Origin of the sequence: Alistipes montrealensis, assembly GCF_018362775.1 — a bacterium.
GTDB lineage: Bacteria > Bacteroidota > Bacteroidia > Bacteroidales > Rikenellaceae > Alistipes > Alistipes montrealensis.
On record NZ_JAGYXY010000006.1, the window covers coordinates 1 to 57671 of the forward strand.

General features: G+C 58.0%; 50 protein-coding genes. 21 read left to right on the forward strand and 29 right to left on the reverse strand.

Annotated elements, in window-relative coordinates:
- Positions 1-880 precede the first annotated feature (880 nt).
- Positions 881-1552, reverse strand: coding sequence for an MgtC/SapB family protein (locus tag KG007_RS11785; protein WP_195461857.1), 672 nt, complete (start codon positions 1550-1552; stop codon positions 881-883).
- A 233-nt stretch (positions 1553-1785) separates the two neighbouring features.
- Here KG007_RS11785 and rpmI point away from each other — a divergent pair, with 233 nt between their 5' ends.
- The 3 genes from rpmI (at position 1786) to KG007_RS11800 (ending at position 3700) form a co-directional block, all read left to right on the forward strand.
- The gene (gene rpmI, locus KG007_RS11790; protein ID WP_009598828.1) at positions 1786-1980 is read left to right on the forward strand and encodes a 50S ribosomal protein L35; all 195 of its coding nucleotides are present in this window, start codon (positions 1786-1788) and stop codon (positions 1978-1980) included.
- 91 nt (positions 1981-2071) lie between these two features.
- The gene (gene rplT, locus KG007_RS11795; RefSeq protein WP_010265672.1) at positions 2072-2416 is read left to right on the forward strand and encodes a 50S ribosomal protein L20; all 345 of its coding nucleotides are present in this window, start codon (positions 2072-2074) and stop codon (positions 2414-2416) included.
- Between the two features lie 75 nt (positions 2417-2491).
- Positions 2492-3700 (forward strand): MFS transporter, encoded by a 1209-nt coding sequence (locus tag KG007_RS11800; RefSeq protein ID WP_213349062.1) that lies wholly within the window; start codon positions 2492-2494, stop codon positions 3698-3700.
- 97 nt (positions 3701-3797) lie between these two features.
- Here the strand turns inward: KG007_RS11800 and KG007_RS11805 are convergent, their stop codons facing one another.
- On the reverse strand, positions 3798-4736 hold the full coding sequence (locus KG007_RS11805) for a hypothetical protein (protein WP_249413336.1): 939 nt from the start codon (positions 4734-4736) through the stop codon (positions 3798-3800).
- A 77-nt stretch (positions 4737-4813) separates the two neighbouring features.
- Positions 4814-5266: a DUF2147 domain-containing protein gene (locus KG007_RS11810; protein ID WP_195461762.1), complete on the reverse strand. Its 453-nt coding sequence runs from the start codon at positions 5264-5266 to the stop codon at positions 4814-4816.
- 99 nt (positions 5267-5365) lie between these two features.
- Here KG007_RS11810 and KG007_RS11815 point away from each other — a divergent pair, with 99 nt between their 5' ends.
- Together KG007_RS11815 and KG007_RS11820 are read left to right on the forward strand one after the other, a co-directional pair.
- Complete coding sequence (locus KG007_RS11815) at positions 5366-6022, forward strand: DUF6250 domain-containing protein (RefSeq protein ID WP_394369672.1); 657 nt, start codon at positions 5366-5368, stop codon at positions 6020-6022.
- Between the two features lie 29 nt (positions 6023-6051).
- The gene (locus KG007_RS11820) at positions 6052-6774 is read left to right on the forward strand and encodes an MBL fold metallo-hydrolase (protein WP_195461764.1); all 723 of its coding nucleotides are present in this window, start codon (positions 6052-6054) and stop codon (positions 6772-6774) included.
- A gap of 134 nt (positions 6775-6908) precedes the next feature.
- On the opposite strand, the gene KG007_RS11825 is transcribed toward KG007_RS11820, so the two are convergent.
- The 4 genes from KG007_RS11825 to KG007_RS11840 form a co-directional block, all read right to left on the reverse strand.
- Positions 6909-7223: a heavy-metal-associated domain-containing protein gene (locus KG007_RS11825; protein WP_195461359.1), complete on the reverse strand. Its 315-nt coding sequence runs from the start codon at positions 7221-7223 to the stop codon at positions 6909-6911.
- 77 nt (positions 7224-7300) lie between these two features.
- Positions 7301-9667 (reverse strand): TonB-dependent receptor, encoded by a 2367-nt coding sequence (locus tag KG007_RS11830; protein WP_213349064.1) that lies wholly within the window; start codon positions 9665-9667, stop codon positions 7301-7303.
- A gap of 65 nt (positions 9668-9732) precedes the next feature.
- Entirely contained in the window at positions 9733-10158 is a 426-nt protein-coding gene (locus KG007_RS11835) for a hypothetical protein (RefSeq protein ID WP_195461361.1), read from the reverse strand.
- Positions 10158-10430, reverse strand: coding sequence for a PqqD family protein (locus KG007_RS11840; protein WP_195461362.1), 273 nt, complete (start codon positions 10428-10430; stop codon positions 10158-10160). The genes KG007_RS11835 and KG007_RS11840 overlap by 1 nt, the downstream gene beginning before the upstream one ends.
- Before the next feature lie 205 nt (positions 10431-10635).
- Between KG007_RS11840 and KG007_RS11845 the strand changes: the two genes are divergently transcribed.
- The 4 genes from KG007_RS11845 to KG007_RS11860 are packed head-to-tail and all read left to right on the forward strand — an operon-like array spanning position 10636 to position 15259.
- Positions 10636-12588 (forward strand): RecQ family ATP-dependent DNA helicase, encoded by a 1953-nt coding sequence (locus KG007_RS11845; protein WP_213349071.1) that lies wholly within the window; start codon positions 10636-10638, stop codon positions 12586-12588.
- Positions 12589-12609: 21 nt separating this feature from the next.
- On the forward strand, positions 12610-13218 hold the full coding sequence (locus KG007_RS11850) for a 3'-5' exonuclease (protein ID WP_195461364.1): 609 nt from the start codon (positions 12610-12612) through the stop codon (positions 13216-13218).
- Positions 13218-14414 carry a class I SAM-dependent rRNA methyltransferase gene (locus KG007_RS11855; protein WP_213349233.1) on the forward strand — a complete coding sequence of 399 codons (1197 nt, stop codon included), beginning with the start codon at positions 13218-13220 and terminating at the stop codon, positions 14412-14414. The genes KG007_RS11850 and KG007_RS11855 overlap by 1 nt, the downstream gene beginning before the upstream one ends.
- A gap of 2 nt (positions 14415-14416) precedes the next feature.
- Positions 14417-15259, forward strand: coding sequence for an alpha/beta hydrolase (locus KG007_RS11860; RefSeq protein WP_213349073.1), 843 nt, complete (start codon positions 14417-14419; stop codon positions 15257-15259).
- 53 nt (positions 15260-15312) lie between these two features.
- On the opposite strand, the gene KG007_RS11865 is transcribed toward KG007_RS11860, so the two are convergent.
- The 5 genes from KG007_RS11865 to KG007_RS11885 form a co-directional block, all read right to left on the reverse strand.
- On the reverse strand, positions 15313-16167 hold the full coding sequence (locus KG007_RS11865; protein ID WP_213349075.1) for a YncE family protein: 855 nt from the start codon (positions 16165-16167) through the stop codon (positions 15313-15315).
- Between the two features lie 93 nt (positions 16168-16260).
- On the reverse strand, positions 16261-18210 hold the full coding sequence (yidC, locus tag KG007_RS11870) for a membrane protein insertase YidC (RefSeq protein WP_213349077.1): 1950 nt from the start codon (positions 18208-18210) through the stop codon (positions 16261-16263).
- Positions 18211-18245: 35 nt separating this feature from the next.
- On the reverse strand, positions 18246-19865 hold the full coding sequence (locus tag KG007_RS11875; protein WP_213349079.1) for a CTP synthase: 1620 nt from the start codon (positions 19863-19865) through the stop codon (positions 18246-18248).
- Between the two features lie 12 nt (positions 19866-19877).
- Positions 19878-22082 (reverse strand): DUF349 domain-containing protein, encoded by a 2205-nt coding sequence (locus KG007_RS11880; protein WP_229095486.1) that lies wholly within the window; start codon positions 22080-22082, stop codon positions 19878-19880.
- Positions 22083-22373: 291 nt separating this feature from the next.
- Positions 22374-24389 (reverse strand): DEAD/DEAH box helicase, encoded by a 2016-nt coding sequence (locus KG007_RS11885; RefSeq protein ID WP_195461370.1) that lies wholly within the window; start codon positions 24387-24389, stop codon positions 22374-22376.
- Positions 24390-24513: 124 nt separating this feature from the next.
- Between KG007_RS11885 and KG007_RS11890 the strand changes: the two genes are divergently transcribed.
- The 7 genes from KG007_RS11890 (at position 24514) to buk (ending at position 31669) form a co-directional block, all read left to right on the forward strand.
- Positions 24514-25188, forward strand: coding sequence for a response regulator transcription factor (locus tag KG007_RS11890; protein ID WP_195461371.1), 675 nt, complete (start codon positions 24514-24516; stop codon positions 25186-25188).
- A gap of 63 nt (positions 25189-25251) precedes the next feature.
- Complete coding sequence (proB, locus tag KG007_RS11895; RefSeq protein ID WP_213349081.1) at positions 25252-26343, forward strand: glutamate 5-kinase; 1092 nt, start codon at positions 25252-25254, stop codon at positions 26341-26343.
- Between the two features lies 1 nt (position 26344).
- Complete coding sequence (locus tag KG007_RS11900) at positions 26345-27595, forward strand: glutamate-5-semialdehyde dehydrogenase (protein WP_195461373.1); 1251 nt, start codon at positions 26345-26347, stop codon at positions 27593-27595.
- Between the two features lie 204 nt (positions 27596-27799).
- Positions 27800-28171, forward strand: a complete 372-nt coding sequence (gene crcB / locus KG007_RS11905; protein ID WP_195461374.1) for a fluoride efflux transporter CrcB — start codon at positions 27800-27802, stop codon at positions 28169-28171.
- Positions 28172-28269: 98 nt separating this feature from the next.
- Positions 28270-29472: an acetate/propionate family kinase gene (locus KG007_RS11910; RefSeq protein WP_195461375.1), complete on the forward strand. Its 1203-nt coding sequence runs from the start codon at positions 28270-28272 to the stop codon at positions 29470-29472.
- Between the two features lie 175 nt (positions 29473-29647).
- A complete protein-coding gene (locus tag KG007_RS11915) occupies positions 29648-30556 on the forward strand; it encodes a phosphate acyltransferase (RefSeq protein ID WP_195461376.1) in 909 nt (302 codons plus the stop codon).
- Between the two features lie 45 nt (positions 30557-30601).
- The gene (gene buk / locus KG007_RS11920; protein WP_195461377.1) at positions 30602-31669 is read left to right on the forward strand and encodes a butyrate kinase; all 1068 of its coding nucleotides are present in this window, start codon (positions 30602-30604) and stop codon (positions 31667-31669) included.
- Between the two features lie 29 nt (positions 31670-31698).
- Here the strand turns inward: buk and KG007_RS11925 are convergent, their stop codons facing one another.
- The 3 genes from KG007_RS11925 to aroQ form a co-directional block, all read right to left on the reverse strand.
- The gene (locus tag KG007_RS11925) at positions 31699-33147 is read right to left on the reverse strand and encodes a lipopolysaccharide biosynthesis protein (RefSeq protein WP_213349083.1); all 1449 of its coding nucleotides are present in this window, start codon (positions 33145-33147) and stop codon (positions 31699-31701) included.
- Between the two features lie 3 nt (positions 33148-33150).
- Positions 33151-34626, reverse strand: coding sequence for a pyruvate kinase (pyk, locus tag KG007_RS11930; protein WP_195461379.1), 1476 nt, complete (start codon positions 34624-34626; stop codon positions 33151-33153).
- Between the two features lie 146 nt (positions 34627-34772).
- The gene (gene aroQ, locus KG007_RS11935) at positions 34773-35201 is read right to left on the reverse strand and encodes a type II 3-dehydroquinate dehydratase (RefSeq protein WP_213349085.1); all 429 of its coding nucleotides are present in this window, start codon (positions 35199-35201) and stop codon (positions 34773-34775) included.
- Positions 35202-35517: 316 nt separating this feature from the next.
- Here aroQ and thiL point away from each other — a divergent pair, with 316 nt between their 5' ends.
- Positions 35518-36456, forward strand: coding sequence for a thiamine-phosphate kinase (gene thiL, locus KG007_RS11940; protein WP_213349087.1), 939 nt, complete (start codon positions 35518-35520; stop codon positions 36454-36456).
- Positions 36457-36478: 22 nt separating this feature from the next.
- Here the strand turns inward: thiL and KG007_RS11945 are convergent, their stop codons facing one another.
- From KG007_RS11945 to hpt, 5 genes are all read right to left on the reverse strand, one after another.
- Positions 36479-36940 carry a hypothetical protein gene (locus tag KG007_RS11945; RefSeq protein ID WP_213349089.1) on the reverse strand — a complete coding sequence of 154 codons (462 nt, stop codon included), beginning with the start codon at positions 36938-36940 and terminating at the stop codon, positions 36479-36481.
- Between the two features lie 8 nt (positions 36941-36948).
- Complete coding sequence (locus tag KG007_RS11950) at positions 36949-38343, reverse strand: C10 family peptidase (RefSeq protein WP_213349092.1); 1395 nt, start codon at positions 38341-38343, stop codon at positions 36949-36951.
- Between the two features lie 183 nt (positions 38344-38526).
- Positions 38527-38802: a septum formation initiator family protein gene (locus tag KG007_RS11955; protein WP_195461383.1), complete on the reverse strand. Its 276-nt coding sequence runs from the start codon at positions 38800-38802 to the stop codon at positions 38527-38529.
- Positions 38803-39438, reverse strand: coding sequence for a 7-carboxy-7-deazaguanine synthase QueE (locus tag KG007_RS11960; protein ID WP_195461384.1), 636 nt, complete (start codon positions 39436-39438; stop codon positions 38803-38805).
- Positions 39438-39980 carry a hypoxanthine phosphoribosyltransferase gene (gene hpt / locus KG007_RS11965; RefSeq protein ID WP_195461385.1) on the reverse strand — a complete coding sequence of 181 codons (543 nt, stop codon included), beginning with the start codon at positions 39978-39980 and terminating at the stop codon, positions 39438-39440. Before hpt ends, KG007_RS11960 begins: the two co-directional genes overlap by 1 nt.
- 707 nt (positions 39981-40687) lie before the next feature.
- Here hpt and KG007_RS11970 point away from each other — a divergent pair.
- The 4 genes from KG007_RS11970 to KG007_RS11985 all read left to right on the forward strand — a co-directional run bounded on the left by KG007_RS11970 (position 40688) and on the right by KG007_RS11985 (position 49361).
- Positions 40688-42670 carry a calcineurin-like phosphoesterase C-terminal domain-containing protein gene (locus KG007_RS11970; RefSeq protein ID WP_213349095.1) on the forward strand — a complete coding sequence of 661 codons (1983 nt, stop codon included), beginning with the start codon at positions 40688-40690 and terminating at the stop codon, positions 42668-42670.
- Between the two features lie 132 nt (positions 42671-42802).
- The gene (locus tag KG007_RS11975; protein WP_317194940.1) at positions 42803-46015 is read left to right on the forward strand and encodes a SusC/RagA family TonB-linked outer membrane protein; all 3213 of its coding nucleotides are present in this window, start codon (positions 42803-42805) and stop codon (positions 46013-46015) included.
- Between the two features lie 18 nt (positions 46016-46033).
- Positions 46034-47830: a RagB/SusD family nutrient uptake outer membrane protein gene (locus KG007_RS11980; RefSeq protein WP_213349098.1), complete on the forward strand. Its 1797-nt coding sequence runs from the start codon at positions 46034-46036 to the stop codon at positions 47828-47830.
- Between the two features lie 28 nt (positions 47831-47858).
- Positions 47859-49361 carry a BACON domain-containing protein gene (locus KG007_RS11985; protein WP_195461389.1) on the forward strand — a complete coding sequence of 501 codons (1503 nt, stop codon included), beginning with the start codon at positions 47859-47861 and terminating at the stop codon, positions 49359-49361.
- A 238-nt stretch (positions 49362-49599) separates the two neighbouring features.
- Here the strand turns inward: KG007_RS11985 and rsxA are convergent, their stop codons facing one another.
- The 9 genes from rsxA to KG007_RS12030 form a co-directional block, all read right to left on the reverse strand.
- Positions 49600-50178, reverse strand: a complete 579-nt coding sequence (gene rsxA / locus KG007_RS11990) for an electron transport complex subunit RsxA (RefSeq protein WP_195461390.1) — start codon at positions 50176-50178, stop codon at positions 49600-49602.
- A gap of 2 nt (positions 50179-50180) precedes the next feature.
- Entirely contained in the window at positions 50181-50765 is a 585-nt protein-coding gene (locus KG007_RS11995; protein WP_195461391.1) for an RnfABCDGE type electron transport complex subunit E, read from the reverse strand.
- Entirely contained in the window at positions 50758-51408 is a 651-nt protein-coding gene (locus KG007_RS12000) for an RnfABCDGE type electron transport complex subunit G (protein ID WP_229095487.1), read from the reverse strand. Before KG007_RS12000 ends, KG007_RS11995 begins: the two co-directional genes overlap by 8 nt.
- 13 nt (positions 51409-51421) lie before the next feature.
- Positions 51422-52447: an RnfABCDGE type electron transport complex subunit D gene (locus tag KG007_RS12005; protein WP_213349100.1), complete on the reverse strand. Its 1026-nt coding sequence runs from the start codon at positions 52445-52447 to the stop codon at positions 51422-51424.
- Positions 52448-52466: 19 nt separating this feature from the next.
- Positions 52467-53813: an electron transport complex subunit RsxC gene (gene rsxC / locus KG007_RS12010; RefSeq protein WP_195461393.1), complete on the reverse strand. Its 1347-nt coding sequence runs from the start codon at positions 53811-53813 to the stop codon at positions 52467-52469.
- Positions 53814-53828: 15 nt separating this feature from the next.
- A complete protein-coding gene (locus tag KG007_RS12015; protein WP_213349102.1) occupies positions 53829-54734 on the reverse strand; it encodes a Fe-S cluster domain-containing protein in 906 nt (301 codons plus the stop codon).
- A complete protein-coding gene (locus KG007_RS12020) occupies positions 54734-55153 on the reverse strand; it encodes a SoxR reducing system RseC family protein (protein ID WP_213349105.1) in 420 nt (139 codons plus the stop codon). Before KG007_RS12020 ends, KG007_RS12015 begins: the two co-directional genes overlap by 1 nt.
- Before the next feature lie 3 nt (positions 55154-55156).
- Positions 55157-56737: an NAD+ synthase gene (locus KG007_RS12025; protein WP_195461396.1), complete on the reverse strand. Its 1581-nt coding sequence runs from the start codon at positions 56735-56737 to the stop codon at positions 55157-55159.
- A gap of 167 nt (positions 56738-56904) precedes the next feature.
- Complete coding sequence (locus KG007_RS12030) at positions 56905-57666, reverse strand: zinc ribbon domain-containing protein (RefSeq protein ID WP_195461397.1); 762 nt, start codon at positions 57664-57666, stop codon at positions 56905-56907.
- Positions 57667-57671 lie beyond the last annotated feature (5 nt).

A 57671-nucleotide genomic window follows, 5' to 3' on the forward strand; every position in this document is an offset into this window, starting at 1 on the left:
GGCCTGCCGCTAGCGTTCATCCTGAGCCAGGATCAAACTCTCCATTGTATAAAAATGTTTTGTTTTAAATCTTTAGCTCTAATCTCAAAGGTATTGTTTGAAATCACTCTCTTGCGAGAGTGGAAAAAACTTTTTAGCTGCTCAAATACTTCAAAGAACGCTGTTCAATATATTACTATAAGAACAATTTCTTATTTTGTCCGGGCTCCGACCTTTCGGTCTCTCCCGTTGTTCTGACCGCGATTTTTCAGCGGAAAGTGGTGCAAAGTTAAGCGTTTATTTTCGAACCACCAAATCTTTTTGAAAGAATTTTTCAGAAATTTTTCAGAACCTTTTTTTGTATCGTTTCGAACCGTGTGTTGCATTCGAAGCGGGTGCAAAGGTAAGTCATTTTTCTGAATCTCCAAAAGATTTCGGAACTTTTTTCAAAATTTTTCAGAACCTGTTTTTGTCGCTTTCGAGTGGTGTTTCTCTCTCGAAGCGGGTGCAAAGATAAGGGCTTTTTCAGGCAACTTCCAAATAATTCCGTGATTATTTTTCGACAATTTTCACGCCTTTTTTCCACCCGATTATGGATCAGCGAGTTAGTTGCAAAAATATTTTAATATCTATGCGCTGCTGATTCCAAAGCGACGATTCAGGAATCTATATTATATATAGGTATGACTATTTGGGCCATTTCCGAGAACAGAAACGGTCCGAACTCTGTCCGGATAAAACAACTTACAAGCAGGAAAAAACAACGGATGACAACACAGACAAGCCAAAGCAAAGCAGAAAAATGGATGCGGAAAAGGATCGGAAATAACAGAAAGCTGACATCCGGAGCAGAAAACGGCGAAAACGAGAACGCGAAAGCAGCAGGCAGCAGACGTATTTCCTAGACGATTTTCTCAACGTTGATGTCCGGATTCTCGCGCAGCAGGTCGATATACCCCTCTTCGCTGGCCGAACCTTTGGCCCGAATAACGATCGTAGCGCGATGCACTATCCCATCGGACGTACGCAGAGCCTCGACCTCATAGGAGACAACCGAATAGTCTTTACTCTCGAGGCGCTCGAACATCGCATTGATAAACTCTTTCTTCGACGCCGAAAAGACAATCATCGTCCGCCGACGCCCCAATCCGCCGAAGACCAATGTCAGAACCTCCAGGCCGAACAATGTCAGCACCGTGGCCGCTCCGGCTACTATATACATATGTGCTCCCGCTGCAAGGCCGATGCCGGCCGTAGCCCAAAGGCTCGCAGCAGTGGTCAGTCCCCGCACCAACTGGCGGTGGATGATGATGGTCCCGGCCCCGATAAAACCGATGCCGCTGACCACCTGCGCCGCAATACGGCTGGGATCGAGCCGCAGCCCGTCATGGGTCGCCAGAAACTCCTCGAACCCGTATTGCGATACAATCATAATCAAGGCACTGCCCAACGCCACCAGGAAATGGGTACGGAAGCCCGCATCCTTGACCCGGTATTCCCGGTCGAGGCCGATGATCGTCCCACAAAGGCCCGCCACACACAGCCGCACGATAAAATTCCACTCCATCTCCATAAGCACTTCGGGCTCAACCCCGCAAAAAATATTCAAATAGCCATCGCCCCGGTTCTCCGGACAGCAAATGTTCTGCCATCATCCCGGCAAACACATCGCCGGAACAACTGGGGTCCTGTACAAATATAGCAAAAAATACCGGATTGCGAAGAAATATCGTCAGGGAAGGTTGCACTATGGGAAAAATTTCGTATTTTTGCAGGCTATGTTTAACTAATTAACTATTTACGACAATGCCGAAAATGAAAACCAATGCCGCTGCGAAGAAGCGTTTTACCTTCACCGGCACAGGAAAGATCAAGCGCAAACACGCTTATCACAGTCACATCCTGACCAAAAAGACGACGAAACAGAAGCGTAACCTCTGCTATTCGGGAACCGTTTCTGCAGCCGATGAGGCTAAAATCAAGAACCTGCTCGTTAAGTAATTAATCAGCAGTATTTTATTAATCGGGACGAACCAGCCCCAAAGAATACGGGAGAACCGTATCGCTGGCAGTCCTCTAAAAACTTTATAGTATGCCACGTTCAGTAAACGCTGTTGCGTCACGCGCACGTCGAAAGAAAGTTTTGAAACTTGCCAAAGGCAACTTTGGTTCAAGGGGAAACGTTTGGACCGTTGCGAAAAATACGGTCGAAAAGGGTCTGTGCTATGCTTATGCACACCGCGCCCTCAAGAAGCGGACATTCCGTTCGCTGTGGATCACGCGTATCAACGCTGCAGTCCGCGCCCAGGGAATGACCTATTCACAGTTTATCGGCAAACTCAACGCCAAAGGAATCGTCCTCAACCGTAAGGTTATGGCCGACCTGGCGATGAACGAGCCCAAAGCATTCGAGGCAATAGTTAAAGCAGTTAAATAGCCTTTCGCAAGAAAGGTTTTAGCGCGGCGGATACCTCGGTATCCGCTTTTTTTGGCACTTGTCGCAATTATTTATATGGAAACCTGGAAAAAAACATTTGCCGTTATCTGGAGCGGGCAGTTGGCCTCGATCCTCAGCAGCGAGGTCGTGGCCTACTCGATCATCTTCTGGATGAGCATCGAAACCGGCTCGGCCGAGGTGTTGGCTCTCGCAGCCATCGCCGGAATACTGCCCCAGTCGTTACTGGGACTGTTTGTCGGGGTTTACGTAGATCGTTGGGATCGCAAGCGCACGATGATCCTCGCCGATAGTTTCATCGCCCTCTGCACGCTGGCGCTGGCCGTGCTCTTCTGGCTCGGCGTAGCCCGGATGTGGCACATTTACATTCTGCTGGCCTGCCGCTCTGCCGGTTCGGCCTTCCATATGCCTGCCATGCAGGCATCGGTCCCGTTGCTGGCTCCCGCGTCGCAGCTCACGCGCATCGCCGGAGTCAACCAGATCATCGCCTCACTGTCGAGTATCGCCGGTCCGGCTCTCGGGGCGCTGCTCATCAACCTCACGTCGATCGGCAACATCCTGCTGCTCGATGTCGCAGGAGCCGCCATCGCCTGCACGTCGCTGCTGTTCGTCCGGATTCCCAATCCGGCACGCGACATAGCTCGCAAACCCGACCTGTGGCGGGAATTCCGCGAAGGTTTCTCGGCCATGCACGCCATTCCGGGCATGGGATGGTTCTTCACGCTGTCCATCGTCGTGTGGTTCTTCATCATGCCCGTCGGGGTGATGTTCCCGCTGATGACGCTCCAGCACTTCGGCGGGGGTACTCTCGAAATGAGCCTGATCGAGATCGTCTGGGGCGGCGGAGCGCTCATCGGAGGCGCCGTCATGGGCGCCCGCACCTACCAGGTCAGCCGCATCGTACTGGTCAACCTGATGTATCTTGTCGTAGGACTCTCATTCGCCCTGTCCGGGCTTCTGTCGCCTGCGGGATTCCTCTGGTTCGCACTCTTCACGGCAGCCGCGGGGATCTCCAGCAGCATCTTCAACGCATCGTTCGTTTCCGTGGTCCAGACCCGCATCGAAACCGGCGTACTGGGACGCGTCATGTCCCTCTACCGCAGTTTCGGGCTGCTGCCTGCGGCCCTCGGACTGCTGGGCACAGGCTTTCTCGCCGAGAACGTAGGCCTCACGACGACGTTCGTCATCGCCGGAACCGTCATCGCCGCGATCGGCCTGACGGGCTTCTTCATCCCCTCGGTCATGCGGCTCGACCGCAAGGCATAACGCCGGGACAACATCCCGGCGCCAGCCAAAAAAGATGAGGCGCGAATGGTTGACAATCCATTCGCGCCTCGCAAGCAAGTGCTAAAAAGCCCTTTTATCAATCTTTCGGATAAACGTATCCGTTGTAATAAATCTTCTGGTAAATCCTGTTGGCTGCGCTGTCGTACGTCCATTCGTAAGTCACCGTCGACGAGGGATATGCCACAGTATCGTATTCGAAATAGGAGGTAAAACTGCAAATTTGCGTGCCGCTCAGAATCTGCGTACCGCGGAAAACGCCGTCCTCCAGTTCATAGGACATACCTACCGACTTGGTCGTTTCGGACGAATAAACCGTCGGGCCCGAGGCTTCGCCTTCGATCTTGAAATCCTTGCCCGAGCAGGTCGAATAAGCCAGGCTCGAATCCTCGGCGCGCAGATTGAAATTACCGCTCCAGTTGGAGGAAGCCTCGACATTATCGATATTGGCCTGGAAAGCCTCTACGTCGATCATATACAAACCGTCCGCTTGGTAGTAAAGCGTCGTCCGGCCGCTATTGAGATTAAACGTCTGCGTCCCCTGATCCGAGTAAGCGATCACCTTGAGGTCCTTCATTTCCACCTCCCACGGCGCATTGTACGGAGCGTCGATCAGCAACTTCGCACCGCCGGTTTTCACCAGCACGGAACCTTTCATGTAAAGGCCGTCGGGCAGCATGGAGTTCTCGCTGTACGTGATCAGGTAATCGTCGCCCTGCCGCTCGATCTTGGTCAGCGAACCGAAAAGATCGCTCTGAACCGTAGTGTTTCCCACCTTGACCTTATCCAGTTCAGCCGTAGCGAGGTCCAGCTCCTGCTTGTCGGCCTCGGCCAGCAGCATCGCCAGACGCAACGCCGCGTTGGCGGGCCGCATGGCGATCGTATTCTGGTTCATCGTCAACTGATAGATACTCCGTCCGGGCTGTATGGGAAGCATATCCTTATATGTACTGTCCTCCTTGATACAGCTCGTAAATGCGAGAGCTGCCAGCGCGATTGTTGCAAAAAGTTTATTCATACGATATGTTAAGTTAATTTATTCTATAAACGCACCCTGCGGCAATATACTGCGCGGATGCCGAAAAAAAATTGCTCCTATTCGATCTTCGTCCAGTAAACCGACCTGCTGAACCCCAGCAGCGACCCTTTGACACGCAGCGTCCGGGCGTCCTCGAACGAAACTTCGACCTTGTAGTCCTTGCCTTTGGTAGGGTCGTAAACCCGGCCGCCGTTCCATACGTTCTTCTTCGCGTCGTACTTCACGCCGTCGACCACCACTACCCGGTCGGCACGCACCGAACGTTTCGACGCATCGGGATTCTTCACGTCCAGTTTGGGCGTTCCGTCGGGGTTGTCGGGCTGTTTAAGCCAGATAATCTGTCCGCGGTACGATCCGTCGGCCTGCCGCGTGAACTCCACTTTCGACTCCTTGCCCTCCTCGACCGCCTTGTAGACGCCGAGAATCTTATCCGCATCCTGCGCCGCCGCGCCTGCGATCGTAAAAACCGCCACAGCCAGCAGGGCCAGCTTCCTGAAAAAATTATTCATCGATTATCCGGGTGTTATACAACGACAAAGATAGATTTTTTTTCGCGGACGCGAAATCTATTTTGCCGTTTCGCAGCAAATTTGTATCTTTATTCCATGATGCTCCGACTGACGACACTTTTTTTTGCAGGATTGCTGGCGGCATGCAGTCCCGGCAGCCGCTGGATTTTCGAATCCGAAGGGGGTTCGGTGACGTTTGCCGAACGGGGCGACACCATCGAGATCGTAGCGCCCGAAGGGCTGACGCTCTGGCTTTCGGAGCCGCTCTCGGGAGATTACCGCATCTGCTACGACGCCACGGTGGTGATCGGCGAAGGTCCCCACGACCGGCTCGCCGACCTCAACTGTTTCTGGGCGGCTTCGGACCCCGAACACCCGGACGACTTCTTCGCCCGCTCGGCCTGGCGGGGAGGAGCGTTCGCCGCCTACAACTCACTCGACCTCTTCTATGTGGGTTACGGCGGCAACGACAACACGACGACCCGCTTCCGCAAGTATCACGGGAAACGTTTCGGCGCCCCGGCCGACGAGGTCAAACCTCTGTTGGGCGAATACACCGATGCGGAACACCTGCTCCGGCCCAACCGCCCGCTGCACATCGAAATCACGGTCGCCGACAAAAAAACAACCTTCTCGGCCGACGGCGAAGTGCTCTTCTCACGAGAACTCGCTCCCGGCGAGGGCGACGGCTATTTCGGACTGCGGCTGCTTGCCAACCATACGCTGATTGCAAATTTCACGGTCGAAAGATTATGAAACAATACAAATTAACTGCACTAATTCTTATGTCACTGCTCTCATTTCTCGGATGCGGCCGCGCAAAGGGTCCCGAATACCCCGCCGACAAACTCACCTCCCGCAACGGGACTGAATTTACGATCACCTTTTTCAAACATGCTTCGCTCTCGATCAACGTGAACGGCAAATACATCTATGTCGACCCCGTGAGCGCCAATGCCGATTACGGCGCACTGCCCAAGGCCGATGTCGTGTTGATCACCCATTCGCACTACGACCACCTCGACGTTGCGGCAGTCGAAAAACTGCTCACCTCCGACACTGAAATTCTCTGCGACCGGACCTCGGCCGAGGCCTTCGAGATGAATTGCTACACGATGCGCCCGGGCAGCGTCGCCACGCCGCGCGACTACGTGAAGGTCGAAGCCGTCGCAGCTTATAACACCACGCCGGGTCACCTGCAGTTCCACCCCAAAGAGCGTGAAGACTGCGGCTACGTGCTTACCGTCGGCGGCACGCGCATCTACATCGCGGGCGACACGGAGCCCACTCCGGAGATGAAGGCCCTGAAGAACATCGACATCGCTTTCCTGCCCGTAAACCAGCCCTACACGATGACCGTCGACCAGGCCGTCGAGGCGGTGAAAGTACTGAAACCGGCGATTTTCTACCCCTACCACTACGGCGAAGTAGACGAAAAGACCGACATCGACCGGCTGGTCCGCGAAACCGAAGGCCTGACGGATATCCGTGTCCGGCCGATGGAGTAACCCGCCTGCGGCAATTCGAAAAAAAGAGCGCCCCGATATTGGGCGCTCTTTTTCGTTTGCTTTAGGCCTCCCGAGACTGAAAAACGGGGAAATCCCGAAAGATTTCCCCGTTTCAGATAACAAACCCGCCCGAATTACTTCTTCGCAGGGGCTTTTTTAGGCTCGGCCTTCACTTTGAGCGTGGCAAAACCCTTGACGATGTTCTCGTCGTTGTTCTTCGTGCCGTCGTAGATCACGGTAACCTCCTTTTTGGGCAGGTCCACCTTCACGTCCTTGATGCCCTTTCCGAGCGAAGGAACGTTGTTCATGATCTTCTTCACGCAGTGTTCGCAATCGATATCGGTTACGAATACCGTCGTCACCTCTTTTTTCTGCGCGGGCTTATCCGCCGCAGCGCACATGCCGAGACCCATTACCAGGGCCAGGCAGAACATTAAAAGTTTTTTCATTTTTGCGTATATTTAGGTATTAAAATTTTCATCCTTACCAAATCCGGGGCGTCGCCCGAAACATCCTGCTCCGCATCCTAATACAGATTAAACCGTAAGCCGATATAGAACTTGCGCCCCATGAGCGGCCCCCAGACGTTCATCGAATTGAACTTGTAATCGTAGGGGTCCTGCGCATTGAGGATCGGGTCCTTCTGGCGGTAGTCGGCGATATTCTCGCACCCGGCGTAGATGTCGAACTTGCCTACCTTGCGGCTCACCTGCGCGAAAAACATCGGGTAACGGGGCGAATAGTAACTGTCGTCGAGGTTGCCCGTCTGCGTCGGAATGCGCGAAGGACCGTTGAGCTGCGCCGTAGCGTCGAAGACCCAGCGGCGGAACTTCGTGGCATACTGGATATTCAACAGCGTTTTGTACTGGCTTACCAGCGGCCTCTCCACACGGGCCGAACTGCCGTCGGCGCGCTTGATCGTCATCTCGCTGTCCGTATAGCGGAACGTAGCGAAGATATCAAGCCGCTCGACCGGCGACCACGAGAAGTCGATCTGGTAGGTGTCGGTATACGAACGGCCGTCGGTGTCGTAGAATACGATCCGATCGGCATACATCTCCTGATCGGCCACGATCGAGTTGTAGAACTGCGTACGGAAATAGTCGAAACTCAGCGTCGCGTCGCCCTGCTTCACCAGTCCGAAGGTTTGCGTCAGGCTTCCGCCGACGGTCAGGGCCTTCTCCATGCGGTCGAATTTCCGGAAATCGAATTTCCCGGATTCGTTGTCGAGGAACGTGATCGCCCGGCCCGTAGCCAGTACGCCGATATTGTCCGTAATGACGTTCGTCGAGCGGTAACCCAGGCCCGCCGAACCGCGCAGCGTCGTCGAAGGGGTGATATTCCATTTCAGGTGGCCGCGGGGCGTCACAAAGAAACGGTCGTAATAGTGGTTGTAATCGCCGCGGACTCCGGCCACGATCGAAAACTTGTCCTTGATGGCATAGGTATACTCGGCATAGGCTCCCGCCTCGCGCTCGTTGCGGTCGAAATTGTAGTCGCGGACGCTGTTGGCGGCGATCCACGGCGTCGGGTTGAGCAGTTTCTCGCGGTAGTAATCCAGATGCCCCTGCACCCCGACGATCAGCGACGACCGATAGGTGAAATAGTGGTTGTACATCAGATTCAGCGCCAGCGAATTCTGGTTGCCCGTATAGTCGTTCAGCCCGAAATAGGCGTCTTCGCTGAAATGGTCGAAGTCGGCGACGAACGCCAGGTTCGAACGCATTTCGTCCTGCTCGTCGGGATCGTAAACCGACGGACCGACAGGCATACCTATCTTAAAATAGCCGTTGGCGTTGCGGTTGCGGATGTGCGACCCGTAGAGCGGCATTTTCTTGTCGCCGGCTCTCCAGTCCCAGTCCTGCTCCATCTCCTCGCGCATGGCCTTCGTGTCCTTGTAGTCGAGCATGCCGCCCAGGCGGTTTTCCTGCACGAACTTCCAGCCCCAGCGAATCTGCGTGCCGTTGTCAGCGGCGTAGAGCCATTTGTTGGCCACGTTGATCTGGTCGGCCTTCGGCAGGTCGCGGAATCCGTCGTGGTTGTGATCCATCTTCCGCACGTCGGTATCCATCGAGCCGTGAAGCAGGATGACGCTCGACAACTTCTTGTCTTTCGTGACGGGAAAAGCCGTCGAAATATTGGCCTCGGGACGCAGTTCGTCGTCGAGGTAAAGGTTCACGAACAGCCGTTCGTCGTCCGTAGGCTTGCGGTGTTCGAGGTTAATCTGCCCCGTGATGGCCTCATGGCCCGCCGTGACCGAAGCCACGCCCTTCGACACCTGGATCGAATTGAGCCACATGCCCGGCGTGTAACTCAGCCCGTAGGGAGCGCTCAGGCCCCGCATGATGGGACGGTTCTCGTCGAGTATCTGCGTATAGGTTCCGGCCAGTCCCAGCATCTTGATCTGCCGGGCGCCCGATATGGCGTCGCTGTAACCGACGGTCACCGAAGCCGAATTTTCGAACGACTCGGCCAGGTTGCAGCAGGCCATCTTACAGAGGCCCGCAAAGGAGATCATCTCGCCTTTGACGATCCCGTCGCGCTTGACGAAATTGCCGCTGAGGTTGCCCTCGACAACGACGCCTTCCAGCGCCACGCCCTCCGAACGGAGCGTAAATTCGACCTTGTCGACGCCGTTTTTCACATTCAGCGTGTCGTTGACAAAGCCCAGGTACGAGGCTACGAGTTTATCGTACCCCTTCACGCGGTGTACGAGAAATGCGCCCTGTGCGTCGGTGCTGGCCCCGATGGTCGTGCCGGCCCAGTAGACCGAAGCCCCGATGAGCGGTTGACGGTCGGCATCGCGGACCACGCCCCTCAAATCCTGTGCGCTCAGGGAACCGCACACGGCGAAGGCAGAAATAGATAATACGGTGTATTTGAAAAATTTCATGAAAATCCGTTATTGGTTAAAACTGATTACGGACCGGCGCACACAGCACCGGTCCCGAAGGTGTTTTAAGCCAATACGGGAGGAGCCCGGAAGCCGACGGGCAGGATGCAGGCTTCGCGTATCAGAGGTACATGCCTCTGGACAACCTCCTCGCGCAACTGGGGAACGTGTGCAGGACACGGACACTCCACGGCGAGTGCAGGCGGCAGGTCGAGGACGATGCAGCGTATGTATTTCTCGTTATTGTCGGAGTTCGACGTAACGTAAAGTTCGACATCGGTCGAATGGTGGTTGCCGCAGCAGGGGGCGCGCATCGCACCGTCGTGCGCCGACTGAACGTCCGCCGGATGCTGGCAATGGGTACAGCACACGTGCTCCGTGCGGGCCTTCATCGACACGCACTTACACGTCAGCGACGCCAAAGCCATCCCCGCCGTCGCAAAAAGATAGACGGCGAGCAACAACAGCGATATGACCCTTTTCAGTTTCACTATTCTTCTACGATTCCGCATTCGGCAAGGCTCGCGATCCACCGCCCGGCATCCTGCAAAGCGGTTTCAGCGTCGACCTCGTAACATTCGGTCAGCAGCAGCGCGGCGTCCGCAGCCGTAAACTCGCGGCCCCGAAGCTTCTCCCACAGATACATCGACGAAGGATTGAGCGACACGATGCGTGTCATATCGGCGGCGCCTCCGCGTCCCGGCATCACGATCACGTGCTCACCGGCCATCTCCCGGACCTTGTATTCTTCGCGTATCTTCATCTTCCGAATATTCGATTTTTGCAAAAATACGAAAAATTCCCCAAACTGCCTAATTTTTCACAAAACCGCACGCAATTCGGCTTTGCAGCCGTCCGGCTTTTTCGTACCTTTGGTGTCGTAACGACACTTCCATTCGTCGGAAGGCTGTATAAAACCGCACGCAATCCGGTTTTGCACCCATCCGGCTTTTTCGTACCTTTGTGCTATGGAACCGACCGCGGACAAAATATACGAAGTGCTCCGGCGCTACTGGGGCTTCACCACCTTCCGCCCCGTGCAGGAGCAGATCATCCGCGCGGCGATGGAAGGGCGCGACACACTGGCCCTGATGCCCACAGGCGGCGGCAAGTCGCTGACCTACCAGGTTCCGACGCTTGCCCGCGAAGGGCTCTGCATCGTCGTCACACCGCTCATCGCCCTGATGAAAGACCAGGTCGACCGCCTCCGGGCCCGGGCCGTCCCGGCCGTGGCGATCCATTCGGGGCTCTCGCCGCGCCAGATCGACATCGCGCTGGACAACTGCGCCTACGGCGACGTAAAGTTCCTCTACGTGGCTCCCGAACGGCTGGCTACCGAGGCGTTCCGCCTGCGCGTGGTGCGCATGAACGTCTCGCTCATCGCCGTCGACGAGGCTCACTGCATCTCGCAGTGGGGCTACGATTTCCGCCCTTCGTACCTGCGCATCGCCGAACTGCGCGAAAAGCTCCCGGGCGTTCCCGTGCTGGCGCTCACCGCCTCGGCCACCCGCCTGGTGGCCGACGACATCATGCGCCATCTGAAATTTGCCGAACCGCACATCCTGCGCAGCAGCTTCGCACGCCCCAACCTCTCGTACAGCGTCCGCCGTACCGACGACAAAAACGGCCAGTTGCTGCGACTGGTCCACAACGTCCCCGGCACGGGCATCGTCTATGTGCGCACGCGGGAAGGGACCGAGCAGGTCGCCGACTTCCTGCGACAGGAAGGGGTAACGGCCGCGGCCTACCACGGCGGGCTGGGCCACGCCGAGCGGTCGCTCCGGCAGGAGGAGTGGCTCTCGGGCAAAGTCCGCGTGATGGTCGCCACCAACGCTTTCGGCATGGGCATCGACAAAGCGGACGTGCGCTTCGTGGTCCACTACGCGATGTGCGACTCGCTCGAAAGCTACTACCAGGAGGCCGGCCGTGCAGGCCGCGACTCACAGCGGGCCTATGCCCTGCTGCTGGTCGCATCGGACGACAGCGACCGCATTTCGCGGCGTTTCGAGCTGGAATTTCCCCCGCTGGAAAAGATCAAGGATATTTACGAAAGGGTCTGCTCCTACCTGCAGATCGGCATCGGCGACGGCGGCGAAGCGTCGTTTCTGTTCAACATCCACGACTTCTGCGCCCGCGAACACCTCTATTCGGGAACGGTCCAGAGTGCCCTCAAACTGCTCCAGCAGAACGGCTACATGACCCTTACCGACGCACAGGAAAACCCCGCACGGGTGATGTTCTGCGTCAGCCGCGACGAATTGTACAAACTCCGCGTGCAGCGCGACGAACTGGACCACTTCATCCGCACCCTGCTGAGGCTCTACAACGGGGTCTTCACCGAGTTCCGGCCCATCGACGAAGGCGAACTGGCCACCTGGAGCGGCTACACCGTCGAGCGCGTCAGGGAATTGCTCAAACGGCTCTGGCAGTTGCGCGTGATCCGTTACGTCCCCTCGAACCGTTCGCCAATCCTTTTCATGAACGAAGAACGCCTGCCCCGCGCCGACCTTTACATCGCCCCCGAGACCTACAAGCGGCGGCAGGAGCTGATGCGCGAACGCTTCGAGCAGATGATCGCCTACGCCGCCAACGAGGAGCAGTGCCGCAGCGCCGTGCTCGAAAAGTATTTCGGCGAAGAGACGCCCGCGCCGTGCGGAGTCTGCGACGTGTGCCTCGCCCGCAAACGGGCCGCGAAAGCCGCCGGGCGAACCCCCGGAACACCCGGCATCCCCGCGCCCGGCGACGAGGCCTCCCTGCGCGAAAAACTCCTGGCGCGCCTCGCACGCTCCCCGGCCGACCCGCGCCAACTCGCCGCCGAACTGGCCTGTTCCCCCGACCGGCTGACTGAAGTCGTGCGCGAACTGCTCGGGGAAGGCAAAATCGCCACCGGCAAAGAAGGAATATTGAAACTTTTTCCGTAATTTTGCAGGAACATCCGTCCAATGACTACAGTAAATAATTTCATCGATAAAATCAGCAACGAGCAAACCGCCCTGCTCCCGGCCATCGAGTTCCGGGGAGAAATCCGTATCGTCGAGCAGGAGCGCGACATCGCCGCGGCCTGCAAGCTGCTCGCCGAGCAGTCCGTCATCGGCTTCGACACCGAGACGCGCCCTTCGTTCCGCCCGGGCGTAACGTTCCGCGTATCGCTGCTGCAACTCTCCACACCGAAGGTCTGCTTCCTGTTCCGGCTCAACAAAATTCCGCTCGCCAAACCGATCCTGCAACTGCTCGAAGACAAAAAAGTCCTCAAGATCGGCGCCGACGTTGCGGGCGACCTGCGCTCGCTGCGCCAGATCCGCCATTTCCGCGACGGAGGCTTCGTCGACCTGCAGAGCATCGCCTCGGAATGGGGCATCGGGGAGAAGAGTCTGCGCAAACTCTCGGCCATCGTGCTGGGACAGCGCGTCTCGAAAGCCCAGCGGCTGAGCAACTGGGAAGCCACGACCCTCACCGACAAGCAGCAGCTTTACGCCGCGACCGACGCATGGGTCTGCACCCGTATTTACGAGCAGTTGCTCCGCACACCGAAAAAACCGATCCGTAAATGATACCGCAAATTTACCTGCGCAAAGGCAAGGAGGAATCGCTCCTGCGCCGCCACCCGTGGATTTTCTCGGGAGCCATCGACCACATCCAAGCCGAAGAAGAGTCCGATTTCGCCGAAGGGGCCCTCGTCGAGGTCTACACCCGTCAGGGCGACTTCATGGCCCTGGGCCACTACCAGATCGGATCGATCGCCGTGCGCGTGCTCACGTTCGAACGCGAAGAGATCGACCAGACGTGGTGGAACCTCCGGATCGCCGTGGCCTACGATGTCCGCCGTACGCTCGGCCTTACGGACAATCCCTCCACGACCTGCTACCGTCTCGTCCACGGCGAAGGCGACTCGCTGCCGGGGCTGGTCGTCGACATCTACGGCTCGACGGCCGTCATCCAGTGCCACTCGGCCGGCATGTACTACGCGCGGCTGCAAATCGCCGAAGCGCTGCGCTCGGTCTACGGCGAACGCCTCACGGCCATCTACGACAAATCGTCGCAGACGCTCCCCTTCAAGGCCGCCCTCGGGGCAGTCGACGGCTACCTGTGGGGATCGTCCGACCATGCGTCGCATATCGTCGTGGAGAACGGCGAACAATTCTACGTCAACTGGGAGAAAGGCCAGAAAACGGGCTTTTTCCTCGACCAGCGCGAAAACCGCCAACTGGTGAAACGCTACTCCAAGGGCCGCAACGTACTCAACACCTTCTGCTACACGGGCGGATTCTCGGTCTACGCCCTTTCGGGCGGCGCCCGGAAGGTCTGCTCGGTGGACTCCTCGGAGCGTGCCGTAGCGCTGGCCACGGAGAACATGGAACTCAACTTCGGCAAAGGCGCCGAATGCTGCGAAATCGCCGCCGACGCCATCGACTACCTCAAAGACATCGGCGACAAATACGACCTGATCATCCTCGACCCACCGGCCTTCGCCAAGCACCACAAAGTGCTGGGCAACGCCATGCAGGGTTACAAACGACTCAACGCCCGGGCCCTGTCGCAGATTCGCCCCGGCGGAATCCTCTTCACCTTCTCCTGCTCGCAGGCCGTATCGAAGGAGTTATTCCGCACGACGGTCTTTTCGGCCGCCGCTATCGCAGGCCGCAAGGTCCGCATCCTCCACCAACTGACGCAGCCCGCCGACCATCCGATCAACATCTACCACCCCGAAGGCGAATACCTCAAGGGGTTGGTACTATACGTCGAATAACCATGAAAAAACTGCTCGCCACCCTCTTTGCGCTCCCCCTTGTCTTCGCGGCCAGGGCACAGAGCCGCACCGAAGTCTACACGTTCCCGAGCAAAATCCTCGGAACCGAAAAGAGCTGCACGGTCTACCTGCCCGACGGCTACGACCGCTCGCTGGAGTCCTACCCCGTGCTCTACCTGCTCCACGGCGCCGGAGGCTGCCACACCGACTGGACCCGGAAAGGCTACATGCGCCGCATCACCGACGAAACGATCGCCTCGGGGATGGCCCGGCCGATGATCGTCGTCATGCCCGACGCCGCCGGCGAAGGCGAGGACTACAAGGGCAAACACATGGGATACTTCGACGTTCCGGGCTGGAACTACGAACAGTTCTTTTTCGAGGAATTCCTGCCTGCCGTCGAATCGAAGTACCGTATCACAGCCGACAAGCAGCACCGCGCCATTTCGGGCCTCTCGATGGGCGGCGGCGGAACGGCGGCCTATGCCCTGCGCCACCCCGGGGTTTTCAGTTCGGCCTGCCCGATGAGCGGCCTGCTGGACACGTTCCCCAGCGCGCGCAACTACGACAATGCGTTCCAGAAATCCGTCGCCGACAACTCCCCCGTCGCGATGCTGCGCAACATGCCCGACGACCAGTTGGACGGCGTACGTTCGGTCCGCTGGTGGGTCGACTGCGGCGACGACGATTTTCTCTGGAAATCGAACGTCGATTTCTACTCGCTCATGCGCCAGCGTAACATCCCGCTGCAATACCGCATGCGCGACGGCGGCCACACGTGGCGCTACTGGGAGACGGTACTGCCCGACGTGCTGACGTTCGTCTCGGCCGGGTTCGGCAAATAACCGCCGGCCCCGCGCAAACCACAAAAAAGGTCCCGGAACTGCCGGGACCTTTTCTATTTTACCTTCTCGAAAACGTAGACTTCGTGAACCTCGCCGTCGTAGCCCGGATAAAATCCCCGGGGCATGCCGAGCACGATCCGCGCCCCGCGGTTGGCCAGCACCAGCAGTTCGTCCGTCGCAGGGTCGACAGCCAGTCCTTCGATCTCTCCGGCACGGCGGAAATCGGCCATCGAACGCAGCGGGAGCACCGTGGCATACGACTTTCCGTCGCGCAGGTCGGCAACGTAGAGGTTGTCCGGCTCGTCGAGGTCGGCATCCCCGTCGTCGGCAGAGATCAGCATCCGGCCGTCGACCATGAAAATGCCCTGCTGCCATTGCGGGACGGGACGCAGGTGCACCTTGCGGACATACTTGCCCGTCTTCCGGTCATAACCGTAAACATAGCGCCCGTCGACCCAGTCGGCCATCCAGACCATATCGCTGTCACGGTCCACGGCCAGCCCGCACACTTCGACCTGCCCCGATTCGGGTTCCCAGTCGATCGAACGTTTCCATTTCAGCGTGTTGGCGTCGTAGACCGCCACCTGGATATTCTCGCCGCGGCCGTCGTCGAAAGTCTCGATTCCGGCGTAAATCTCCCCGTTCCAGACATCGATGTCGCCGATGTGGTTCGCAGCCAGCGGCAACCCGTCGAACGGGCGGTCGTTCCGGGCCACCAGCCGGCCCTGCTTGTCATATTTGTAGAGCGCCGTACTGCCCGACACATAGTAATAAGCCGAATCGGCGGCAATCCCCTGCCGTCCCTCGACGGGAATCACCTCTTTAAGGCGGTACTCCGTTCCCAGGGTTTGCGCTGCGAGCGGCATTCCGGCCGCCAGCACCAACATTAACATCAAAACTCGTTTCATAGCCATTTTGTTTATACGTCCTCCGGCAAAAACAGGGCCGGAGCAGTTTCCCCTTGGAATCCGCTCCGGCCCGTGTTCAAAGCGGAATACCGCCTATTTTTTCTTCGTACGCTGCTGAGCCTCCTGCTGACGCATCAGCTCCTCGTAGCGCTGTTGGAATTTCGATTTCTTGCCTTTCGACTTCTTCGCGGCATTCGCCTGCATGATCGCATGGATCTTGTTGTCGTCGACCATACGGCGGATGACGAGCGTCTGCCCGATGGTGAAGAGATTCGACAGCAGGTAGTAATAGCACAAGCCGCTCGAATAGCTGTTGAACCAGAAGAGCATCATGATCGGCATCATGTAGACCATCATGAACTTCATGCCTGCCATCTGAGGCTGCGACGAAGCCGTCTGCTGGTAGTTGAAATAGGAGTATCCGAACAGCGACACCGCCATCAGCAGGGCGAACAGCGAAACATGGTCGCCGTAGAAAGGAATCGAGAACGGCAGGTTCAGCACACTGTCGAACGACGAGAGGTCGTCGGCCCACAGGAACGGCTGCTCACGCAACTCGATCGACGCGGGGAAGAAGCGGAACATGGCGATCAGGATCGGCATCTGGATCAGCATCGGGATACAGCCGCCCATCGGATTGATACCCGCCTTCTTGTAGAGCTCCATCGTCGCCTGCTGCTTTTTCATGGCATCCTCCTGCTTGGGATATTTCTTCGCCAGTTCGTCGACCTGCGGCTTTATCAGGCGCATTTTGGCCATCGAGACGTAACTCTTGTACGTCAGCGGCGAGATCACCAGTTTCACGAGCAGCACCAGGATGAAGATGATGATACCGAAGCTGCCGATGTAGTTGCGCAGGAAGTCGAAGACCGGAATCACGCACCAGCGGTTGACCCATCCGAAAATACCCCAGCCCAGCGGCACGAGACGTTCCAGGTGGATTTCCGCACCGCGCGGATCGTCGACCTTCTTGAGGATCGAATACTTGTTGGGGCCGAAATAGAAGGCAAAGTCATAGCCTTCGGTCTGGGGTGTATAGGGCACGCCCATCTGCGCCGTGAAGGATTTCAGCAACGACGACTCGGGAGCGGCCGTATCGAAGGAAAGGTTGGCGTAGGAGACATTGTCCGGGGCGATGAACACCGACGAGAAGAACTGCTGCTTGAAAGCCACCCACGAAACCTGCGTCGAAATGTTCTTCGACTTGGCGCCCTCGCTCATGCCCAACTCCTCGATCGAAGTCTCGTTCGGGAAGCGGTAAGCCAGCGTCGTATACATGTTCTCGTTCTGGAAACCCTTCTCGTTCTGGAAGGTGGTATTCGCCCAGTCGATCTGTATCTGCGTCTGGTTGGCCATCTCCGCAGCCATGTTCACCAGCCGTACGTCGAAGTTGACGAGGTAGTCGCGCGCAGGAGCCTCCGTATTATATATAAGGTAGCGGTACTCCAGGTAAGCCCCCTCCGAAACGCGAAGACGCATCACGACACTCTCCGCGCCGTCCTCCGTCGTCGTAATAGGCTGGGCCGCAAATACATAGTCCAGCGTATTGACCGGAATATTCTTCAGTCCGTTCTTCAGGTAGAACGAAAGCCCGAAACGCGCCGTCGCGGGGTCCATCATCTCGATCTTCTGGTCGCGTTTGCCGCGCGGACCGTACTTGGTATAATCTTTCAGCGTGACACCCGTGATCTGGCCGCCGCGGGTCGAAAAACGCACCGACATCACGTCGTTCTCGACCGTAAACTCTTCGGGTTCCGTCTCGCGGGCCGCCGTCAGCGCCTCGCCCAGCGTTTCGACCTGGCGTTCGCGCACCGCAGCCGCAGCATCGGCAGCAGCCAGTTCGGCCTGCGCTCCGCCGTCCGCCACCGCCGTCGAATCCACAACGGGCGCTGCGGGACGCGTCGCTGCCGCTACCGAGTCCTGATAGGCCTCATAACGGGCCATTTGTTCCTGATATTCTTTCTGCTGCTGGCTGTTGAAGTAGGCGAATCCCAGAAAAAGGACCGCTACGACGGCAATGCCGATAATTGACTTTTTATCCATTAAGTGTTGTTTCTTTTCGCTCTACGGGATTAATATTACTTCTTCGCATGCTCCAGCGCAGCCTTCACGAAGGCCACGAACAGCGGCGAGGGACTCTGCACGGTGCTCTTGTATTCGGGATGGTACTGCACGCCGATGAACCACGGATGGTTCTCGATCTCGACGACCTCCACCAGGTTCGTGTCGGGATTCACGCCCACAGCCTTCATGCCGTCCTTCTCGAACTGCTCCAGGTAATCGTTGTTGAACTCGTAGCGGTGGCGGTGGCGCTCCGAAATGTTGAGTTTGCCGTAAGCGGCAGCAACTTTCGAACCCTTTTTGAGCGCACAGGGATAAGCGCCCAGACGCATCGTGCCGCCTTTGGCCGTAACGCCCTTCTGCTCCTCCATCAGGTCGATCACCGGATGGGCCGTCGCCGGCTCCATCTCGCTCGAATTGGCATCGGCGAGGTTCAGGACGTGACGCGCGAATTCGATCACCGCACACTGCATACCCAGGCAGATGCCCAGGAACGGCACGTTATTCTCGCGGGCGAAGCGCACGGCCTCGATCTTGCCTTCGATGCCGCGGTTGCCGAAGCCCGGGGCCACCAGAATACCGGCCATCTTGCCCAGGTGCGCAGCCACGTTTTCCCGCGTGATCTTCTCCGAATTGACGTAACGCAGCTTGACTTTGCAATCGTTGACCGCCCCGGCGTGGATGAACGACTCGCAGATCGACTTGTAGGCGTCGGGCAGTTCGGTGTACTTGCCGACCAGCGCGATCTCGATCTTCTTCGACGGGTGTTTCACCTTCTCGACGAATGCGCTCCATGCAGTCATGTCCGGCTCCTTGTCGGCCGGAAGGTTGAGTTTGTCCAGCACCACTTCGTCCAGATGCTGTTCGTGCATCTTCAGCGGCACTTCGTAGATCGTCGGCACGTCGATCGACTCCATCACGGCATTGGCGTCGACGTTGCAGAACAACGCCACCTTGCGCTTGAGCGCCGCCGTCAGCGGATGCTCGGCGCGCAGCACAAGGATGTCGGGCTGGAGACCGTTCTCCAGCAGCGCCTTCACCGAGTGCTGCGTGGGCTTGGTTTTCAACTCGCCCGAAGCGGCCATATAGGGAATCAGCGTCAGGTGAACCAGCGCCGTATTTTTGTAACCCAGCGAGTAGCGCAACTGGCGCACCGACTCGATGAACGGCTGCGACTCGATGTCGCCCACCGTACCGCCGATCTCGGTGATGATTACGTCGTATTTCTTGGTCTGCGCGAGCAACTGGATGCGGCGCTTGATCTCGTCGGTGATGTGGGGGATGACCTGCACGGTCTTACCCAGGTACTCGCCCTTGCGCTCCTTCTCGATGACGCTCTTGTAGATACGCCCCGTCGTGACGTTGTTGGCCTTCGACGTGGGCTGGTTCGTAAAGCGCTCGTAGTGCCCCAGGTCGAGGTCCGTTTCGGCTCCGTCTTCGGTGACGTAGCATTCGCCGTGCTCATAGGGGTTGAGCGTCCCGGGATCGACGTTGATGTAGGGATCGAGCTTCTGAATGGTCACCGAGTAGCCGCGGGCCTGCAACAAACGCGCGATCGAGGCCGAAATGATACCCTTGCCGAGCGACGATGCCACACCGCCCGTTACGAAGATGTACTTGGGTTTGGAAAGTTTCATTACTGTCGTATACTATTTATTTTCGTTGTTCTGTTCTTCCTGGTCCTGCTTGTCGATCAGCTTCACCTTCTCGATCGTGGCGGTCATCTCCTCGCGGGCACGCTCGATCTTCGCACGCACGTCGGCGACCAGCGCTTCGGCGTTCTTCGACTTGGCAAAGAACCCGATGTTGTTCTCCAAGAGGCCGATCTCCTGTTCCAGTTGGCGTACCTTATTGTAGAGCCGTTCGCGCTCCGAACGCAGGCGACGGTCGCCCGCGGCCTTGAACGTCGAGACCTTCTCGCGGAAACGTCCCATCGATCGGTCGCGCTCCGAGCCGCGCAACGTGTTGAACAGTGCGTCCACCGCGGCCTTGTATTTTTTCTGAATGGCGTCCTTCTGCTTGATGGGCACGAACCCGATCTCGCCCCAGCGGCGCTGGAATTCGCGGATCACCTCGTAACCGCCGGCTTTCACATCGGCCTCGGCCATTTCGGCCAGCAGGGCGAGTTTCTTCTGCAGGTTCTCCTCGTGTTCGCCGTCGACGCTCGCAAAATGCGCCCCCTTGCGCTCGAAGAACTTGTCGCAGGCAGCACGGAACCGTTTCCAGACAGCATCCGAATGACGCCGCGATACGGCTCCGATCTGCTTCCAGCGTGCCTGCAGGGCAATCAGTTCGTCGGTGGTCTTCTTCCACTCCTCGCTGTTCATCAGCGACTCGGCAGCCTCGCAAATCTCCGTCTTCAGTTGAAGGTTGTGTTCCATTTCGGTCTTCATCCCGGCATAGAACTGCCGCTTGGCTTCGAAGAAGCGGTCGCACGCCGTGCGGAAACGCTCGTAGATGCGGTTGTTATCTTTCTTCGGTGCAAAGCCGATGGTCTTCCAGGTCTTCTGAATCTCCAGCAGGCGGTCGCTCGCGCGGTTCCACTCCTTGCGCGTGGTCAACGGCTGGGAGGAGAGCTCCTCCGTAGCGGCGCACAGCTCGGTTTTGAGTTCGAGGTTCTTCACCTGCTCGCCCTTCAGCGTTTCGAAATGCTCCTGGTGCTGCTTGTTGATACGGCTCGATGCGGCCTTGAAACGCTCCCAAAGCGCCTCCTTGTATTCATTGGCTACGGGACCCGTCTCACGCCATTCGTCGTGGAGCTTCTGCAACTTGTGGAACGCCTCGACGACGGAAGGCTCCAGCACCAACGCCTCGGCCTGCTCGCAGAGGGCGACCTTCTGCTCGTAGTTTTTCTTCAGGTCGAGGTCGCGAAGCTCCTTGTTGATCTTGATGAAGCTGTAAAAATTCTCGACATGCAGGTTATAGGTCTCCCACAAATCCTTGACATACTGCTGCGGCACGATGCCGGTATCCTTCCAGCGCTGCTGGAGTTCACGGAATTTGTTGAACGTATGGTTGAGTGTCTCGTCCGAATTGACCAGCTCCTTGAGCTCTTCGATGATGCTCTGCTTGACCTTGAGGTTCGCCTCTTTCTCGGCTTCGAGGTTGGCGATGAACGCATCGCGGCGATGGCGGTACTCCTTGAACTGCTCCTTGAGCTGTACCTCTGCACCGTCTACCGAAGGTGCGAAATCCTCCTCGGCGCCACCTTCTTCGACGAAACGGCGGCGTGCGGCCTCGACTTCGGCGCGACGGATGCGGTAGAAAGCGATCTTCAGCGCCTCCACATCCCGGCGGATCGACTGCACGGGCTGCTCTTCGAGCATCCGGGCGAACAGGGCTACCAACTCCTCCTTGCCTTTGCCGGCGAACTTATCCTCTTCGGACGACTGTCCGGCGAGTTCTTCGGCGGCCTCCTCCTCGGGGGTCTCGCCTTCGATCTCCAACCCGGCGTTCCGGGCCGCAAGCGCGGCGTCCTCGTCGTCGAAATCAACCCGCACATCCTCGGGAGCGGCCTCCTCGTCCGACTCCGAAGCTATCGGCTCGGCGGCAGGCTTGATCCGCGCACGTTTGGCGCGCGGCGCGGCCTCGTCGGCAGGGGCTTCTTCCGTTGCGGGAGCCTCGTCGGCACGCTCCGCAGGAGTTTCGGTTGCGGACTGCTCAGCGCCGGCAGGCGTTTCCGCAACTTCCGCAACGGGTTCTTCCGCAGCGGCGGGCGCCTCTGCGGCCGTTTCGGCAGCGGGCATTTCGGGTTCAGGGACTTCGGCAGTCACGGCAGGATTCGCTTGCGCATCTTCAGCCGCAGGGCTGACTTGCTCTTCGGGAGCAGGAAGTGTCGGTTTTTCAGTAGCCATCTCAGTACACGTTTTTGAGTCCCCGCAGATGCGGAGGCATATAAATCTCGCAAATATAACCATTTTATGCGGAACGCGGAAAAGATTTCGCCAAAACATGCAACAACGCCGCCTTCCAGGAACAGAAAACCGCCGCGATCCGTCCCGACGGCGTTTTTTCGGGCCGGTTCCGGCTCTGCATCAGCGCTTACGGCATCAAACCCGATACGGCCCATCGACCGGAACGCGCCAGGTAAAAATAAATCCCGCGACACCGGATGTCGCGGGATTTATCTTATCCGGAAAGCGCCGTCAGCGCTTGCGGCCCTTTGCAGCGATGCGTTTGGGCGCAGCCTGACGGCCCGTGGTGACGGGACGGCTGCTGCGGCGAACGCTCTTGGTTCCCGCGCCGCGCTTGGGTTTCTCCCAGGCCGCAGCTTCGTCGTAGCGCTGGAAAGCCTCCCAGTCGAACCCGTCGTTGCCGCCGGTCGGAGGTGTACTCCAGTCGTTCGCGGCTTTTTTCCGGCTCCGCGTCACGGGACGCTGTTCCCCGGCATCGCCGGAAGCGGTTTCAGCGGCCGGTTTGCGGGTCCGCTTCGCGGGGCGGAACTCCTCCGCGCCTGCGGACTCCTCCGTCTTTTTGCGGCTCCGTTTTTCGGGACGGAACTCCCCGGCGGATTCGCTCCGGAACGACTCCTCGCCGCCGGTCCGTCCGCCTGCCGGCGCACTACGCCGCTTTCCGCCGCCGTTCTCCGAATCGGAGCCGTCGATTTTGGCGATACGCCGACGGCCTCCCGAAGCGTTGAGCTGCCCCACGACCGCTTCGGCGTCGCTGAACGGCACACTCACCAGCGAATAGTTCTCGAAGATGCGCACATCGTCGATATTCTTGTCCCTCAGGCCGCACTTGCGCTTGAGCATGTCCACGATCTTGCGGGCCGTATAGCCGTCTCGGCCCCCGAGGGCCAGGAACAGCCGCGCCTTGCCCTTGCGGTCGACCGAGAACGAACGGATTTCAGGGTAATTGCTCTGGTCCAGTTCACTGCGGAACGCCAGTCGCAGCAAAGCCCCCAGCGCCACCTCGGGCGCATAGGCTTCGAGCAGCTCGGCCGCAATGTCGGCGTAATCACCGTAGGCCTCTTCCGTCACAATCTCCTGCAAATCGTCTTTGATCTTGGCGCGCTTCATAGCTACGATGTCCTGCGGCGAAGGCAGCGTCTCGCGCTTGATGTCGGCCTTGATGTCGCGCATCATCCAGTTGAAACGGCGCAGTTCGGCGCTCGAAATAAAGGTGATGGCCGTACCCTGGTTGCCCGCGCGGCCCGTACGGCCGATACGGTGCACATAGCTCTCCGAATCCTGCGGCAGCGAGTAGTTGATCACGTGCGAAAGGTTCGACACGTCGATACCGCGCGCAGCCACATCGGTAGCTACCAGCACGTTGACCGCTTTATCGCGAAACTTGCGGAGGATCTTTTCGCGCTGGGCCTGCGACACGTCGCCATGCAGTCCTTCGGCCGAATACCCCTGTGCCACCAGGCGCGTCGCCACCTCATCCACGCCGATCTTCGTACGGCAGAAAACGATGCCGTAAAAGTCGGCCTCGATGTCGATGATGCGCGTCAGGGCGTCGAACTTGTCGGCCTCGCGCACCTCGAAGTAAATCTGATTCGTAAGGTCGGTCATCAGGTGCTGCGACTCCACGCGCAGCACTTCGGTGTCGCGCATGTAAGCCTCCGAAAGGCGGATGATCCGCTCGGGCATCGTGGCCGAAAAGAGCAGTACGCGGCGGTCTTCGCCCGTGTGGCTCATGATCTCCTCGACATCCTCGACGAAGCCCATGTTGAGCATCTCGTCAGCCTCGTCCAGGACGAGGAAACGGACTTTGTCCAATTTGAGCGTGCCGCGGCGGATATGGTCCAGCACGCGGCCCGGCGTACCGACGACGATGTCGACGCCCCGCGACAGGCGGCGCAGCTGTTCGCTCATCGCGGCGCCTCCGTAGATGGCCGTGATCGAAAGCCGCCGTTCGCGGTTGTAACTGAGCAGTTCCTCGGCGGCCTGCACGGCCAGTTCGCGCGTCGGAACGAGGATAATGGACTGTACGCCCTCTTTCGAAGGTTCGATCTGCTGGAGTATCGGCAGCCCGAAAGCCGCCGTTTTACCCGTACCGGTCTGGGATTGCGCGATGATGTCGTTCTCTCCCGAGAGCAGACGGGGAATCGTAAGTCGTTGGATGGAAGTAGGGCTTTCGAACCCTTTTGCTTGGACGGCCGCGAGCATTTCGTCGCTAAGGCCTAAGGTGCTGAAATCAGCTTCGTTGATCATATATGAATAATTGAAGGGGTAAAGGTACGATAATTTATTGGATTATTCGCCGGAAAATCACTATCTTCGCAAAAACTTATGCCGCACGGCCCACACACGGGCCGCCTGACTGAAAACCGACACCATGAGCCACCGCATCCTGCTGGTCGACGACGAGGTAGACATCCTCGAATTCGTCCGCTACAACCTCGTACGCGAGGGTTACGAAGTCTTCACGGCCGAGAACGGCGCCGAGGCGCTGAAGATCGCCGCCGAATGCCGTCCGCACCTGATCCTGCTGGACATGATGATGCCGGTGATGGACGGAGCGCAGACCTGCCGTGCGATCCGCGCCAACCCGCTCCTGAAGGACACGATGGTGGTTTTCCTCTCGGCGCTGGGCGAGGAGGGGCAGCAGTTGGCGGGCTTCGGCGTAGGAGCCGACGACTACCTGACCAAGCCCATCAAGATGAAACTGCTGGTGAGCCGCGTACAGGCGATCCTCAAGCGGATCGACGCCGACAAAGCCCCCGAAAAGGCCCCGTCGCCGGGTATCACCGTCGACCGCGAGCGTTATACCGTCATCCGCGACGGGCAGGAGATCACCCTGCCGCGCAAGGAGTTCGCGCTGCTCGACCTGCTCTACTCGTCGCCCGGGAAACTGATTCCCCGCGAGGAGATCTACGCCAGGATATGGGGCACGGAGGTCGTCGTGGGCGACCGTACGATCGACGTGCACATCCGCAAACTGCGCCAGAAGATCGGCGACGAGCGCATCGTCACGGTCAAAGGCGTAGGATACAAGTACGAACCCGTTTAAAAGCGGGCAAACCGCCGCATTGTCGTGCGGCAGGTCAGTTGGATTAGGTTAGTTAGAGAACATATGAACAATTCCCGGAAATACCGCCGCATCGTCGTCAAGATCGGCAGCAACGTGCTCACCCGTGAAAACGGCCATCCCGACACCACGCGCATTTCGGCGCTCGTCGACCAACTGGCGCGCCTGCACCAGGCCGGCACGGAGATCATCCTCGTCTCGTCGGGCGCCGTGGCCTCAGGCCGCAGCGTACTCGAAGCCCGGGCCGGGCGCATTGACACCGTTTCGGCCCGCCAGCTCTTCTCGGCCGTCGGACAGGTCAAACTGCTCAACCGCTACTACGACCTTTTCAACGAATACGGCATCACCTGCGGACAGGTGCTCACCACCAAGGAGAGCCTCTCCACGCGGCGGCAGTACCTCAACCAGCGCAACTGCATGGAGGCGATGCTCGCCGCCGGCGTCATCCCGATCGTCAACGAAAACGACACGATCTCCGTCACGGAACTGATGTTCACCGACAACGACGAGCTTTCGGGCCTCGTGGCGGCGATGATGGGCGCCGAGGCGCTCATCATCCTGAGCAACATCGACGGCATCTACGACGGTTCGCCGTCCGACCCTGCGTCGCAGGTCATCCGCCGCGTCGCCCCGGGCCGCGACCTCTCGCAGTATATCGACACGGCACGTTCCTCGCGCGGCCGCGGGGGCATGACGACCAAAAGCCGCATCTCCTCCCGCGTGGCGGGCGAGGGCATCGAAGTGGTGATCGCCAACGGCCGCCGCGACAACATCCTCACCGATCTCGTGCTGACCGGCAGCGATGTCGTCTGTACGCGCTTCGAAGCGGCTCCCCGCACGGCCTCGGGCGTCAAAAAATGGATCGCCAGCAGCGAAGGCTTTGCCAAAGGAGCCCTGCACCTCGACGCCGGAGCCGCCGCAGCCGTCTCGCAGAGCAAAGCCGCGAGCATCCTCGCCGTAGGCGTCACCGCCGTCGAAGGCGATTTCGAACGCGACGACATCGTGCGCATCCTCTCGCCCGAGGGCACGCAACTGGGCGTGGGGCGCATCTCGTGCGACAGCGCCACAGTCCGCCGCAACCTCGGCCGAAAAGGCCTCAAACCACTGATTCACTGCGATTACCTCTATTTGGAATAACATGGAATACGATACAATCTTCGCCGCTGCCCGCCGTGCCGGGACCGAGCTTGCACGGACCGACACCCAACGCCTCGGACGTGCAATCGTCCGGGCCGCCGCCCTGCTGCGGGAAAACACCGGAAAACTACTCGCGGCCAACGCCCTCGACCTGGAGGCCATGGCCGCCGATTCGCCCATGCGCGACCGCCTGCGGCTGACGCCCGAACGCATCGCCTCGATCGCCTCCGACATGGAATCCGTCGCCGGACTTCCCTCGCCGCAGGGCGAGACGCTCGCCCAATGGACCCGCCCCAACGGCATGACCCTGCGCAAGGTCCGCGTACCGTTCGGCGTGGTAGGCATGGTCTGCGAAGCACGGCCCAACGTCACGGCCGACATCTTCTCGCTCTGCCTGAAGACGGGCAACGCCTGCGTCCTGAAGGGAGGCAGCGACGCCCGCCATTCCAACGAGGCCATCGCCGCCCTGCTCCGCGAAGCGCTCCTCAGCGAAGGGATCGACCAGGCGGCTTTCACGCTGCTGCCTGCGGGGCACGACGCCGTCGCCGCCCTGCTCAACGCCGTGGGTTACGTCGACGTGGTGATTCCGCGCGGCGGCTCGGGACTGATCCGCTTCGTGCGTGAGAACGCCCGCATCCCGGTCATCGAAACCGGCGCAGGTATCGTCCACACCTATTTCGACCTCGACGGCGACCTGGCGAAAGGCCGTGCCGTCGTCTGCAACGCCAAGACGCGGCGCGTCAGCGTCTGCAACGCCCTCGACTGTCTCGTCGTCCACCGCGGCCGCCTCGCGGACCTCGCGGCATTGTGCGACCCGCTGGCCGCCGCCCGCGTCACGGTCTACGCCGACGCGGAGGCATACGCCGCACTCGAAGGCCGCTACCCCGCATGCCTGCTGCGTCCCGCCTCCGAAGAGCATTTCGGGACCGAGTTCCTCGACTACAAACTGGCCGTCCGCACGGTCGGGTCGCTCGACGAAGCCCTCGCCCACATTGCCCGTTACTCCTCGCGCCACAGCGAAGCCATCGTCACCGAAAACGAGCGGACCGCCGACCAGTTCACCCAACGCGTCGACGCGGCGTGCGTCTACGTCAACGTCTCGACGGCCTTCACCGACGGCGGCCAGTTCGGCTTCGGCGCCGAGGTCGGCATCTCGACCCAGAAACTCCACGCCCGCGGCCCGATGGGGCTGCCCGAACTCACGACGTACAAATACGTGATCACGGGCGACGGACAGGTCAGGGAATCATAACGCCGTTTGCGCCGCCGACCGCTGCATTTACAAACCGCCCCGTCCCCGGGCAAGCAGACGACGCATGCCCCGGACGACGGCGCAACGGCAGCTATGAGCACGAATCGGATAAATTTTCCACCTATTTTGGTAAAAAATAGAACGATCCGTAATCATTTTTTGCTTAAATTTGCACATCCGTAAAATAATACATATATTTAAATTATGATTCGTGAACTTTTTGCCGTGGGCCTGGGAGGTGCCGCCGGAAGCATCGTCCGCTATATGCTCTCCGCCTGGCTGCTTGCAGGGCACACGATCCTGGGTTTTCCGACCGGGACGTTCACGGTTAACGCCGCGGGCTCGCTGCTGATCGGCATCCTGCTGGAAGCCACGACTTCGACAACGGCAGGATGGTTGCTTATCGTAGGATTCTGCGGAGGTTTCACCACCTTTTCGACCTTTTCGGCCGATGCCGTGCGGCTGCTCCGCGCCGGGGATTACGGGCCTGCGACGGCCTACATCGCCCTGAGCGCAGTGGTCTGCATCGCCTTTGCCGCCCTGGGCATGTGGATCGGCGCGCAGGTGAAAAGCTGAAAACATGGGGCCTGGTTTGCAAACGACGCTGAAGACGGCTACAACCGCCGTTGGAAGCGAAAAACAGAACAAAAACATATAACTTTATAATAGCACTTATGGTAATTTTGGTATTGAACTGCGGCTCTTCTTCGATCAAGTATCAGGTGATCGACATGGAGGCTGCATCGAGCAAACTGCTTGCAAAAGGCATCGTAGAACGCATCGGCCTCCCGGAAGGCGACCTGATCCATAAACCCGTCGGCAAGGAGCCGTTCGAACTCCACCAGCCGATTCCCGACCACACGACCGGCATCAAACTGGTCCTCGACGCCCTTACGAATGCAAAACACGGCGTGATCGCATCGCTCGAAGAGGTGAAAGCCGTCGGCCACCGCGTCGCCCACGGCGGCGAGTTCTTCCCCGAAAGCTGCATCGTCACCGAGGATGTCAAGGCGAAAATCCGCTCGCTGTTCGAAATCGCCCCGCTGCACAACCCCGCCAACCTCGAAGGCGTGCTTTCGATCGAGAAGGTACTTCCGGGCGTGAAGCAGGTCACGGTGTTCGACACTTCGTTCCACCAGTCGATCCCCGCCGTCAACTACATGTACGCCCTGCCCCACGCCTACTACGAGAAATACCGCGTACGCAAGTACGGCTTCCACGGAACCAGCCACAAGTACGTGGCCAAGGTCGGCGCAGAGCTGGCCGGGCTCGATTTCCACAATTCGAAGATCATCACCTGCCACATCGGTAACGGCGGCTCGGTGACGGCCATCCTCAACGGCAAGTCGTTCGATACGTCGATGGGCTTCTCGCCGCTCGACGGCCTGGTGATGGGCACGCGCTGCGGCTCGGTGGATGCCAGCGCCATCACGTTCATCGGGGAAAAGGAGGGCATGACCTACGCCGAACTGAACGAGATGATGAACAAGAAATCGGGCGTACAGGGCCTTACGGACATTTCGAGCGACATGCGCGACATCGACCGCGCCTACGACGAGGGCAATCCCCGCGCAATCCTGGCCCGCGACATGTACTACGGACGCATCCGCAAGTTCATCGGCGAATATGCCGCCGAGATGGGCGGCGTCGACATGATCATTTTCACGGGCGGCGTAGGTGAGAATTCGTGCGAGATGCGCGAAACGGTCTGCACCGGACTGGAGTTCATGGGCGTCGAGTTCGACCCCGCAGCCAACAAGGGCGCCCGCGGCATCAACAAAATCCTCTCGGCTCCCGATTCGAAGGTCAAGGTAGCGACCATCGCCACCAACGAGGAACTCGTGATCGCCACGGATACCTATAATTTAGTAAAATAAACCCGGCAGCCGATCCGTTAGCATCCCGGCAACTCCGAGACATCCCTCCCGCCAAAGCGTGTACAGGGGTGGATGGAACGACCCGGCAAACGCGACGGAACACCGCGACAACAGCGGCCGGAACCGCGAACAGCCACTACATATAACAAACTACAAAATTAAACGTAACATCATTATGATTCAGCATTTGACCGATATCGTCGAGGAGGCGAGAAAACGGGGTAAAAAACGTCTTGTCGTAGCTTATGGACAGGATTCACATACGCTGGAGGCAGTCTACGAAGCCTACAAGGAGGGCCTCGTGGAGCCCACGCTCTTCGGCGACAAAGAGGTTATCAAACAGGTTTGCGAGGAAAACGACATCGACATCAAAGCGTTCAACATCGTCGACGAATCGAACGACGTGAAGTGCGTCCAGCAGGCCGTCGCATCGGTCGTTTCAGGGAATGCCGACGTGCTGATGAAAGGCCTGGTCTCGACCGACAAATACATGCGCGGCATCCTCAACAAGGAGGCCGGGCTGTTCCCCCCGAAAGGCGTCCTGAGCCACGTTTCGATCGTCGAAATGCCCTGCTACCACAAACTGCTGATCATCTCGGACGTGGCGGTTATTCCGCTGCCCGACTTCAAGCAGAAGATGGTGCAGATCGGCTACCTGGCCCGCACGGCCAACCTGCTGGGCATCAAGACCCCGAAAATCGCCTGCATCGCCCCCTCGGAGCAGTTGCTCCCCAATGTGATCTCCTCGACCGAAGGCGCGCTGCTGGCCAAGATGGCCGACCGCGGCCAGTTGGGCAACGTCGTTGTCGACGGCCCCTTGTCGCTGGACGTAGCGCTTTACAAGGAGGTTGCCGAGCACAAAAAGGTCAAAGGTTCGTCGGTCGCCGGCGATCCCGACTGCCTGCTCTTCCCCAACCTCGAATCGGCCAACGTCTTCTTCAAGTCGGTCACGCACCTCTGCGGCGGCGAACTGGCAGCGATGGTCATGGGCACGAAGGTCCCGTGCGTGCTCACCTCGCGCGGCGATACGAGCAAAACCAAGTTATTCTCGATAGCACTGGCCTGCCTGGCCGTAAAAAACTAAAATCCGGTCATCCGGACCTAACCCAATACGAACGAACCGAGAACTATGGGCTACAAAATCTTAGCAATAAATCCCGGCTCAACGTCTACAAAGGTCGCCCTCTATGACGAGGAGCGGCCTTTGTTGGATTTGAACCTGCGTCACTCCACCGAGGAAATTTCCCGTTTCGCGACAGTCAACGACCAGCTCGACTGGCGCCGCGGACTGATTCTCTCGGCGCTCCGCGAACAGGCATTCGACATCAAGGACCTGTCGGCCGTAATCGGCCGCGGCGGCCTGATACGGCCCATTCCCGCAGGCGTCTACGAAGTCAATTCGCGCATGCGCTACGACCTGCGGAACGCGCCGATGAAGCATGCCTGCAACCTCGGGGGACTCCTGGCGGCGCAGATCGCCCACATGGCGGGCGTCAAGGCGTATATCGCCGATCCGCCGGTGGTCGACGAGATGGACGACGTAGCCCGTATCTCGGGCATGCCCATGTGCCCGCGCAAACCGGTCTTCCACGCCCTGAACCAGAAGGCCACGGCGCGCCTGCACTGCGACCGGATGGGTTGGGTTTACGAGGAATCGAACCTGATCGTCGCCCACATGGGCGGCGGCATTTCGGTTGCCGCGCACAAGCAGGGACGCATCGTCGATGTCAACAACGCACTCGACGGCGACGGCCCCTTCGCTCCCGACCGCGCGGGAAGCATCCCTTCGAGCGAACTGATCAAGGTCTGCTTCTCGGGCCAGTATACGCGCGAGGAACTGCTGAAATTCATTTCAAGCAAGGGCGGCCTGGTAGCCTTGCTGGGGACCAACTCCGTGATTCAGGTCATGGAACGCATCGCCGAGGGCGACCAGCGGGCCAAGAAGGTCCTCGACGCCATGTGCTACAACGTCGTGAAGCAGATCGGCGCCATGGCCGCAGCCCTCTCGGGAAGCGTCCAGGCCATTGTCCTCACGGGAGGCATCGCCTTCAATGAACCCATCGTGGAGTACATCCGCGAACACTGCTCGTTCATCGCTCCGGTTACGGTCTACCCCGGTGAAAACGAACTGGAAGCGCTGGCCATCAATGCGCTGGTGGTGCTCCGGGGCGTCATCACCCCGAAAGTCTACAAATAAAGAATGATCCGGAAAAGAAAACAGGTTGCCTATCTGCGGGCAACCTGTTTTTTGATAATAGCCGTCACTTCACGGAAGGCTTCCAGCCGGAAGAGGGCCGAAAGCACGAGGTAGCTGACCAGTCCCGCCCCCAGTTCAGCCATCAGCCGCAGCAGGGTGTCGCCGGGCAGCGCCGCCGCCGTAAGCCGCACGACGGCATACATCGCCGCAGACACGAGCGCCACGGGCAGCAGCGTGCGGACAAAACGCCAGATCGTTAAGGTGGTGAAACGCGTCGTTGCAAGGAAGTTGACCGTCATTTCGCAAAACGCGATCGCCACCAATCCCCAGACCACGGCCATCACGCTGTGCGGAATCGTCACGGCGAAGATCGCGGTCATGATGACCTTCTTCACCACTTCGAGCCGCACGATCAGCGGCCCCTCACAGCGGGCCTTCAGCACGTTGTAAGCCGTCAGGGCGATCGGCGAAAACAATCCCGCCAGGCACACCGTTTCGAAATAGGGAACCGTCGGCATCCACTCTTCGCCCAGCAGCACGGCAAACATGTCGTGCGCCACGGCCGACATACCCAGCATAATCGGGAACATCACGTAAGAGACGACCATCACGACCTGCCGGTAGCCTTCGGCGAACTTCGGGGCGTCGTCGCGAATCTTCGCCAACGCCGGGAAGGTGACGTTCTGCACCGCCTGAATGCCCGTCGCAGCGGGCATATCCTTGAGCTTCACCGCCTGGTCGAACGATCCGAGTGTCGCCGGCGAATAGAGTTTCCCGAGGAAGAACTGGGGTATCTTGTTGTAGAAATTCGAAATCAGATCCGTCACCATCAAACTGCACCCGAACGGCGCCATCTCACGCAGGGGTTTCAGGCCGCATTTGCCGCAGGGCCTCCAGTCGCTGAGCCACCACAGCAGCGCAGTCCGCATCCCGATCGCGATCACGCGCTCCGCCACGAGGCTCCAGATGCCCCACCCCGCCAACGCCAGCGCAATGGCCGTGAGGCCGCCCGCGAGCGACGAGGCGAAGGTCACCTTCGACAGCAGCGCGAAGCGAAACTGCCGGATAAAGATCGTATTCTGAACAGCCGACAAGGCGCTGAGCGGCAGCAGCAGGAAGAAAACCGGGGCGATCTGTGCGATCTCGGGCATCCCGTACCAGCGCGCCGCCCAGGGCGCCACCGCCACCAGCAGCGCATAGAGCACCACCGAAACGGCCATGTTGAAGAGGAAAACCGACTTGTAATCGCTCTGCGAAGGCCCCTTATGGCGAATCAGGCTCTGCGAGAAACCGCTGTCGACGATCACCAGCAGCACCGTCACGACCGCCGACGGAATGGACATGAAGCCCAGGATGTCGCGTGTCAGCAGGCGCAGAATGACCAGCCGCACGGCCATTGCGAGGAGCATCGAGCCGATCTTCTCGGCCATGCTCCACGCCACGCCCTGCGCGACTTTCTCTTTGAGCTCGCTCCCCAAACCTTAACAGTTATGCTGCGCGGCGATCTCCTCGTTGCGCTTGCGGATGTTCCGCACGTTGGCGATCTCGACATACGAAGCGCCGCCGTCGGGACCGAAGCTGCCGCCCACGATGGCCATTAAATCCTCGTCGTCGAGCTTGCGGTACTGGTCGAGGAACTCCAGCGCGTCGACCAGGAAGTGATATTTGTCGGCGAGCTGCTGGTTGCGCAGAATCGGCACGACGCCGTACGACAAGGCCAGGATGCGCTGTGCATGCAGTTGGTAGCAGACGGCCATCACGGTCTTGCGGCCGCGGAACGCCGCCAGGTAACGGCCCGTGCGCCCCGTCTTGGTATCGAGCACCACGTATCTGATCGGCAGGTTCGTCGATGCGCGTACGGCCGAGCGGGCCAACTGCGCCGTGATTTCGTGGTTCACCGAGACCATGTCCATGTCGATCATGGGCTTGAAATGAGCCTCGTCGCGCTCGATCTCACGGGCGATACGGGCCATCGTCTCCACCGATTCTACAGGGAAGTCGCCCATAGCGGTCTCGTCGCTCAGCATCACGGCGTCCACACGCTCGTAGATGGCGCTGGCCACGTCGCTCACCTCGGCACGCGTCGGGCGCGGCGACTTGACCATCGAATAGAGCATCTGCGTGGCGATGATCACAGGACGCTTGGCGCGGATGCACTTCTCGACGATGCGGCGCTGCGTGTTGGGAATCGCCTCGGCCGGGAGCTCCACACCCAGGTCGCCTCGGGCGACCATGATGCCGTACGAAGCCTCGATGATCTCGTCGATATTGTCGAGTCCCTCCTGGTTTTCGATCTTCGAAATGATCTTGATATTGCTGCCGTGGGCGTCGAGGATATCCTGCACGGCTTTGATATCGCGGGCCGAACGCACGAACGAGTGGGCGATGAAATCGACATCGTTCTTCACGGCCCATTCGATAAAGCGGCGGTCCTTTTCGGTCACCGAGGGCAGGGCGATCGATACGCCCGGCACGTTGACGCTCTTGCGCGAGCGCATGGCGCCGCCCACGACGAATTCGCAATCCAGCTCCTTGTCGGTCTTGCCCATGACGCGAATCTCCAGCTCACCGTCGGCGATCAGCATCCGCGATCCTACGGGGATGTCCTTCACGATCGAAGGGACGTTCATATAGACCACCTTGCGGGTCGTGAAGTCCGAACCGTCCGAGCCGCGCACGGCCACACGGTCGCCCGCGCGGAAATTGATGCTGTTACCGTATTCGTCGGCAATCGTCGTGACGCGGATTTCGGGGCCTTTGGTGTCGATCATAATCGGAATGGCCGGGTTGACCCGGTGTACCGTTTCCACGATATGCGTAGCCCCGTCCTCGGTGACGTGCGCCGAATTGACGCGCACTACATCCATACCTGCGTCGAAAAGTTGCTTTACGAACTCCTCGGTGCAGCGGAAATCCGACATCGTAGCTACAATCTTGGTTCTTTTCATTCTGTACATAGAAAGAGAGCTGTTTATTTTTTATGTTTTTGTTAGCAGGCAGCCAACCGGCCTCCTGCCGCATTTACGAGTTTGACCCAGCTTTAAATCCCCGCCTAAGGCAGGGACTTTATCGCCATGCGGCCGGTTTTCCGGCCCGTGTGCGGCTATTTTTCACAAATCAGGAGCAACGCTTCCACTCCCAGCCGGTAGGAGTTCAGCCCGAATCCCATGATCGAGCCTTTGGCCACGGGAGCCAGCAGCGACGTGTGGCGGAACTCCTCACGGGCCAGGATCGACGAGATGTGCACTTCGACGACCGGGACCGACACGGCCGACACGGCGTCGCGCAGCGCCACCGAAGTGTGCGTATAGCCGCCCGCGTTGAGCACCACACCGTCGTAGCGGCCGTCGGCCTGCTGCACGGCGTCGATGAGTTCACCCTCGTGATTCGACTGGAAATAGCCGAATTCCACCGACGGATAATGCGCCTTCAATGTTTCGAAAAACGATTCGAAAGTCTGCGAGCCGTAGACCCCGGTGTCGCGCCGCCCTTGCAAATTGAGGTTCGGGCCGTTGAGAATCAATATCTTCATACTTTTTTGGTTTACTTTTCGTCCTTACAGGGCCCCGGCCCCGAATCAGAAGACAAAGATAGTGCAAGGTGAGAGGAGTGCCAAATTTATTTGAACACTTCCGAGCCGCCGCCTATCTAAACGACAGTTTATTTTGCCGTAAAGATAGTGCAAGCCGGGCGCACTGCCAAATTTATTTGAGCATTCCCGGAGCACAGCCAAAGATCGTGCAGGCCGGGCGGAATCCCGGGTTTATCCGGGCTTTGCCGGTGCGGCGCTCCGCGGCCGCAGGTATTCCGATTTTTTTTGATACCTTTGCTTACCAAACACACGCACCATGACCGAATTCGGATTTATCGACAGCATCCAGCGCCTTTTCGCCTCGCTTCCCGGCAACGGGTTCGAGGGCATCGGCGACGACTGCGCGGTACTGCCCATCGGCAACGGCGAATCGCTCGTCTTCACGGCCGACCTGCTGGCCGAGGGAGTCCATTTCCTGCGCGATGCGACCCCGGCCCGCGAACTGGGCCGCAAATCCCTCGCCGTCAACCTGAGCGACGTAGCCGCCATGGGAGCCCGCCCCGTGGCGACACTGCTCTCGATCGCCCTTCCGGCCGATGCCGCCGACACGTGGGCCGAAGCGTTCATGCTCGGCTACCGCGAACTGTCCGAACAATTCGGCGTAGCGCTCGTAGGAGGCGACACGACCCGTTCGCTATCGGGCGTCACGATCAACGTCACTGCCATCGGCCGCGCCGACGATGCACACCTCAAACGCCGCAGCGACGCCCGCCCCGGGGATGTAATCTTCACCGCCGGGGAACTCGGCGCCTCGGGCGCCGGTTTGCAGGACATCCTCGCGGGACGCTGCGACACCCCTGCCGCCGCAGTACACCGCAACCCGCTGCCGCAGGTAGCCGAAGGCATCTGGCTCGGCAGCCGCCCCGAAGTACGCGCCATGATGGACCTTTCGGACGGGCTGGCCTCCGACCTGAAGCACATCCTCGACCGTTCGGCCACCGGCGCAGAGGTCGACACCGACCGCATTCCCGTTGCCCCCGGGGCCGATGTCCGCATGGCCGCCTGCGGAGGCGAAGACTACAAACTCCTGCTCACCGCGGCCCCCGAAGCCGCCGACCGCCTCGCCGCGGAGTTCAGCGCCCGGTTCGGCGCCCCCCTCTACCCCATCGGACGCATCACCGCCGCTCCGGGCCTCACATGGCTCCGCAACGGAAAACCCGAGCCATTGGACTGGCACGGGTTCACGCACTATTAATCTTCGATTGTTTCTTTCCCTCCTATTTCCCGTTTTGGCGAACGGTCACGTCCGCACACTCCGGCATCTCGTTCGTCGTTGCCAGCCGGAACTTCATCGTCCGGCTACGTTTGCCGTTGTTCGCGTCGGCGCTTATCCGAATGGTCTGAACATACCTCGGAACTTTCCAATACCGGCCATCACCGGAACGGGCGAGAGAATCATAGACAACCACATCCTCCGACGAACAATCCGTAAGACGCTCCACGGAAATATGATCGGATCCGGCTAATATCCAACACTGGTCGATCTCCAGTGCCACCAGTTGAAGTTCGACAGAACCCGCTTCCGAAGGAATCCCGATCGTGCGACCATGAGCAGGCACCAGTTCGTCGTTTTGAAGAATATAAACGCCATGTATCTGCCAACCTCCATCCATATCTTTTTTGCAGGAATAATTCAAAATTGTAAACAATACAATCAAGACGGCGATATGCTTTTTCATAATCAATATTATTTTATAATAAGATCTTTCCGCTGGCGGTAATAATCTACAGGCCCCTTATCCGTATCGACTACGATTCTTTGGTCCAGAAACCACCCATTTCCGCCGCCGCACCAACCCCAATTCATATGAAAAGTCACCAGACTATTCAAATGATAGTTCCTCCATGAATCCAATTCGATATACTCGAATCGGGGATAAGCACAATCATTCAGAACATATAATTTATACTCCGTATATGCGGTTGAACTCCTACTGCCGTCTATAACCCAGGCATGACCATTGCCATCTTTATCTTCTCCACGGGTATAAACCGGCATGTTTTTCTGCAATGAAGCATATACAGCTTCAGCACTATGAGCCGCTTTTGTACAATTATATCCATAATAACTCAAAACGGTTTTAGCTTCATCGATGTTACTTGTGCCGTCATTATCAACATGCAGTTTATTTCTTAGTTGCGCCAGAAATGCCGATAATGTCGCAGAACTTCCACCGCGAAAGGGCATATCGTCCCAACCGAAATACGCAGGACGCTTATAGTACCGCATCAACTGACCGACCGCTATCGTAACACATCCCAACGGGCGGTCTCCGTTTACAGCCGAATTATATGGAGCCTTTTGGCCCCAATTAGCGTCAACGAACGGACCTTTCTGACTCACTGACTCACAGAATTTTTCGGTTATCACCGCCACATCGTTCATGCAATTATAATCGGTATCCATCCATGGATCCAGTTCGGCGGCATTCGTACAGAATCGCTGATAAACATCATCCGGCAAATCTTCCGGCTGTCTGCGCAAATAATAAATTCTACATCCGTCCCTATACCATTTATCATACCACTCAAGCTGCATTGACTCGAAATCATCGCTTGCTCTCGTTCTTACCCTTGTACTTGTCCTCTCCGGGGCGTGTCTCTCTTCATATGGAAGCCAGAAAGGCCTGCAACTAAGATTACAAACCGAATCCCGGGCAGCCTTTATATTCTCCACCATCTCCTGAATGACGACATCCTGCCCTGTTTTTTCCGCATTGAGAACGTATGTCCCATGATCGACCTGAGCCAGAATCGGATAATAGGTTTTGGTTGCAGAAACCAAAACATACCCGTCCTGCAGGTTTACAGCATAAATCGCCGGCTCTCCCGATTCATCGGTGATTGTCACCACATTCTTAACCGTGATACCGGCATCCGATCGGGTCGCAATCTTACCAGAATAGAATTGTGTCGCTACTTTCACAGCGTCATCGGATGAGAGATTAGGATCGGAAGTCATAAATTCCGGCTCCGGCATCTTCGTTTTCCCGGGAAGATCGGACTGTTCCGCCTTTTGACAAGACCCCATAAATACAAAGGACAGCGCCAGAACGCAGTTAATAATTTTATTTATATTCATCTATTCGAATTTTAAGATGCAGAATCCCAAATACGAAGTTACATAAAATATATACAAAATACAATATAATAAAATATTATTTTATAATAATACAATCCATATATCCACTTAATATAAAAAAATACCTGCAGGATTTTTGAAGTCCTGCAGGTATTTTAGGCCGTATGAGGCAATCAAATATGCCTATTCTTTAATGATATACACATGCTCGTCGCGTCCCTGCATGTGATAGTTTTCCCGGGCGTACTCTTCGAGATAATCGTCGTATTTCAGTCGTTCGAGCAGCGTGCTGTCCTGCGCGATCTTCTCGGCATAATAAGCCCGCTCGCGCGTCAGGGCATTGATCTGGCGCTTGATCTTCACGGCATGCAGGGCGTTGCGCCCCACGACGAAAACCGTGAAGACAACGATGATCGCCGTTGCGACGATCCAGAACCTGCGGCCGAACTGAATTTTCATTTACGGTATATGCATATACTTGTGCGTCTGTATCGAAATGTTCCACCGGGGATGCGCCTTGGCATACTCGACCATCGCGGGCATCACCTTCTCGGCAACGCTCCACTCGGGCTGCAGGAACAGCAGGCACTTTGCGCCCACGCGGGCGGCATTCTGTTCGGCCCATTCGAAATCGGCCTCCGATTCGACGATCACCTTCAATTCGTCGGCCCGCCCGAACGCCTCGTCCAACGGAGGCTGCTGACGCTTCGGCGAGAGGCACACCCAGTCAAAAACACCGCTGAAAGGGTGCGAACCCGATGTTTCCAGGAAAATCTGCAACCCCTTTTCCCGCAATGTCTCCGTGAGCACGCCCAGCGGATAGAGCAGCGGTTCGCCTCCCGTAATGACGATGGCCTGCGCCGGACACGAAGTCGCCCGGTCGATCACCGTCTCAACGTCGGTCGGCGGAAAGAGTTTCGGATTCCACGTATACTTGGCATCGCACCAGCGGCAGCCTACGTCGCATCCGCCGAGGCGAATGAAATAGGCAGGCTTTCCGGCGTGAAACCCTTCGCCCTGAATGGTGTAGAAATCCTCGACCAGGGGCAACAATCGCCCGCCGTCGAGCAATGCGGGGTCGGTCTTGATTGCCATTACTCGGTCACTACGTAAATATCCTTCAGGCTGCGGCCCAACTGATCGTAGTCCAATCCGTAACCTACGATGAACTCGTTGCCGATCTCCATGGCGCGGTACTTGATCGGCAACTGCTTGCGGTACGATCCGGGCTTGAAGAAGAGCGTGCAGACCTCGATCGACGCCGGGTTGCGCGACTCCAGCTCCTTGATCATGTGCTCGATCGACTCGCCCGTATCCACGATATCCTCGACGATGATCACGTGACGGCCCTCGATCGAATTGTTCAGGCCGATCAGGCTCTTCACACAGCCCGTCGAGCAGGTCCCGTCGTATGACGCCAGTTTGACGAACGAGAGTTCGTTCTGAAACTCGATCTTCTTGATCAGATCGCTCATGAACATGAACGAACCGTTGAGAATACCCAGGAAGAGCGGGGTCTCCTTACCGGCATAGTCGGCATTGATCCGCTGTGCCACAGCCTCGACAGCCTGGTCGATCTGCTCGGCGGGTATCATGATTTTAAAATTTCTGTCGTGAAGTCGTATGGTATTCTCCATTTTCGTTACCGGATTTTTTATATTATTAGTGCAAAAATAACTATTTGCACGCAACAAACGAAGGGTTCCGGTAAAATAATCGCAAAAAGATCGCAGTTCCCCGAAACGTTCCGCCCGGGCCGCAACCGGACCGCCCCGATTTCCATACGCCCCGTATCCGGGTTGCGGCGCCTTCCCCGATGGCGCACGGCATACGTCTCCGCCTTCATTTGTCAATACAACCTTGCAATCCGACCATTATCCACAAAAACCTGCCAGCCAGACTTCGATCGCAAACCGCCCCGATATTTAAAAAAATAAATATATAAGGCTAAAAAAAATAAACCAAATAAAAAAAAGTACCCGTTAATTTGTATCTTCAATAAAAATGTTTAATTTTGAAATACAATCGAAACACTTTCGAAACATATTTAATTTATATTTGAAACGTTTTTCGCACAGAAACCCATACCGGCGCAAACAGCATGGCGATCATATATAATAAGGTAATCAACCAGATGGACAACCGGTCCGGATACGGGAACTCCGCAGCGAGGTTCTCGCGAAACGGCTGCCGCTCACTCGGAGCCGTGCCGCACGTCCGGTCCGCGGGCAAGATTTCCGGCTCTTGGAACCGTTCCGGAATCCCGCCCGGTCTATTATCGACACGATATTAGCAACCAATTTTCAAACGACAACCCGAATCACATCTAAAACGAGAACATGAAATGAAAAATGGAATAACTTATTTATTGCTGGCGCTCGCAGCGGCCTGGCTGTTCGTCGCCTGCGGCAGTAAGGATGGCGAAGGAACCCCTGCGGACAATTTCGACGTACAGTTCAAACTTCCGGCATCGATCGATGTCGCTAAAGGCGGGGAATACACCTTTGAAGTAATCACCGAGGGAGGGGGGGGGAAATCGCCTCTAACCACTGATTCATTCCTGCTGGAGTCGGACGCAGGAATATCCTACGTCTGCCCCATCGTTAAAACTTCTTCCGACAGCTTCACCATACGCCTATCCGACGGGTGCGAGACCGGTTATTACAAGGTCTTCATCAAAAGGGACACCCGGAAAAAATCGTTCGGAAGAACCTATCTAAACATCGGCGAAGACATAGGTTTCACGCCCGATCCGGGCTCCACCGTCTACGGAATCGTTTCATCGGCCGAAGGCGGTGTGCCGAATGTCGTGGTATCCGACGGCCATGAGGTGACCGTGACGGACGAGAACGGCATCTACCAACTCAAATCCGCTAAAAAATGGGGCTATGTCTTCATTTCCGTCCCGGGCGGCTATGAGGTTCCGTCCGACGGAGTCCTCCCCCGGTTCCATTACGCGCTGAAAAGCGGTCCCACAGTCGTCGAAAGAGCTGATTTCACGCTCAAAAAAGTAACCGGTCAGGACACCTACAAGGTCTTCATGCTCGGCGACATGCACCTGGCCAACCGCACGGGCGACAGCCAGCAGTTCGCCCAGTTCACGTCCGACCTGAGCGATTACATGACCCGCCACAGCGGGGAGAAGATGTATGCCATCACGCTCGGCGACATGACCTGGGACCTCTACTGGTATTCGAACAACTTCTATTTCCCCCAATACCTGAGCGCCGTCAACGCACAGCTCAAAGGCCTGCAGATATTCCACACCATGGGCAACCATGACAACGACTTCAAGACCACGTCGGATTACACCGCGGCGGTCAAATACGTGGACAATATCGCCCCGACTTATTACTCCTTCAATATCGGTCAGGTCCATTACATCGTCATGGACGACATCGACTGCAGCAACTACGACGGAACCGATTCGCGCAACTACTCGAAACGCATCTCCAGCGAACAACTGGACTGGCTTGCGAAAGACCTGTCGTATGTAGACAAGGCGACGCCCCTGGTCATCGTGATGCATGCGCAGGTATTCTATCCGACCACTACCGGATTCAGGATCGACCACGATGCGACCAACACCGCAAACCTTTTCAATATCCTCAACGGGTATAAGGTCGATTTCGTGACGGGACATACCCACATGCTCTTCAATGTGACGCCCGAAGCCTCGATCGTGGGCGGGCGGAATTTCCGGGAACACAACTCCGGCGCGGTATGCGCCTCCTGGTGGTGGTCGGGCCACCTTACGCCCGGCGTCCACGTCAGCCTCGACGGAACTCCGGGAGGATATGCCGTCTGGGATGTCTCCGGAACCGATTTCAAATGGTTCTACAAATCGACCGGATGGCCCGAAGATTACCAGTTCCGCAGTTACGACCTGAACAACGTTCATTTCTCGATGGACGACGTACCGCTGATGCCCTCGAGCACACCGGCCTCGGTCCAGAATGCGTATAAGAAATACGTCGACGCCTACCCCGCAAACACCAACAACGAGGTGCTGATCAATATCTGGAACTGGAGTTCGGACTGGACGCTCGATGTCGTCGATGAAAACAACAACAAACTGGCTTATTCGGAAGTCTGGGCCTACGATCCGCTCCATATAGCGGCGCTCTCCGTGCCGAGGTTCAACAACGCGAGCCTCAAATCGACGCCGTCGTTCATCACCGAAAAGTTCACGCATTTCTTCAAAGTGAAGGCTCCCGACGCCGACACCGACCTGACGATCACCGTCAAGGATGAATTCGGGAATACCTGGACCGAGAACATGCAGCGGCCGAAAGCATTCTCCACGGACGCCTATAAACGTAAATGACAATCGTCACATACCAATCCAACCTTTATTTAACTAACTAACACTGATCTTATGAGAGTATTTAGACCATTGGTTCTAACTCTGCTTTGGGTGTTGGGAGGAGGAATCCTATCCCTGTCGGCCCAGAACAGAGTGGTATCCGGGAAAGTTCTCGATACCAATCAACAACCTCTTGTTGGAGTAGCCGTCCTGGTCGATGGTACGACCAAAGGCGTCACAACCTCCGAAAACGGCAGTTTCTCCATTCAGGTTTCGGCCAAGGAGATTGTCCTGACCGTATCCTCCCTGGGCTACCTTACCCAAAAGGTAACGGTCGCCCCGTCCAAAAACGACATCACCGTCTACTTGCAAGAAGACGCCATTATGCTCGACGAAGCGGTCGTCATCGGTTACGGCACACAGAAAAAGGTCAACCTCACGGGCGCTGTCGCAACCGTAGGCGGCAAGGAACTCGAAAACCGCGTCGCCCACTCCCTGGGCAACATGCTGCAAGGTTCCGTAGCCGGTCTGAACGTCACCACTTCGGGCGGTAAGCCCGGCAGCACGCCGGCAATCAACATCCGCGGTGTAACGTCGATCAACACCGCCGACCCGCTCGTGCTGATCGACGGAGTCGAGGGCGACCTGAACCGCCTCAACCCCAACGACGTGGGTTCCATCTCGATCATCAAGGACGCATCGGCGGCAGCCGTTTACGGTGCGCGCGCCGCATTCGGCGTCATCCTGGTCACCACCAAGAGCGGCTCGGCCAAGGACGGCAAGGCAACGGTGCGTTACAGCGGCCGTTTCGGCTGGGAAGAAGCCACGACCTCGACCGACTACGAAAACCGCGGTTACTGGTCGGTCTACGCGGTCAACAAATTCTGGCAGGCCGACAACGGTCAGAATTTCGTCAATTACAACGACCGCGACATGCAGCAGTTGCTGGCACGCGTGAACGACAAAACGGAGCATCCCGACCGTCCGTGGGTCGTCGAAGAGGTGCGCAACGGCCGCAAACAGTGGGTCTACTACGGTAACTACGACTGGTGGGACATGCTCTACCGCGAAAAGCGCCCCGTGCAGCAGCACAGCGTATCGCTCAGCGGCGGCACGAAGGACATCACCTACCTCGTTTCGGGCGCCTACGACCGTCAGGCCGGCATGCAGCGCGCACACCCCGACATCTACAACAAGTATAACCTGCGTGCGAAGATCGATTTTAGGATCAACAAGTGGGCGACCTTCTCCAACAACACGTCGTTCTTCTCCTCGAACTACAAGTCGCTCGGCGACGGCAGCGTCGACAATACGGTCGCTTACAGCGCCAGCAACGCCTTCGCCTGCTTCCCCATGCAGAACCCCGACGGATCGTGGCTCTACGGCACACCGTATTTGGGCAGTTCCTACAAGGTCGCCAACGGCCGCCACATCCTGCTCAATGAAGGAACGCACCGCAACGTCGAGCGCCGGAGCGACCTCACCAACACCTCCCGCCTGGTCATCTCGCCGTTCAAAACGCTGAGCATCACAGGCGATTTCACCTACCGCTTCTACCAGGACCGCAATACGAGCCGGAGTTCGGCGTTCAACTACCGGGAATATCCCGACGGACCGATGCTCGCCTACGATACGGGCGCCGGCATGAACCAGCTCGACGAAGCGGTCAAAACCTACAACTACTACGCGACCAATGTCTTCGCCAACTACGAGGAAACCTTCAACGACGCACACCATTTGTCGGGCATGGCCGGTTTCAACTACGAGAAGTGGGGCAGCAAGAACGTATCGGCATGGGGCCAGGACCTCGAATCACTGGATCTCGACGACCTGAACCTCGTAGGCATGAACAAAGACCAGCAGACGATAACCGGAGTCGGCGGCGGCCAGAACGAATACGCCCTGATGGGCTTCTTCGGCCGTATCAACTACGACTACAAAGGGCGTTACCTCTTCGAGGTCAGCGGCCGCTACGACGGAACCTCCCGTTTCAAACAAGGCTACCGCTGGGGCTTTTACCCCTCGGCATCGATGGGCTGGCGTATTTCGGAAGAGTCCTTCTTCGGGGATGCGAAGAAAGTGGTGGACAACCTCAAACTGCGCGCATCGTTCGGCAGCCTGGGCAACCAGATCGTACGGGACACGAACCATAATCAGGTATACTACACCTACATGCGGCTGGTCACCCTGCATAATTTCGCAGGATACACCTTCGGCGACGGCGGTACGCTGGGCAAATACTCTTCGCTGGGTGCGCCCGTGGCTTCCGACCTGACGTGGGAGACCGCCCAGCAGTGGGACCTGGGTCTCGACGTTGCGATGTTCAACAACCGGCTCAATCTGACGGGCGATGTCTATATCCGCGACACGAAAGACATGCTGACCGCAGGAATCGCCCTGCCCGGCGTCTACGGAGCCGCCTCGCCCAACATGAACGCCGCCGACCTGCGGACGAAAGGCTACGAGCTTACCGTCAGCTGGCGCGACCAGTTCCAACTCGCCGGCAAACCGTTCGAATACAGCGTCGGATTCAACATCAGCGATTACAAGAGCGTCATCACCAAATACGACAACCCCGACAAATCGCTTTCCAAGCCCTATTACGTAGGCATGCAGTTGGGCGAAATCTGGGGCTTCAAGACCGACGGATTCTTCAAGACTACCGAAGAGGCACAGGCCTATGCCAAAGAGGTCGACCTGAGTTACAGCAGCGGCCGTCTGACCGGGGGCTGGCAGGCCGGCGACCTGAAGTTCGTCGACCTGGACGGCAACCACATCTGGGATGTCGGCGAAAACAAGGTCGGCAAGTCGGGCGACAAAACGATCCTGGGCAACGAGCTTCCCACGTTCTCCTACGGCATCAACGCCTCGATCCGCTGGTGCGGTTTCGACGCTTCGGTCTTCTTCCAGGGCACGGGCAACCACTACTGGTATCCCCACGGACGCGCCCAGGGCTTCTGGGGAAGCTATTCCTATCCCTACCTGTCCTATCTGCCGAAAGACTTCCTGGGCAAGGTATGGGCCGAGGACAACACCGACTCCTATTTCCCGCGCGCACGCGCCTATTCGTCGACGGGCGGCTACCTGGCCAAGGTCAACGACCGCTACCTGCAGAATCTGCGCTACCTGCGCCTGAAGAACCTCACCGTAGGCTACACCATCCCCATGAAGATCACCCAGAAAGCCGGCATCGACCAGGTCCGCATCTATTTCTCGGGCGAGAACCTCTGCTACTGGTCGCCGCTCAAGAAAAACAGCAAATACATCGACCCCGAGGCAGCTTTCAGCCGGGATAACGACGCCTACAACTACGCTCATTATCCGTGGCCCAGGACATTCATGTTCGGTATCGATGTAACTTTCTAACCTTATACTACGATCACAATGAAACGATTAATCATATTGGCCCTTGCCTTGACAACCGGTCTGACCGCATGCGAAGACTGGCTGGACAAGAAGCCGCTGGACAAAATTTCGCAGTACGACTATTTCAAGGATGCCACGGCGCTCGAACTGTTCAGCAACCCGTTCTATAACAACCTGCTGGCCAAAGAACCTTTCAAGGAACAGAGCGACCAGCTCGTCCAGTACAACCTCTCCAACGAGATGATCGGAGGCAACAAACGCACGGTTCCCTCCACGGGCGGCGGTTGGACCTGGACAGACCTGCGCCGCATGAACACCCTGCTGGCCATGGCCGCCGAATATTGCGAAGACCCGGCTGCCGTCACCAAGTACAGCGCCATCACGCGGTTCTTCCGCGCCTTCTTCTATTTCGATAAGGTAAAACGCTTCGGCGACGTACCCTGGTACGACAAGGAACTCGGCTCGGCCGATCCCGAACTCTACAAAGCACGCGATTCGCGCGAACTGGTCCTGACCAACATGATCAAGGACATCGACGACGCCGTCAACAGCGGCGGCCTGAGCGAGAAGGCGACCCCCTACCGTGTCAACAAGTGGACGGCGCTGGCGCTGAAAGCCCGGTTCTGCCTTTACGAGGGAACCTATCGCAAATACCACGGGATCAACCTCGAAGGGCACGACTACAAATACTACCTCGATCTGGCGGCGGAAACAGCCAAGCAGATTATGGACGAGAGCCCTTACAAACTCTTCAAAACCGGGAATCCAGCAACAGATTACGTGACGCTGTTCACAAAGGAAGATGCCGATGAGGGCGAGTATATGCTGGCCATCAAGAACGATGCAGGTCTCCAGATTTTCCACAATGCGACGGGATATGCCGTCATGGTGACGCAGGGCCGTCCGGGACTGACCCGCAAACTGGTCAACGCCTACCTGATGAAGGACGGTAAGAAATTCACCGATCAGCCCGGCTGGCAGGAGATGACGTTCCTCGAAGAGACGAAGAACCGCGACCCGCGCATGGCGCAGAGTGTCCGCACACCGGGATATACGCGCATCGGATCGACCACGGTCGAGGCTCCCGACATCAGCGTCGCCAACACCGGTTACCAGCTCGTCAAATTCGTCCAGGCGCGTCCGCCCGAGGGTGACCGCGGAGACAAGAGCACCTGCGACATGCCGGTTTTCCGCTTCACCGAAGTGCTGCTCAACTACGCCGAGGCCAAGGCCGAGGCGGGAACGCTCACGCAGGAAGACCTGCGCATCTCCATCAATCTGATCCGGAGCCGGGCCGGCATGCCGGACCTCGACATGGTTGAAGCCAATAAAAACCCCGACTGGTATCTTTCGTCCGAAGAGTACGGCTATCCCAACGTGACCGGCCCCAACAAGGGCGTGATTCTCGAGATCCGCCGCGAACGCGCCATCGAGTTGCTGGAAGAAGGCTTCCGCTACAACGACCTGATGCGCTGGAAAGCCGGTTACTGCATCGACCAGCCCATCACAGGCATCTATTTCCCCGGTCCCGGCGAGTACGACCTCTCGGGCGATGGAAAAGCCGACGTGATCCTCTATCCCAAAGGAAGCGCCAAACCCTCGGCGGGCGAAGGCGTCCAGGTTTACGAATTGGACAAGGACATCTACCTCACGGAAGAAAAGAGCAGCAAGGGTTACATGTTCTACCACAAGACCGTGGAGAGAACCAAGTTCAACGAAGGAAGGGACTATCTCTATCCGATCCCCAGCACCGAGCGCGAACTCAACCCGAACCTCGAGCAGAATCCGGGATGGAGCGACGGACTGAGTCACTAAGCCGAAAATTATTTAAAATTATACGATTATGAGATTTCTGAAATATATGACAGCCCCGATCCTTATGGCGGTCCTATGCTCCTTCTGGAGTTGCGACAAGGATGAGGACAAGCTCTCGGAGGCAGTCCTGGCAAGTGCCAGCACATTGAATTTCGAAGCGCAACGAGCGTCGGAAAAGATCATCACCGTCTATGCCGACGCCGACTGGGTGGCCGAAACACCCGACTGGGTGACGGTCACGCCCGATTCGGGAACCGGCGTAACGGACGTGACGATTTCGGTCACCGACAACCTGCGCGGCGGAACGCCGGACAACCCCCGGAAAGAGAAGATCGTTTTCAAGGGACGGACCCTTGCGAGCCAGGCCGAGGTGCTCATTACCCAGGACGGAGACAAATACAGGGACGTGAAAGAGTACACGATCGGCGAAGTCATCAAACTGGAAAACGAGACGGTCCTCTCTGTTCCCGAAGCAATCGTTATGGCCGTTACGTCCAAAGGCTTTATCGCGAGCGATGCGACGCAGACCGGCAACGTCTACGTGCTCAACAATTCGACGACGGAGAACGTGAGCGTCGGAGACCGAATCGCGTTCAAGGGCAGCAAATCGACCGATACGCAGTCCCTGGCCCTCGTCGAATGCGACATTCTGGAAACCGTCTCGTCCGGAACGGCGACCTACCCCGATGCGGACGACATAACCAGCAAGATCGACAAATACACCTCCGATACGCGCACTTACATTGCGGTAAGCGGCATGCTGAACGGCAATAATATCGTTGTCGACGGAGCTTCGTATTCGGTAAATATTACGGATGCTCCCGCAAGCATGGACCTCACTGCACTGAACGGGCATATCGTATATGTCAAGGGTTATTACGCAGGACTGGCCAAACCCGTAATCAGGATCATGGTCACCGACATCGAAGACAAAGGCGTGGCCAAGGTGATCTATTTCTCGGAAGATTTCGAGTGGCTCGATCCGTGGGCAAAAGCCGGCAACGCAGGCCGGACCGTCGAGACCGACGACCTCGGCGCAACAGCCCCGCAGATCGTAACCCCGGTTGTCAACGAAGTTTCGGCCCTCGACGCCCTTCTTACAAAGGGGTATGAATTACTGCGCGTCACCACCAAAACCGAGGGCGAATGTATCTATCTCCAGAACAACTACCTTAAATTCGGCAAAACGTCGTATCAGGCAGGTATCGTTCTTCCGAAAATCGACAATGTTCCGACCGGAGCCAAACCCATCATGTCGTTCGACTGGTGTCCGATGCGCCAGGGTTCGGGCACGATCGACCCCGTCAACCTGATCGTCATCGTCGCCAACGGAGACAATGAGGTAACATTCGACATTCCCGAATCGGGCTTCGAAAAGGGTCAGAAACTTTCATGGATCAGGGCCGAAGTCGATCTCACCGGAATACCGATCACCAAAGACACCAAGATCACGCTCCGCCAGACGCAGTGGCCCGCAGCTACGGCCAACCGCTGGTTCCTCGACAATATCGAGATAGCCGAAGCTCCTTGATGACTCTCCGGTAAAGCACGCTTTACAAACGAACAGCCGCCAGCCCTGCATTCGCAGAACTGGCGGCTGCCCGTTTACACACCGCCAAAAGCGGAATAAACCCTGATTCCCGGTATTGCGGTCTTCGGTCCATACAACGGCCGCCATGCGCCGTGAAAAACCCCGGACAAGAAGTACTTACCGTACATCCCATCCGGGGATTGGAGGACTGCGGCAGGTACGCCGCAATCAGCGAAAATCAGACCAGGCCCGAGAATCCCATAAATGCCATGGCCAGAATCCCGGCCGTGATCAGCGCAATGGGAATGCCCTTGAACGCCTTGGGTACGTCCTCGAAATCGAGGCGTTCGCGGATACCCGCGAAGAGCACCAGCGCAAGGGCGAAACCGAGGGCCGTAGCCACCGAATAGGTAACGCTCTGCAACAGGTTGAACTCCTTCTGGATCATCAGGATCGCAACGCCGAGCACGGCGCAGTTGGTGGTGATGAGCGGCAGGAAGATGCCCAGCGCCTGGTAAAGCGACGGCGAGAGTTTCTTGAGCATGATCTCGACCATCTGCACCAGCGCAGCGATCACGAGGATAAAGACGATCGTCTGCATGTAAACGATATCCAGCGGCACGAGCACATACGTCTGGATCAGCCATGCCACGAGGGCGGCGATAGCCATCACGAAGGTTACGGCGGCTCCCATACCCATCGAGGTCTCGACTTTCGACGACACGCCCAGGAAGGGGCAGATGCCGAGGAACTGCGCCAGTACGACGTTGTTAACGAAGATGGCGCCGATGATGATTGCAAAATAGGAAAGCTCCATAACTATTTCTTGGCTAATTTGTTAAACAATACCATCAGGTAACCCAGCACCAGGAATGCTCCCGGAGCCAGCACGAAGATCAGCGGAGCGACATCCGTGAAGCCGAGGTTGACGCCGAAGATGGCGCCGCTGCCCAGGATTTCGCGCACAGCGCCCACGACCGTCAGCGCCAGCGTGAAGCCCAGGCCGATACCGACGCCGTCGAGGATCGAATCCAGCGGCGTATTCTTCGAAGCGAACGCTTCGGCACGGCCCAGGATGATGCAGTTCACCACGATCAGCGGGATGAAGACGCCCAGCGCGCCGTACAATGCCGGGACATAGGCCTGCATCAGCATCTGGATGATCGTCACGAACGAGGCGATCACGACGATGAACGCCGGAATACGCACCTTGTCGGGAATGATGTTCTTGATCAGCGAAATCACGAGGTTCGACATGATCAGCACGGCCATCGTCGCCAGTCCCATGCCCATGCCGTTCCCGGCCGAGGTCGTCGTTCCCAGCGTGGGACACATGCCCAGCACCAGCACGAACGTCGGGTTGTTCTTGACGATACCGCTCAATACAATCTGCAACTTATTCATTTTGCCCTCCTTCCTGAGCCGCAGGCTCGTTGGTTTGTGATGCGCCGGATGCCGTATCGGCCGGATCCGTACCCGTCGCCACGCTCTTGTAAGCCATCCACGCGCGGTTTACCGCGTCGACATAGGCGCGCGACGAGATCGTCGCGGCGGTCAGCGCATCCACGTCGCCGCCGTCTTTGGTAACGGCCAGCCGGCCGTTCACGAGTTTCTTCGATTCGAGTTTCCGGCCCTTGACGCTCGTGAGCAACACGTTGCCCTCGTCAGCCATCTTGGTTCCGAGGCCCGGGGTCTCGGTCTGCTCCAACACGTTGACGTTCACGACCTCGCCCTCGGGGGTGAAGCCCACCATCAGGCGGATCACGCCGCCGAAGCCCTGCTTGGTCATCGACTGCACGGCATAACCGCTCACGCTGCCCGCCGAAGTCGCCGTATAGACCACAATCGGCATGTCGTCGATGGTCAGCTCTTCGGTCGTCGTCGCGTCGAACGCCGGGAGCACCTCGTTCAGAGCCGCCAGCGTCGCAGCCTCTTTGGCCGCCGCAATCGGCTCGACGGTAATCATATTGACGAAGCCCACTCCCGCCGAAGCCACGAGGGTAATGCCGAAGAGGACGGCCGTCATATTCAAAAGTGTACTTTTCATGCTGCCACCTCCTCTATTTTACGCCGAAGCGCTTGGGTTTGACATATTTGTTGATCAGGGGCACACAGGCGTTCATGATCAGGATCGCAAACGACATGCCCTCGGGATAAGCGCCCCACAGACGGATGCACATCGTGATCAGGCCGATTCCCACGGCGAAAATCACGCCGCCCTTCACCGTCATCGGCGAAGTCGAGTAGTCCGTCGCCATAAAGATCGCGCCGAGCATCGCACCGCCCGCAAGGACATGGAATATACCGGCCCTCCACGCAGTCCCGAAGAGGTATCCCAGTTTATAACCGGCCGAATAGGCTCCGTCGGCAGCCTGCGGAAGCGCGTCGAACGACACGGAGCACATCGCAACCACCCCGGCAAACAGGGCCATCGTCACGAGCACCGTCACGGGAATGTGCCACGTAATCACACGCCGCCACAGCAGGTAGACGAAGCCGCACAGCAACGCCGCAGCAGCCACTTCGCCCAGCGAACCGGGCATATTGCCCAGCAGCATCTCCTGTACGCCCATCACTGCGGGCGATGCGCCGTGCTTCACGGCCGCCAGCGCCGTCGCGCCCGACAGGGCGTCGAACGAACCGTTCACCGGCAGCGGCCAGGTAGTCATCTGCACCGGGTAGGCGATCAGCAGGAACACACGTCCCACCAGTGCGGGGTTGAAGGGGTTCTTTCCCAGTCCGCCGAAGGTCATCTTCGCCACGGCGATAGCCACGAAAGCGCCCATCACGACGATCCACCAGGGAATCGACGACGGCAGGTTGAAGGCCAGCAACACGCCGGTCACCACGGCCGACCAGTTGCCGATGGTCGACGCCCCGCGAACCATGAATTTCTGAATCAGATACTCGATCACCACGCACGATGCCACGGAAAGAGCCGTAACGCGCAGCACGTCCAGACCGAACACCATCGTCGACACGACCAGCGCAGGCATCAGCGCGATCACAACGTCGCGCATGATCCGGGTCGTCGACTGGGCAGTCTGCACATGGGGTGCTGGAGCCACAATGAGTTTATTAGCCATATCTATACTGTTTTTTCATTTACTTTTTAGGTGCAGCGGCGGCGCGCGCACGGATCAGCCCCATCACGGTCTGTTTGCCGAGGCGCACCCAGTCCAACAGCGGCAGGTATGCCGGACACGTCGACTGGCAGCAGCCGCACTCGATGCACGAAGTGATCATCAGGGCTTCCAACTCGTCCCAGCCTTTTTTCTGCGTCATCTTCGAAAGATAGTAGGGCTCCAGTCCCATCGGGCAGGCGGAGACGCACTTGGCACACTTGATACACTGCGAAGCCTCGCGGCGCTGTGCGTCGCGGCCCGACATGACGGTAATACCCGAACAACCCTTCGTCACGGGCGAGTCGAGGTTGACCATCGCCCGGCCCATCATCGGGCCGCCGTTGATCACCTTCCGGGCATCTTCGGGAAGACCTCCGGCAGCCTCCAGCAGCGCCGAGACCGGCGTACCCATGCGGGTCAGCAGGTTCTTCGGCTCCTTCAGGCTCTTGCCGGTGACAGTCACCACGCGTTCGATCAGCGGTTTGTTCTTCAACACGGCCTGGTAAACCGCAAAAGCCGTCGAAGCATTGCACACCACGGCGCCCACGTCGATCGGCAGTGCCGGCGGAGGCGGAACCTGGCGGCCCGTGACGGCTGCGATCAACTGCTTCTCACCGCCCTGCGGATACATCACCTTCAGGGGTACGATTTCGATGCCTGCATACCCCGCGGCGATCTGCCGGAGATGCGCAATGGCGTCGGGTTTATTGTTTTCGATACCGATACATGCCTTCTGCACACCCACGGCCTTCATCAGGATCGTGACGCCCACGATCAATTCCTCGCCATGCTCCAGCATCGTGCGATGGTCCGAAGTGAGATAAGGTTCGCACTCCACACCGTTGATAATAACGACATCGGCCTTCTTTCCGGGAGGGACCGAAAGTTTCACATGCGTGGGGAACGTCGCGCCGCCCATGCCGACGATGCCGGCGTCCTTGATCTTGGCCACGATCTCCTGCGCCGAGAAGGGACAAACCTTCACCAGCGCGTCCGAACGGTCGATCCCCTCGGCCCAGTCATCGCCTTCGCGCTTGATGGTAATCATCATCTGGCGCAGGCCCTGGCCGTTAACGGCCATGTCGACAGCCGTAACCGTACCCGAAACCGGGGAGTGAATGTTCGCCGACATGAAGCTGCCGGCCTCGGCGATGAGCTGTCCCGTGAGCACCTTGTCGCCTTTGGCGACCTTGGCGACTGCCGGGGCTCCGATGTGCTGTGCGAGGGGAATCGTCACCACCTCGGGCAGCGGAAGCACCTCGATCGGTTTGGCGCAGCTCAGCTTATTTTCCGACGGATGGACTCCGCCCATTGGAAATGTCTTCATTGTTGTAGTCTCTTTTTACGATTCTTTGTTAGCGGCAGGTGCAGGCTCGGCTTTCGGCGCAACGGGAGCGGCGGGCGCTGCCGGGGTTTTCGGGGCCTTGGGCAGCGGGTCCATGCCGACGAGCCGGATGGCGCCCGTGGGACACTCGTTCACACACTTGCGGCACAGTTTGCACTTCTGCGGATCGATATAAGCGAGGTTATTCTCCACGGTGATCGCGTCGAACGCGCACACCTTCACACACTTGCCGCAGCCGATACACCCGGCCTTGCAGGCCTTCATCACCACGGCCCCCTTGTCCTTCGACACGCACGACACGTAAACCGCACGGTTCTTGGGCCACTTTTTCCGCAGCTCGATGATCATCTTCGGACACGCCTTCACGCAGGCGCCGCAAGCCGTACATTTGTCGGCGTCGACCTCCGGGAGCCCCGTTGCCGGATCAATGTGAATGGCGTCGAAGGCGCAGACCGCGACGCAGTCGCCGAAACCGAGGCAGCCGAACGAACAGCCCGTCTCACCCACATAGAGCGACGAAGCCACGGCACACGATTTGGCCCCGTTATAATCGTTGGTACGGGGACGTTTTTCGCACGTACCGCCGCAGCGGACGGTCGCCACCTCGGGCTGCTTCTCGGCAGCGGCTTTTCCGAGGTATGCGGCCACGGCTTTCATCGTATCGCCGCCACCCACAGGGCAGAAGAGCGCCGAGATGTCGTCGCGCTTCACGAGCGCGTCGGCCAGGCCCCGGCAGCCGGCGAATCCGCAGCCGCCGCAGTTGGCTCCGGGCAGCATCTTCTCCACCTCGTCTATTCTCGGGTCCTCGTCGACCCGGAATTTCTGGGCCACGAAATAGAGGATTACCGCCGAGAGCACTCCCAGCGCACACAGCGTCAGGATCGTGTAAAGTAATACTTCCATCAGTAGTTTTTAGTTATTGTAAATTGAATTGTGTGTTCGATTTTACGGCGGAAGAGCCACAGCACGAAATAATAAACGCCCACGCCCGCAATAGCGGCGAGGGCGCTGAGGCCTTCACTGAGTCCCGCAAGGATCGCCCCGACCAGAACGGCCAGCAGCACGACCAGCGCCCCGACATAGGCCAGCACGACGGCCCGGATGCCCGCACTCCGGCGCACTCCGACCATCACGGCCCCGCCGACGGCATACTGCCCGGCCTCGGGGGTCGTCACGACGACGATCTTGTCCTGCGCTTCCGCCAGGCCGCACGCTTCGCGGGCCTTACAGGTTCCGCAGGCACTCCGGGAGGTAATTCGCACATAGACCGTGTCGCGCTCCGTGCGTTCCACCACGCCGCTGTGTTCGATCAGGTCCGCCACGCCTCAGTCTCCGTATTTATTGGTAAGGGGCATCAGCCGCTCGTGGCCGAATGTACACGACGAGAGACGCAGCACGGGCGGGAACTGGTAACGTTTCTTTTCGTTACGCATGATCATGGCGTGGATCTTCTCCACGACCTCCGAATCGAAACCCGCGTTGACGATCTCTTCGCGGTGCTGTCCCTCCTCGATCATGCGGAACAAAATGGCGTCCACCACCTCGTAGGGCGGCAGGATGTCGCTGTCCTTCTGTCCGGGGTGCAGCTCCGACGAAGGCTCCTTGGTCAGGATATTCTCGGGAATCACGTCGCCCTGCATCCGGTTGATGTAACGGGCCACGTCGTACATTTCGCTTTTGTAGAGGTCGCCCGTAGGGCTGAAAGCGCCTGCCGTATCGCCGTACAGCGTACAGAGCCCCAGTGCATTTTCGCTCTTGTTCGAGGAGTTCAGCAGGATGTAGTCCGTCTTGTTCTGCAAGGCCATCAGCAGCACCGTGCGGATGCGCGTCTGGATATTCTCCTCCGTAGCGTCGAACTCCGTGCCGCCGATGACCGGCTTGAGGGTGTTCACCACGCTGGTATAGATTTCCGAAATAGGAATGACGTTGTATTCGATGCCGAGGTTGCGCGCCAGTTCCTTGGCGTCCTCGACCGATTCATGGGACGAGAAGGGCGAGGGCATCAGCAGCGCGCGGACATTCTCCGCACCCAGCGCATCGACGGCGATGCAGGCTACGACCGCCGAGTCGATACCGCCCGAAAGTCCGATCGAAGCCTTCCGGTAACCGTTTTTGCGGAAGAAGTCCCTCAGTCCGCAGCAAGCGGCCTCGTAAACCAGGCGCGTGCGATCGTTGTAGGTCGAAGGGACCGTCACCGGCTCCGCAGCCGCTTTGGTATCGAAAATCTGGAAATCTTCTTCGAAATTCTTCATCATCAGCACCAGCTCGCCGCGGCTGTTCAGCGCGCCCGACGTACCGTCGTAAACGATGTCCGTCGAACCGCCCACCTGATTGACCAGGACGAGATTCTTACTCTCGACGAAGGCCAGGTTGCGCATCATCTCGTAACGGTAGGTCATGGTTCCCTTACCGTATTTGCGGGCGTTGACCGAAATGATCGTCTCGACCGACTGGTCGAAATCGTGTTCACGGCTCAGGTCGTCACCCACGATGATCGCACATTTATGCCCCTTGATCGTAGCGTATTCATACCCTTTCGAAGGAACCAGGAAACCCATTTCACGGCGTGCGGTGATGTATTTCTTGCCGACGTAGCGCAGCACCTTACGGTCCTGGATCAGCGCCGCGGCACTGATCGTACCCTCCGCCGTGAGGATCGGGAGGCCGACGATGGCGGCGATGCCGTCGCAGCACGAGGCGATTTCGACCAACGCATCCTCGCACAGTTCGAGGAAAGTCGTCTTACGCAGCAGGTCGAAGGCGGGGGTTCCGCTCACGGCCTGTTCCGCAAAAACTACCAGGTCGGCATGCTGTGCTTTCGCTTTGTGGATGGAGTCGATGATCTTCGAGGCATTGCCGTCCACGTCTCCGATCGTGTAATTCAGCTGAGCTATGGCTATTTTCATGCGAGTAATTTAAGTCGGAAAATTACAACTTCGCAAAGTTAAGGATTATTTGCAAAAGACGGAAAGATTTTCGATGTTAATAAATTAACATTCGCGCATTTACAAAAAATTTTAAAAACAAAAAAAGGCTCCCGGTGAAGGAAGCCTTTTCAAAATTCACAATGCGTCTATTCCTGCGGTTCGTCGGGATCGGCGACAAGGATGCGGCCGCAGTATTCGCAGATGATAATCTTTTTGCCCTGGCGGATGTCCACCTGGCGCTGGGGCGGGATGCGGTTGAAGCAACCTCCGCAGGCGTCGCGCTTCACGGTCACCACCGCCAGCCCGTTGCGGACGTTGCGGCGGATACGGTCGTAAGCCGACAGCAGGCGCTCGTCGATCTTCTCCTTGACGCGCTCGCCCTGCACGGCATATTCCGCTACCAGCGGAGCCGTCTCGGCTTCGATGCCCTCCAGTTCGGACTTTTTGGCCGTGAGATCGGCAGCACGCTCCTTGGAAAGGTTTTCAGCCTCCTCCAACTGGAGTTTTTTGACCTTCACACCGGCGGAATACTCCTTCAGACGCTTCTCGGCCAACTCGATTTCGAGTTCCTGGTACTCGATCTCCTTGGTGATGGCATCGAACTCACGGTTGTTGCGCACGTTGTTCTGCTGCTCCTTGTAGTTGCCGATCATGATTTTTGCCTGGTCCACCTCGCGTTTGCGCTGCTTGGTCAGCGTGTTCAGCTCCTCGATCTCGGCATTGATGTGTTCGATGCGGGTTTTCATCCCGGTCATCTCATCTTCGAGATCCTGAACCTCGAGGGGCAGTTCACCTTTCACCTTGTTGATTTCGTCGATTTTGCTGTCGATTTTCTGGAGCTCATAAAGCGCCATGATCTTCTCCTGCATCGAATAATCAACCTCGGCCGTCTTCTTTTGCGTTGCCATATATT

Excerpts from the sequence above, each read along its gene's own strand:
- KG007_RS11860 (WP_213349073.1), top strand. The coding sequence starts at position 14,417 with ATGAAAAAACTGCTCGCCACCCTCTTTGCGCTCCCCCTTGTCTTCGCG.
- KG007_RS11810 (WP_195461762.1), bottom strand. The coding sequence starts at position 5,266 with ATGAATAATTTTTTCAGGAAGCTGGCCCTGCTGGCTGTGGCGGTTTTT.
- hpt (WP_195461385.1), bottom strand. The coding sequence starts at position 39,980 with ATGGAGAATACCATACGACTTCACGACAGAAATTTTAAAATCATGATA.
- KG007_RS11970 (WP_213349095.1), top strand. The coding sequence starts at position 40,688 with ATGAAAAATGGAATAACTTATTTATTGCTGGCGCTCGCAGCGGCCTGG.
- KG007_RS11875 (WP_213349079.1), bottom strand. The coding sequence starts at position 19,865 with ATGAAACTTTCCAAACCCAAGTACATCTTCGTAACGGGCGGTGTGGCA.
- KG007_RS12025 (WP_195461396.1), bottom strand. The coding sequence starts at position 56,737 with ATGAAAATAGCCATAGCTCAGCTGAATTACACGATCGGAGACGTGGAC.
- KG007_RS11850 (WP_195461364.1), top strand. The coding sequence starts at position 12,610 with ATGACTACAGTAAATAATTTCATCGATAAAATCAGCAACGAGCAAACC.
- KG007_RS11845 (WP_213349071.1), top strand. The coding sequence starts at position 10,636 with ATGGAACCGACCGCGGACAAAATATACGAAGTGCTCCGGCGCTACTGG.
- KG007_RS11880 (WP_229095486.1), bottom strand. The coding sequence starts at position 22,082 with ATGGCTACTGAAAAACCGACACTTCCTGCTCCCGAAGAGCAAGTCAGC.
- aroQ (WP_213349085.1), bottom strand. The coding sequence starts at position 35,201 with ATGAAGATATTGATTCTCAACGGCCCGAACCTCAATTTGCAAGGGCGG.
- KG007_RS11980 (WP_213349098.1), top strand. The coding sequence starts at position 46,034 with ATGAAACGATTAATCATATTGGCCCTTGCCTTGACAACCGGTCTGACC.
- KG007_RS11815 (WP_394369672.1), top strand. The coding sequence starts at position 5,366 with ATGCTCCGACTGACGACACTTTTTTTTGCAGGATTGCTGGCGGCATGC.
- thiL (WP_213349087.1), top strand. The coding sequence starts at position 35,518 with ATGACCGAATTCGGATTTATCGACAGCATCCAGCGCCTTTTCGCCTCG.
- KG007_RS11830 (WP_213349064.1), bottom strand. The coding sequence starts at position 9,667 with ATGAAATTTTTCAAATACACCGTATTATCTATTTCTGCCTTCGCCGTG.
- crcB (WP_195461374.1), top strand. The coding sequence starts at position 27,800 with ATGATTCGTGAACTTTTTGCCGTGGGCCTGGGAGGTGCCGCCGGAAGC.
- rplT (WP_010265672.1), top strand. The coding sequence starts at position 2,072 with ATGCCACGTTCAGTAAACGCTGTTGCGTCACGCGCACGTCGAAAGAAA.
- KG007_RS11900 (WP_195461373.1), top strand. The coding sequence starts at position 26,345 with ATGGAATACGATACAATCTTCGCCGCTGCCCGCCGTGCCGGGACCGAG.
- rsxA (WP_195461390.1), bottom strand. The coding sequence starts at position 50,178 with ATGGAGCTTTCCTATTTTGCAATCATCATCGGCGCCATCTTCGTTAAC.
- KG007_RS11945 (WP_213349089.1), bottom strand. The coding sequence starts at position 36,940 with ATGAAAAAGCATATCGCCGTCTTGATTGTATTGTTTACAATTTTGAAT.
- rsxC (WP_195461393.1), bottom strand. The coding sequence starts at position 53,813 with ATGAAGACATTTCCAATGGGCGGAGTCCATCCGTCGGAAAATAAGCTG.
- KG007_RS11840 (WP_195461362.1), bottom strand. The coding sequence starts at position 10,430 with ATGAAGATACGCGAAGAATACAAGGTCCGGGAGATGGCCGGTGAGCAC.
- KG007_RS11910 (WP_195461375.1), top strand. The coding sequence starts at position 28,270 with ATGGTAATTTTGGTATTGAACTGCGGCTCTTCTTCGATCAAGTATCAG.
- KG007_RS11825 (WP_195461359.1), bottom strand. The coding sequence starts at position 7,223 with ATGAAAAAACTTTTAATGTTCTGCCTGGCCCTGGTAATGGGTCTCGGC.
- KG007_RS11805 (WP_249413336.1), bottom strand. The coding sequence starts at position 4,736 with ATGAATAAACTTTTTGCAACAATCGCGCTGGCAGCTCTCGCATTTACG.
- KG007_RS11820 (WP_195461764.1), top strand. The coding sequence starts at position 6,052 with ATGTCACTGCTCTCATTTCTCGGATGCGGCCGCGCAAAGGGTCCCGAA.
- KG007_RS11950 (WP_213349092.1), bottom strand. The coding sequence starts at position 38,343 with ATGAATATAAATAAAATTATTAACTGCGTTCTGGCGCTGTCCTTTGTA.
- KG007_RS11995 (WP_195461391.1), bottom strand. The coding sequence starts at position 50,765 with ATGAATAAGTTGCAGATTGTATTGAGCGGTATCGTCAAGAACAACCCG.
- rpmI (WP_009598828.1), top strand. The coding sequence starts at position 1,786 with ATGCCGAAAATGAAAACCAATGCCGCTGCGAAGAAGCGTTTTACCTTC.
- KG007_RS11865 (WP_213349075.1), bottom strand. The coding sequence starts at position 16,167 with ATGAAACGAGTTTTGATGTTAATGTTGGTGCTGGCGGCCGGAATGCCG.
- KG007_RS11985 (WP_195461389.1), top strand. The coding sequence starts at position 47,859 with ATGAGATTTCTGAAATATATGACAGCCCCGATCCTTATGGCGGTCCTA.
- KG007_RS11800 (WP_213349062.1), top strand. The coding sequence starts at position 2,492 with ATGGAAACCTGGAAAAAAACATTTGCCGTTATCTGGAGCGGGCAGTTG.
- yidC (WP_213349077.1), bottom strand. The coding sequence starts at position 18,210 with ATGGATAAAAAGTCAATTATCGGCATTGCCGTCGTAGCGGTCCTTTTT.
- KG007_RS11915 (WP_195461376.1), top strand. The coding sequence starts at position 29,648 with ATGATTCAGCATTTGACCGATATCGTCGAGGAGGCGAGAAAACGGGGT.
- KG007_RS11890 (WP_195461371.1), top strand. The coding sequence starts at position 24,514 with ATGAGCCACCGCATCCTGCTGGTCGACGACGAGGTAGACATCCTCGAA.
- buk (WP_195461377.1), top strand. The coding sequence starts at position 30,602 with ATGGGCTACAAAATCTTAGCAATAAATCCCGGCTCAACGTCTACAAAG.
- KG007_RS11955 (WP_195461383.1), bottom strand. The coding sequence starts at position 38,802 with ATGAAAATTCAGTTCGGCCGCAGGTTCTGGATCGTCGCAACGGCGATC.
- KG007_RS12005 (WP_213349100.1), bottom strand. The coding sequence starts at position 52,447 with ATGGCTAATAAACTCATTGTGGCTCCAGCACCCCATGTGCAGACTGCC.
- pyk (WP_195461379.1), bottom strand. The coding sequence starts at position 34,626 with ATGTACAGAATGAAAAGAACCAAGATTGTAGCTACGATGTCGGATTTC.
- KG007_RS12030 (WP_195461397.1), bottom strand. The coding sequence starts at position 57,666 with ATGGCAACGCAAAAGAAGACGGCCGAGGTTGATTATTCGATGCAGGAG.
- KG007_RS11960 (WP_195461384.1), bottom strand. The coding sequence starts at position 39,438 with ATGGCAATCAAGACCGACCCCGCATTGCTCGACGGCGGGCGATTGTTG.
- KG007_RS11885 (WP_195461370.1), bottom strand. The coding sequence starts at position 24,389 with ATGATCAACGAAGCTGATTTCAGCACCTTAGGCCTTAGCGACGAAATG.
- KG007_RS12015 (WP_213349102.1), bottom strand. The coding sequence starts at position 54,734 with ATGGAAGTATTACTTTACACGATCCTGACGCTGTGTGCGCTGGGAGTG.
- KG007_RS12000 (WP_229095487.1), bottom strand. The coding sequence starts at position 51,408 with ATGAAAAGTACACTTTTGAATATGACGGCCGTCCTCTTCGGCATTACC.
- KG007_RS11785 (WP_195461857.1), bottom strand. The coding sequence starts at position 1,552 with ATGGAGATGGAGTGGAATTTTATCGTGCGGCTGTGTGTGGCGGGCCTT.
- proB (WP_213349081.1), top strand. The coding sequence starts at position 25,252 with ATGAACAATTCCCGGAAATACCGCCGCATCGTCGTCAAGATCGGCAGC.